This window comes from Pseudomonas sp. BE134 (assembly GCF_031456105.1).
GTDB lineage: Bacteria > Pseudomonadota > Gammaproteobacteria > Pseudomonadales > Pseudomonadaceae > Aquipseudomonas.
This window is the reverse complement of sequence record NZ_JAVDUA010000023.1, coordinates 57,672-111,752: the sequence shown is the minus strand read 5'-3', so window position 1 is coordinate 111,752 and position 54,081 is coordinate 57,672. Positions and strand designations below refer to the sequence as shown.

The following is a 54,081-nucleotide window of genomic DNA, read 5'->3' as shown; positions in this document are numbered from 1 at the left end:
CGCTTTGAACTATCGCTCACCGAGGGAGTTCAGGCGCTTGGCAGCTGCATCAATTTAACGGGGAGTTGGTGTCCGGTTTTGTAGGGGCAAGTCCAAGGTATGTGAGTCGTACTCTACTGAGGCATAAGACTGACGATAGAGTTAATCCCTCTCATAGCAGCCTCAGATGGGAAATCGTCTCGTCGGGCCAGGAAGCGCGGCTGACTCTTGATTTCTAGGTCTGATTCCCTTGGCGCCATAAGCACCGCCAGAGTCATATTGATGAATTCTTCGTGTCCGTCAATTCCCTCTCTGGTACACCTCTACCTGCCACTGCATAGGTGGGCCCCCATCGGATATCAAAAGCGCGTGTGGTTGATAGTGTAATAGGGTCTTGAATGACCGCTTCTGGCCGATTCTGTTGAAAAAGTCGGCCGTGTTTTCTAAAGCAGAAAAGTACGCGTCGGAGATTGAAACCCCCTGAATGTCCGCCAGAGTGTTGGTGCTGACGCCGAATTGACCCAGTGGCCGAGATGTCACTGACCCAGTCTTATTTCTCGCGAACCATTGCCTATGCTGGATTTCTGCCGACTTGGGGTAGGGCAGTCTTGCGTCGGCACGTGGGTCAATTCGGCGTCAGCGTCTACAAACGACCAATTGCAATGCATTTGTGATCATGATCGGGCGTGCAGAAAGCGTACATCTCAGGAGAAAAATAGCCCGCGTACCTGATTGAAACTAATTCGTCGAAAAGCTTCGGTTGAGACCTGAGTCATCAGTGAATAAAGCCGGCTGTCGACCACAGTCACTCTTTTTCCCCTGTAGTCCAAACTCTATGTGCGACTCTAACGGAGGCGTACGACAATGAGCACCACCATACAGAGCGTGATGACCGTAGCGCTGCTATCCGCAGCCTGCCTGACAGCGCTTGCAGACCCACCTAAAAAGCAAAATCGGATCAGCACCGTGGGCGAACCTACTGCCTTACAGGCCTCGCCAATCTCGGCTCCAGCAGCTGAAGACAACAATGCTGCCGATGGCGCACCTGGATACATCAAGACAGTTGGAAGAACTTCTTCAAACTCGATGCATCCTAACGCTCCTGCAACCGTAACAGCCGTGCAATTTACCGACCAGGAGATGTAAAGATGCTACGGCAAACTGGAGATGAATAGCCACATGCTCCTTGGGGCAAGTGAGATCACCGCATGAGTGCTCGAAGCCCGCAGCCATCAATAGCCGTTGCTGGAATGACAATCATCCAGCATGGAACCCAAAATCCGGCCTTTGCGGACTTCGATTTCACGTTATTAGCAACCCTGCGACAGCATGGCCGTACACGCAACTATGAGGAGCTCTCAGCCGATCATGGTTACAAAGCGTGTTGGTCAAAACCGCTGCAATCGGTGATCAGATCGAATGCAAATGCCTGGTCAAGTGCAATTCAAACGAGCGGTCAGTACCGATGCGTCAGGTGGTCAAGTGGAGTGCAATTTCGCAGGTGACAACGCCGGAGGCTTGCGCTCGATCTTATCGGTCGACTGGAGAGGGGGGCTTGTGTGAGATTCATAAGGCGTTTTGTCGGGCTGAGGGAGCTAACGCTATCTAGCAATCGCTTCTTCGGGCTTTAGCCCGGCTCGAGGTAACGTCTTCACGTGTATGTCCAGGTACACCTGGCTTTTCCGGTCGCCAATTATCAAAACTACCCGATCACTCAGGCGAGTGTCGCTCAGCTTCGGCGCTACGCCTCATTTCTTCTATCGCATTCTTCTTGGGCTTCACTGCGGCTCATATAGCAATCTGGAAGTCTTTGGTCATGCTGCCTGTCCAGGATGAGATATCCGCGAGCAACGCGACTCGCTGGATTTGCGCTACTGCTGTCTTGGCCGTACTGCATTGGTCTTGCGTTTACCACTACGAATCGAACGGACATTTTGTCTCTCTACTTCCCCATATGAACGACCTATAGATTTAGCGGGGGCACGCCAATTTTTCAAGTCTTGGGAAATGGGCTGAAGCAAGACTGACCCATCTCTAAAATTGCACATATCCCGCATATGCAATGGTTCGAGAGGAACAGACTGGGTCAGTGATATCTCGGCAACTGGCTCAGTTCGGCTTCGACGCGAACATAGATGAGCCGCAACCGCATGGGTATCGCTCCGTTCAACCCATCCTACGAGCTGCGACGCTGCGGGGCTTCGCGGGCGCAGTGGCTGGTCGGTGGGTACTGGAGTAGCGAAGGCGGCAGTCCCACACGTAGTGGGAATGATCAACCTCAATCAAACTGCTTTGATGCGTTGGCGAGGCGCTGGTACTTACGCAGCTGCCGGTTAGCGCTGCGGATATCCAGAAACAATATCTCCCCGCTGCGCCAGAGCAGCATCCACGCGGTGACGGTAACAACTCCCACGGGGATGGTGCCTTCAATGCCCAGAGCCGTGCCTGCCAGCACCAAGGCTAGTGCCAAGCCCAGGAGTGTCAGCGCTACCAGCCGCTGGGTGCGAATATCCCCTCTGAGTTGTTCGCTCTTTTCCGCAAAGGTATTGCTGATGGCTTGCTGCAGGCGTTCTCGCTCATCTTCCGGGCAGCGAATCTGCAGGCACAACTCGGGGTGGTACCAGGCGCTATCCGACAGGTAGTCCACCAGTTCGGGGCTTAACTTGGGGTTGTCCGGCGAGGCAAACGGATTGAGGTAATCGTGGGTGATCGTCAGGTCGATTTTTTTAGTCATAACGAACCTTTACCTGGTTGAGTTGTGGGCGGAGGCTTTAGTGTTCGAGGTAAAGCTAGTCGCAAGACAGCTGCTCTGCTTGATCGGCAGTCGGACGCGTTGTTGTCGGAGCGGATTTATCCGCGATGCGTTGGCTGAATGTGCGCCGCGACCCGCCTTTCAAATGCACAATGCGGCCTCACCAGTGACCAGCAGGAGAGTGCCCTGTGGGCGATTTACGTCGAATCGGATTTGGATGCCACGGCAGGATCGGGATGGAAGCGCCTTCGCATATATAAGGTGCTCGAAAGGTTGAATATTGATGAATTGGCTTAATGGATCCATTGATCGTTATTTATCACATAAACCTTGACTAAAATCCGACTAATCCGATCAAATGGATCCATAACAACAAGCCTGCTCCGGAGATTCGCATGTATCCGAAAAACACCTGGTATGTCGCCTGCACCCCCGACGAGATCGCTAGCAAGCCCCTTGGGCGGCAAATATGCGGTGAGAAAATCGTTTTCTATCGAGGCCATGAAGGGCGCGTTGCCGCCGTCGAGAATTTTTGCCCACATCGAGGCGCCCCCCTTTCGCTTGGGTATGTCGAGAATGGCAACCTGGTCTGTGGGTATCACGGCCTGGTAATGGGCTGTGACGGCAAAACCGTCGAAATGCCAGGTCAGCGCGTCCGGGGCTTTCCGTGCAACAAGACCTACGCGGTTGAAGAGCGTTACGGTTTTATCTGGGTCTGGCCTGGGGAGCAGGGCAAGGCTGACCCAGACCTGATCCATCATCTGGAATGGGCTGTCAGCGATGAGTGGGCCTATGGCGGTGGGCTTTTCCATATCAACTGCGACTATCGACTGATGATCGATAACCTGATGGATCTCACCCACGAAACCTACGTGCACGCTTCGAGCATTGGCCAGAAAGAGATCGATGAGGCGCCGCCAGTCACCACCGTGGAAGGTGACGAAGTGGTCACCGCACGGCACATGGAAAACATCATGGCGCCACCGTTCTGGCGCATGGCGCTGCGTGGCAATAACCTGGCCGACGACGTACCGGTGGATCGTTGGCAGATCTGCCGCTTCAGTCCACCCAGTCACGTCTTGATCGAAGTGGGCGTGGCCCACGCCGGCAAGGGCGGTTACAACGCCGAACCGCAACACAAAGCCGCGAGCATCGTGGTCGACTTCATTACACCGGAAACCGAGACCTCGATCTGGTATTTCTGGGGTATGGCACGCAACTTCAATCCGCACGACGAAGCCCTCACCGCCTCCATCCGCGAGGGCCAGGGAAAGATTTTCAGCGAAGACCTGGACATGCTCGAACAGCAGCAGAAAAACCTGCTGGCCAATCCTGAGCGTAACTTGCTCAAGCTCAATATTGATGCCGGTGGCGTGCAGTCCAGGCGCGTGCTGGAACGCATCATTGCCCGTGAGCGAGCACCGGCTGTCGAGCTGATTGCTGCGGTGAAATAGCGAAGGGAGCGTCCTTGAGCAATACGCCCGTCCACTCCCATTGATCTTGTTCGCGGCCACTGCGGTGGCCGGTCTTGAAGGTTCGCCATGATTGAAGTCGTCGTGACATCCCGCAACAACGAAGCGTTGGATATTTGCAGCTACGAGTTGACCTGTGCACAGGGCGGGGTATTACCCAGCTTCAGTGCCGGGGCCCATATCGACGTGCACCTGCCCAGCGGACTGATCCGCCAGTACTCACTGTGCAATCACCCGCAAGAGCGCCATCGCTACTTGATCGGTGTACTTAAGGACGCGGCCTCGCGCGGTGGTTCTCAGGGCATGCATGAGCAGGTCAACAGTGGTGATCGGCTGTTCATCAGCGAACCGCGTAACCTCTTCCCGCTGGTGGGTGAGGCACGGCGCAGCCTGTTGTTCGCCGGCGGCATAGGCATCACTCCGATTCTCTGCATGGCCGAGCAACTGGCCCACAGCGGTGCCGATTTCGAGCTGCATTATTGCGCTCGCTCCACTGAGCGTGCGGCGTTTGCCGAGCGACTCAAAGGGGCCTCCTTTTCTGATCGCGTGCACCTGCATTTCGATGAAGAAGCCGATTCGCGTATGGATGCCGCCAAGATCCTGGCTAATCCGGGGCCGGACGTGCACCTATATGTCTGTGGCCCTTCAGGGTTCATGCAGTATGTGCTCGATAGCGCCAAGGCCCAAGGTTGGAGCGATGGGCAGTTGCACCGTGAATACTTCGCCGCAGCGCCGGTAGATACGCGTGACGATGGGACGTTCCAGGTCAAGCTTGGCAGTAGCGGGCAGGTGTTTGATATTCCGGCTGACAAGACTGTGGTTCAGGTGCTGGAAAGTCACGGTGTCGAGATTGCAATTTCCTGTGAGCAGGGCGTCTGCGGAACCTGCCTGACCCGTGTGCTGGAAGGGGTGCCTGATCACCGTGACCTGTTCCTCACCGAAGAAGAGCAAGCGGCCAATGATCAGTTCACGCCCTGCTGTTCGAGGGCTAAATCGGCGCTGTTGGTGTTGGATCTCTGAACGAGTCGGTTATTCGCCGCGCGCGATCACTTTCATCCGTTCGCTATTGCTGATCGCGCCGAATACCTCGGCGTAACGCAAGGTCGCATTGGCGTGTTCACGCATAATGGCTTCAGCGCGTGCGCCCTGGCGACTGACCAGCGCGTCGAAGACCGAATGGTGTTGCATGTGAGCGAAGTTGAAGCGCCGGTATTCGCGTGCCATGTCTTCACGATCGATAGCGAGCGCTGACACTGAAGCGAAGGGGCGATGGTCGTTTCGTGCCAGGGCTTCGGCAATGGCCGGGTTGGCGCTACTTTCGACGATCACCTGATGAAAGCGCATGTTGAGGTCATGGAAGGCCTCAAGGTCTTCTTCTGTCACGTAGCCTTTGTCGAACAACGCATCGCCTTGTACCAGGCATTCGTGCAGCGCCGCCTGTGCTTGCTCGGTCAATCCGCGTTCGGCGCTCTGCCGCGCCGCCAGCCCCTCCAGTACCCCGCGCACCTCCACGGCTCCGGCGATATCGTCGGCACTCACCGAGCGCACCTGATAGCCCCTTCCGCCATGGCGCACCAGCAAACCTTCCTGTTCCAGAGTAAGAAAGGCCATGCGCACCGGCATGCGCGAGACGCCGAAGCGTTCCGCCGTCGGAATCTCCATCAGCCGCTCGCCAGCCGCCAGCTCTCCCGAGGCGATCATTTTGCGCAGTGCGACTAGCACCATTTGACCCGGTTTGCTCATGCAGGCGACTTCCAGAAAGTGGTTCGCCATAGTAACGCAAGGAAGGGGGGGGATGCAGGGGCGACTAGCGCCCCTGGCGGGAGGATCAGAGAGACAGTGGGTAGCTGACGATCAAGCGGGTCTGATCGAAATCACTGTTGAAGCTGCGACGGTTGGTGGCGTTGTTGACCCGCACGCTAAGGTTCTTCATCGGGCCACTTTGCAAGGTGTAGCTGACCTCGGTGTCACGTTCCCATTCCTTGCCATTGCTACCCGTCTTGGTGGTGGCGTTCTCGCCGTGACCATAGCGGGTCATCAGCAGCAAGCCGGGGATGCCGGCGGCGACGAAGTTGTAATCATAGCGAGCCTGCCAGGAACGCTCGTCGGCGTTACTGAAGTTGCCGTTGAACATGTCGTTGCCCAAGGTGCGCCCACTACTGCCATACACGGACATCCAGCTGGTATCGCCGCTGACCTTTTGCAGCCCCAGATACAAGGTGTGGCCACCCAGGTTGGCCGAGAACAGCCCGTAGCCGGTAGTACTTTGAACGTTACCAATACGGGCGCTGCCGTCATCGTTATCGATGAAGTAGCCCAGATTCGCGCCGAGAGTCCAGTCACCAAACTTCTGTTTATGTAGCAGGTTCAGATAGCTTTGCTGATAAATGTCTTCGAGTTGCGAGTGCCAAGCGCCAATCAGGGTTTGTTGTTCATTGAAACGATATTCAGCGCCCGCATAGTTGAAACTGTCTGAGGTAACGGTGGGCGCAGCCCAGGCAGAGAGGTCTTGCATGTTTGAGGAATTACGCAGGCTCGTGGCGGTGTATTGCCCACCCTGCAGGCTCAGGCCGGGTAGCTCTCGGGACACCAGCATGGTGCCTTGGAAGGTCTGTGGCAGTAGGCGTCCGTCATCGTAGCGCAGCAGCGGAACATCGGGCATGAGCTCGCCCAGAAATAGCTCAGTGTCAGACAAGCGCATTTTTGCGGCCACCCCTGCACGCCCGTAGCTGTCGGCGGACTGACCATCTGCATGCACCGGCAGCAGGTCGGAACCGCTGGTCTGACGGCTGCTGTCGAGCTTGATACCCAGCATCGCTATACCGTCAAGGCCAAAGCCTAGAACGCCAGGGGTGTAACCGGAATTGAACTTGAGGATAGCGCCCTGGGCCCATTCTTCTACCTTGCTCTTGCTGGCGCCGGGATCGTTGTAGTCACGATTGAAATAGTAATTTCGCAGCAACAGACTGGTCTTGGAATTCTCGAAAAAGCCGCTGCTCTCGGCATACGCTGAAGGTAATAAGGCAAGCGCTATTGCACCGCCGAGCAGGGCCCGGGGGAGAGGAAGGTAAGTCATTATTGTTGTATTCCTGGGGGTAGTAGTCAGTAGCGAGGCAAGGCCTCGCTACCTCTTTGCATTGCGTCAGGCGTGGCTGAGCTCGGCAGCAGGTTGCACTTGGGTGTTGAGCTTGAGTAGCAGCAACACGGCGGCGGCAATCACGAAAACCACGGCAAAAACCCCGTACAGGTGCAGTGGCTGCCAACCGCTGTCCAGCAACAGGCCGGCGACGGTCGGCGAAAGGATCGCGCCGATGCGTCCGATACCGATGCCCCAACCGACCCCTGTTGTTCGTACTGATGCGTCGTAGACAATCGGCGATAGCGCGTACAAGCCAGCCACGCAACCGTTGGCAAAGAGCCCGATCAACAGGCCCAGGCCGAGTGCCATGGATACTGATGAAGCGGAACCGACGAACAGTACCAGCAGGCCCGCAGTAATCAGCATGAACAGCGACAGCACCCGGGTCAGCCGCCAGCGCGAGGCCATGCCACCAATCAGCGCCGCGCCGAAGATACCGCCGACGCTCAACAGCACGCCGCCGCTGATGCCTTGCTGTGCCGATAGCCCTGCTGAAACCAGCAGTTTCGGCGTCCAGCTCATCACGAAGTAGAAGCCGAACATCACCAGGAAGAACAGCAGCCAGATCAGCAGGGTGGTGCGCCGTGAATCAGGTGAGAGCAACTGCGCCAGGCGCCCACGGCCTGAAATCGGCGCGGAGATGGCGACGGGCAGTTCGCGCAGTGCTGGCTGGCCGAGGCGGGCGGCCAGTCGATTGATGCGTGCCAAGGCATTCTCGGGGCGGCGGGCGATCAGAAAGTCCAACGACTCAGGCAAGTACATCAATACCAGTGGAATCACCGCCAGGGTCACGGCTCCACCGAATATGAAAACCGAACGCCAGCCAAAGTGCGTCAGCAGCCACACCGACAACAGCCCGCCCAAGGTCGCACCCAAGGCATAACCGGTAGATTGCAGGCTCACCGCCAGGCCTCGCCAGCGTTTGTTGGCATATTCACTGGCAATCACGTTGCTGCTGGCCAGGATTCCGCCGATACCCAAGCCGGTCAACCCACGCAGCAGCGCCAGTTGCACCGGCGTCTGGCTCAGTGCCGACAACAGCATGCCGGCCCCTGAGAGCAGCAGGCAAAACAGGATCAATGGCCGACGACCATAGCGATCCGCCCACGGTGCGATAAACAGAGAGCCTGCCGCCATGCCAAACAGTCCGGCACTCAACAGCAGTCCGATCTGCGCGCCGTTCAAGCCCCATTCGGCGGACACCGAGGAGGCCGTGAAGGCCATCACCAGCACGTCGAAGCCATCGATCATGTTCAAAACAATACAGATGCCCACGGCCAACCATTGGAACCGCGCCATGGGACGCTCATCTACCACGCTCTTCAGATCGACACTCATGGCTGCCCCTCGAGATGAGGCTGCGTAAAGATAAAGCGAGGGAGGCACACGAAGGTGGGTGCAAGCCGAAGCTTGTGCCCGATTGAGAAGTGATTCATCACGACACCCTATTATTTTTATGAGCGGGCAGGCGCAATACCTGACACCGTGCGGGGCCAGTGAATCAATTTATGGATCCATTGTGAAGAGGGGTTATATGGAGTTTTGTCTGATTTCTTTCTAAAAAATCAAGAATAACCTTTTATAACAATATGTTAGTAGAATTGTTAAGTTGTTCGATAATCGAACGAAAATAGATATTTACAAAAAAGGGATCCATTGATGTCGCGCTGCGTGGAGTAGGTGGGCTACGTAACTATGATCGGTAAAGAGCGACTAAACCTGTCAGTCAAAACCCACAAAAATGTCAAAGATGTCCTGCATGAGGATTGCTACGTGATGGTGAGCCAGAGCCCCATGTTCTTGAATACTGCCTCGGCTCCCCGCTGCCAAGCGGGCTGGCTGGCTGAATACATAATTAGCCCTTGGTATCGGGGATTTCCTTCGTAAGGACAGATCCCGCTATTGAGCCAGATATCCATGGGCTCGGTGCCGTGCTGAGGTACGTCCCAATGGAACAAGTCAGTTATCTTATGACTTGTGACTGTGGCGTCTGGTAATTGAGCACGCGGTGAGTTATTAGATTAAAGCAGCTGAAAAAAACGACGGATTAGCTACAAACTAATAAAAAATAATGGTGATCCCATGAGCTGTCTTGTTTGTGCAGGTGTCGCTGAACGCATTCAGTGTCATGGCCCGTGGGAGGAGAGAGATTGTCCGGCCTGTGGTCGCTATCGAGTTGCAGATGCACTCGTGTTGTCGCTAATGGAGCAGGGCCAGATTTTCGATGTGAGCAAAACTAGGATTTGGCTTGCCAGCAAGCGGAAGGAAGAAGCTATTCCGGCCATTGAGATCCACGAGGCGCTACTGGTGCCATGAAATGGTTTTGTCCGAGCGAGATGGATGCCCGATCACTCGGGTACCATCAGCACGGTGAGCGTTAGGTTCATGAAATTCTCGTTCTTACTGATGGTGTTCAAAGCACCGCGAACATGACCAGCAGCCTCCGCTGAACCGCGCCGTCCGACCCATAGCGTCAGTTCCATGATCGCGGCTTCGAGGGCAAGCTGGTTCTGTTTGATCTTGAAGGGCTGGGAGCAGGGCCGCTCTCACATTAGGGATAGGGGGTGGAATACAGGGTTAGTCTGTGGAAAATACAAATGCCAGACAGCACTAAGGGGAGCCGAAACTCCCCTTTAATTTGTCGTTGCGCGTGCTCTTTTTTTGTTATTGAGGGGCGGTCTGTTTTTGTTTTTGGAAACCGTTTCCCTTTACCGCTGTTTTTGTCGATCCCCATCAGGGATCAAGAGCAAACATATTTTTTTGAGCGCTGATCTGCTTTTTCGCTAAGCGATCCAACCAGTTCGGGAGCTACCTGAGGGTAGTTTTATTGTTCTCTGCCCGGTTATGGGTTACTCCGAAAAGCACCCTGAAAAGCACATCTTCTCCAAAAAAATCTGTTCGCTGCGCCTCTGCCGTGTTGTTTTTGTGATGTCAGAGTCGTTACGTCTTATTTTTATCAGGTTTGTCGCTTTTTTTGTTCTTGTTGTGCAATAGAGAAAGCAGGATTCGTGCCAACTGTTTAAAACCTTTTTAAATCAATGATTTGATAAGTTTTCGGGTTTTCCAGTCGGCCCAAGCCTGACAACTTGTTTCCGTGTTACTCGCTTTTGCCCACGTTTTCGGCGATGAGGTAACACCCGCAGACCTCACTGTGCGCTGCGTGTTGGCGCTGACGCCGAATTGAACCAGTGGCCGAGATGTCACTGACCCAGTCTTATTTCTCGCGAAGCATTGCCTATGCTGGATTTCTGCCTACTTGGGGTAGGGCAGTCTTGCGTCGGCGCGTGGGTCAATTCGGCGTCTTTCCGCACCACGGGCTTTTCAGTTCAATAGTGAAGGCAGATCTTGCCAAAGTGACTGGCTGTGATCTGGTGGGCAAAGGCCTCGGCAATCTGCTCCAGTGGATATCGGCTATCGATGACCGGGCGCCAGCTGAAGTTTTCCAGCGCCCGCACCATGTCCTGCTGCTGCTCGCGACTGCCGACGATCAGGCCACGCAGGGTTTGCTGCTTGCGCATCAACTCCAGAGTTGGAACGCTGCCGGAAATACCGGTGAGCACGCCGATCAGCGCGATATGGCCGCCGGGTGCGCAGGCGCGTATGGATTGGGGCAATGTGCCCGGGCCGCCAACTTCGACCACTATGTCGGCACCACGCCCCTCTGTGGCGTCCAGCACGGAGTCTCCCCACTCTAGTTGGTTTTTGTAATTGATGACTTGGTCGGCACCCAGGGCCAGTAGGCGCTCCCTCTTGGTCTCGGACGAGGTCGTGGCAATCACACGGGCACCCATGGATTTGGCCATCTGCAACGCCAGGATGGAAACGCCGCCGGTACCCAGCACCAGCACCGTATCGCCCGCCTGAATGCGGCCGTCGACCACCAGCGCACGCCAGGCGGTCAGGCCTGCCGTGGTCAGCGTGGCGGCTTCTTCGTGGGTGTAGCCCTTGGGCGCGAGGGTGAAGGCATCAGTGGCCATGTTGACCACTTCGCGGGCAAAGCCGTCGACGCCATCGCCAGGCACCGTCTGGAAGGTGGTGGGCACGACGCGGCCCGATTGCCAGAAGGGGAAGAAGCACGACACCACGTGATCGCCAACGGCGAACTCTGTCACACCTTCGCCGACAGCGGTGACGACTCCGGCACCATCGGACATGGGGATGCGCCCATTTTCCGCGCGGGCATGGCCGGTAACGACGCCGAGGTCGTGGTAATTGAGCGAGCTAGCATGAATCCGCACCTGAATCTCGCCCTCCTGGGGCGCACCCGGGGCAGGCATGTCGACCAAGCGCAGGTTATCCAGACCAGCGGGCTGTTGCAGTTGTATGGCTTTCATGATGCTCCTTGAGTTAGTCCGACGCTACATCACGCATGCTCGTCATATCGATGACGAAGTGGTACTTCAAGTCTTTGCTTGGCAGACAGTACGTGTTGATGCCCTTCATAACAATGATTTAGCTGTGAGTGTCTCAAAGACCAATTACACACCCATTCACACCCATTTAATGCCATTTAACCGTATCTACGCGCCCGAGCAGATGCTCAAATGATTCGGCAACTGGCCCGTCGACCATCGACGCATCACCGTTCGACCAGTAGCTCTCAACATATGGTTTTCGCTCGGCTTGGGTGCTGCCGGCAAAACGGTTTGGGGTCAAATACGTGAACTCTTCAACGGGCCAGATTTCGAATGGGACATGAGAGAAGTGTTCAGTGGTTGGTAGTGCGGTTGCGATGGCGTGTTGGAAGGGGGAGGAGATGATCAGGTCGGGTGCGGACGTGATGGAGTCCGCAAGCGCCGTGCTTGTAGCCGGCTTTTTCAGTCAGCGGTATTGAGTCTCGCGCTGTAGTGGCAAGGCCGGCGTTCGCGGCGCTCTCAGCGTGGCGGATCAACCTTACGAACTTCATCGCGGGCACTCGGAGTGATGTGGAGGAAATTTCTCATTTGTCCTCGGCGTTGCCCTGGCGTCCGCTATCCCAGCTTTCAGTGAGCTCGTCTATTCGATCCGCAATCTGAGGTGTTTTTGATAGGACAAGGCAGCGCGTGTTGCCGACAAATTCTTCTATCAGGTACACCGCGTCGCCGACATCCAGCTCGAGCTCCTGCAACGCCTCATCGGGAATTCGAATGGCGCCGTCGCCGTCCCATTCTTCGATGATGATTTTCATAGGAAGCTTTCTCACGTGTGGTCTCCGTTGCTTTGAACCGGCAAGTCGCTCCTGTCTGGAGATTCTCAGTGGCAAGTTTTCCAGGCGGCAGTGGGTACTCCCTGTTGTCGTCAGGGATTCGCAGCGTCCGCTGAAACACTCGTTGAGGTATTGATGAAAGACTTCCTCGCAGCATACGCCGCACGATCGCTCTTGCTGCAGCCAACCGGTTTAGTTGCGCAGAACGAGATGGCCGGACGCATCCGCTAGCTTTAACTGGGAGTGATTGGAATGCTGCCCAATATGTGCCTTAGGTCTCCCCAGGGATTAGTACTTTTTTTGGCCTTAGGACATTCAGCATGATGCTGGAAAGGTGTTTCGGCATGCCGAATAATCTGGATAGTCTTGCACCCGTTACAAACCACAAAGTCTCCCGATAATGTCCAAACACTCGTCCAGTCGAGAAGACTTCCGCTGGGAGTGTTGTATTTACGCAAATTCATTCTAAACATTATTTTCAAGCCTCGGCAGTTAGCTGTAACCATAGGCCCGTGAACGAGCCCCATGACAGACAGGGACACCGTTTCCCCCTTACGATAAGGGATAGGCAAACGGTTATGTTTATGACTAACAGCAACGATAAGTGTGGGGAGCTTTTGGGTCAGGAGCGGCGGCGCCGCTGGAGCCCAGAGCAAAAGCTGGCCATGGTTCGCGAAAGCCTTGAGCCAAGACAAAGTGTGTCGGTCGTTGCTCGGCGCAACGGCATCAATGCCAACCAGTTATTCCTGTGGCGCAAGCTGTATCAGGACGGCAGCCTGTCGGCGGTCAGTGCTGGTGAAGCCGTGGTGCCGGCCTCTGAGCTGAGCGATGCACTCAAGCAGATTCGTGAACTGCAACGGATGCTGGGCAAGAAGACGATGGAAGCAGAAATCCTCAAAGAGGCCGTGGAGATCGCCCTGTCGCGAAAATGGATTGCGCACTCACCCTTGTTGCCGGGGGACGACCAGTGAAGCTGGTCAGCGAATGTCTCGGTGTGGCGCGCTCGCAATTAACGGTTCGAATCAAACAATTGGTATCACCCAAAACACGGCGACGCAGGCTTATGAACGACGCTGAGTTAGTGGCCGAAATCCAGCAACAGGTCAGCGAACTGCCCAGCTACCGTACCTGCTCAGTAGGTACTGCGCGGTGCAGAATCACGCACTGCCAACTGCCTCGGATGCTCAGCATTTAATGTCGTACAAACAGCCTCCGCGTCTGTCCTGACTTTGAACACGCCATGCTTGCTGGCTGCCCCTCCCTCGACAAGATCAACAACCCTGTATCGCTTGCTGCCATCCACCAGTATGGTGGTTTCAATTACTCTGAATCTTGCGTGCATGGGTGCTTTCTGTGCTGACATTGGTGACCTACAAGTACCGGCAAAAGGAAACGATTTCAACAATGGGACGGGCTTAAGCTGAGACAATTTATGACGGTGCACAGTGCTGTTGACGCGGACGCAGTGCTGAAGTAAGACTGACCCACCTCTAAATCTGCAGAAATCTCGCGTAGATAATTCGTTCCGGACGAACTGACTGGGTCAGTGACATCTTGGCAACTGGATCAGTTCGGCGTCGGCGCCAACAGACGGGATACCGTTTCCCCTTACGATAAGGGATAGGTAAACGGTTAAGGGGATACTATCAGGCGTTTCCAAATAGTTGGCTGTATAACTCATGTATGGTTTTCAATTCAATGAAGCTGCCTTTGTTCAATATGCGAATATTCGGCCTTTCTGATTTTAAACCGGCAGCATCACCTTTTGTGTGTTTGGCGGTTTTTAGATCCTCTAGACTGGCTAGTGGCTGGCCAGGGCTAGTGCCAAAAAAATAATATGGCCCAAGCTCAAGTGTTTCATTATTGAAGTAAACTAAAACTACGCAGCCAGACGGTTTTTTTGCCAGCGAAATATGGATTTTATGTGTTGCCGTCTTCGATCCAATAAAGGTGGCTTTTAGTTGAATGTGTCGAATAATGCCATTTGCTTCGGCAATGATATCGTAGCCAGATCTGTCGACCTCAGGTTTAGATATTTCAAGACTGAAATCTTTGGTTTTCCATGAGAATTTCAACAACTCACCGATGAGCAAATGCTCGATTAGCTTTTCACGGTATGAAGAGTGCAACGAGTGTTCAGTCATGTTTGGTTACCTGCGACCGAATTGGGCCTAATGGTTAAGCTAAGTGGTCGGCTTCTGTGGCTCCAGAGAACGGAGAGAGAGCCAATACACTAGGTCGGAAAACTCGACTGCCACGCCCCACCTCTGGACAAAAGGCGAAAAGGAGAAGCCTGTGGTAGGTGGCAACCAGTCAGCGAGATCTCAGTGGGATCAAAGTAGCGACACGTTTTTGGTCTTCGCAAAACGTGTAGCGTAATAGGTCGTAAGCGCCCGGCGGACACGCCTTGCGTAGCTACCTCTATTCTGTCGAAAACTAAGGTTAGGTCGCGTGTTTTTCCAGATCAGGTAATACCAAATGGGTAATTGCACTGACTTGACGACCCATTTGCATCGGAATTGTCCAGCATGTTCCGTAACCATAACCGGCAGAAAAAGGCCCAGAGTGTGTAAAAACGCAGGTACCGTTTTGAAGTCTGCGCTGCTACGTAAAATCTGGCAGTTCCTATGAAACCAAGGTCGATTCCTCGTCCAACAGAGCGATACCAATACTCAATCGTCCCCGCGCGCACCGAAGTGCAGGGCTAAGGCCATGTAATCTGGATGGAAAGCGTCCCGATCGAGCGTGAACAGCGCTTTGCGCTGCAGAAGTCTCTCGATCTCGTTGAATGAACCGTCATGTGGGGCATTGATGAGCCGCATGCCTATCCGCACAGCTTCAAGATTGGCAGTGAGTTGTTCTACACGCATCTGTTTATTCTCCTTCAGGACTGAAGACCATACGGCCGGCATTGCGCTGATCGGGCGCACCGCCGAGTGGGGCTTGCTCCGCAGACCGTGAAAAGGAGTCTATAGACGGGGGGATTGCCAATGTTTCATTTGGCGACAGCGCTTTTTCATTTCGTGACAATCCATGACCATTGATCCGGGATTGCGCATTGCATGGCTTGACTCTTTTTTTGCGTGATCATCATGCCCTCTTCGGACAAACCGATTTGTCGTTGGGCAGGGGTTTGAAATTGCACAATCCTGAGCGTCAGTTCTCCGCCGATTATGTTGACTACCGAAACGTGTGTTTATCGCACCAGGCCCGAAAGTCATAGCTATTCATCACTTGGCTGGGGCGCATTTCATTTCAATTCAGAGCGGATGGGAGTGGAGCATGCTCAAATACCTGACTGGCGCTCAGGAGCTATCTGCGCGGCCTCAACTCCACAAGGATTCTGGGGATGGATGATTGGGAGGGGCTAGATCTTCTTGTTGCGAAATTGTGGTTATGGATCGACGCGGCACCGCTCGTTGGCGGAAGTTAACGAAGTGTTACTTAGTAACAGCTATTTACTTTTGTTGTGCTGGAGATGCGCCATGGGCTTTACGATTTGCTACCGCTTCCAAGCTCAAAAAAAGGTGTTTGAGCATCCCGCTAATTGTCTTACTCCGCACGATGCTGTGTGTTACGCGCTGTTTGATTCACCCGCCGTCCTATGGGAAAGACCGTCGAGCTGGGAGGGGAACTGCCACCGGCAGAATAGCCAGATTTTGTTTTTAGCCTGCGGGGCCTGAGCTGAGGTACGTCCCAATGGAATAAGTCAGGTATCTTCCGACTTATGACTGTGGTCTCTGGTAATTGAACGCGCGGTGAGTTATTAGATTAAAGCGGCTGAAAAAACTACGGATCAGCTACAAACTAATAAAAAAATAATGGTGATCCATGAGCTGTCTTGTTTGTGCAGGTGTCGCTGAACGCATTCAGTGTCTTGGCCCGTGGGAGGAGAGAGATTGTCCGGCCTGTGGTCGCTATCGAGTCGCAGATGCACTCGTGTTGACGCTGATGGAGCAGGGGCAAATCTTCGATGTGAGCAAAACAAGGATCTGGCTTGCCAGCAAGCGCAAGGAAGAAGCTATTCCGGCCATTGAGATCCACGAGGCGCTACTGGTGCTGTGAATTGGTTTTTGTCCAAGCAAGATGGGTAACCGATCACTCGGGTGCCATCAGCATGGCGAGCGTCATATTGATGAACTTTTCGTTCCTGCTGATTGTGGCTAAAGCACCACGAACATTGCCAGCGACCTCTGCTGATCCGCGTTGCTCGACCCACAGCGTGAGCTCCATGATCGCGGCCTCGAGGGCGAGTTGGTTTTCGTTGATCTTGAATAGTAGGGAAGGGAGTAGGTCTGCGTTCGACATCGCGATTCCTCAGTGGAAGAGGGCAGCGTAGCAAAAGGTATCGGAAGCTGTTCGTGCTATTCGACGCCGCAATTCGCAAGCAGGCCAAGGCTGCAGACTCCACGCTATCCGGACACTCAATCGAAACGGGTATTCATCGCACCAGGCCCGACGATCACAGTTTTTCATCCCCCGGCTGGGCTCAATACATTTCAATTCAGAGCAAATGCGGACGGAGCGCGCTCTAATACCGGACTGGCGCTGACCTGCGCGCCTGGCGGACGGTAACCAGAAAGGATCGCGCTTCTTGAAAATCGTTACCAACGTTCGGAAAAGCAAATCCCACCTAACAGTGTTGAGGAATATTTTTGGGCTATATGACGACATCGTCATTTGCTCAGGCTGGATGAAGATGTGCGGCCTAGCCGAGATACTCCCGATGATTGATGGGGCTATTTCTAGAGGGGCCAAGGTTGCCATCTACACCAACACTTTGCATGCCGAGGTTGGTTGTGTGGCAGCGTTACAAGCAAGGCCAGGCCTCACTCACTTGAACGTGGAAACTCCTTACCTTCACACGAAGCTTTTCTACGGTCGCAAGGGCGATTCATTCATTGCCATGGTCGGCTCGGCGAACATCACAGCTGGCGGGCTCTGGAAGAATGAGGAGCTATCCGTGGTGTTATTTGGGAAAACCAGTGACGCTATCCATTCCCAATATGCGGCTTACATCAAGAAGCTTTCTTTGCTGATGGCTGCGTAGCTGATGCAAAACCTGCAGAAGCTACAGTACCGCAGCTTCGACACTACGACTCATTTCTTCTATCGCATTCATCTTGGGCCTCACTGCGGCTCATATAGCAGTCTGGAAGTCTTTGGTCTTGATGCCTGTCCAGGATTAGATAGCCGCGAGCTACGCAACTTGCTGGATTTGCGCTACCGCTGTCTTGGCCGTGCTCCATTGGTCTTGCGTTTACCACTACGAATCGAACGGACATCTTATCTCTTCCTACTCCCCCATGAACGACTTACAGGTTTAGCGGTGTCATTCCCATATTTCAAGTTTTAGGAAAACCATAACAACCAAAAACTCGACTGGGAGGCAATCCATTGCCTTTACTTGGCGGGCTTGCTCTCTGTTCGCGCTATAGCTGTGCATCGCACCAGACCCTTTCATGAAAATCATCGTTTTTCATCGCTCGACTGAGCGCAATACATGCCAATTCAGAGCGGATATTGGGCGGGGCATGCCCTAATACCTGACGGAAGCTGACCTGCGAGCCAGCGACGACCACGCACCGTTGGAGACTCTCTCATGAGCACCAGCCTCGTTATTGCCTTGGTGGACATTGCCATGAAGCCAGGCGCCAGCATGAGCACCCGTTTGATCACTACTCGACGCACCTGCCGCGAGTTCAGTAAGCGGCTCGATTCAATTCGCGAAGAACGTAGAGCCATGCGCCGCAAGGCCAGCAAATTGCGCCAGTACCTGCCATTCACCGCCAGCACCATCGCCCAGATCGAGCGTCAAGCTGACGACCACCGTCGGGTGGAGCGGGAAGACCTGCGCACGGTGCTCGCTGGCATCGGTCGTTCGTTGGTGATGGACACCGAAGGTTTGGACAAAGGGCTTGGGTTTGATCGGATGTGCGACTTGCTGTCGATAAACACTGTGGAGCGGGAGGCGGCGCGCAACGATGGATTGGACACCCTCACCGATTTGGCGTTCGCCTACGCGCTTGAGGACAGCGCCGCTCGCCGAGGCCAAGAATGGAACGGCGCACCGCTGTTCAACGCCTGCCAGCTCGCAACGATGAGCTTCATCAGAGAATGCCCGGAGCATCTGTTACCCGATCCGTACGCACCTGGTGCGCTATTCGGGCCGAACCTGCGGCCAACCCTACGCCTTGTTGGCGAATGACTCTTTCCGTATGAGCCACGTTTTCGTGATTCGCAAATTGTGGCGCGGCACAGAGCAACACCACGGGGCATAAGCCCGCCAAGCGGACGGTAATCAGCGAGGTAGCGGCCTCTGGTAAGCACCAAGGAGCCACACCCAGCCATCAAGGTGTTTCCGTTATGGGGAGTCATCAGAGAAGGCGGCTGTAGGCACCGCAGCATGAGACGCCTTGAAAATTTAATCCTCCCGGCCAATGAACAGCCAAAAAAATCACCGAGGATGAAACCGTGAACACCCAGCAGAAGCTGCGAACCTTTGACCCGATCCGCGAAGCAGTACTGCCGGAGTTCCGAGCCCTCGCCTATAACCGGCACGGATTTTCTAGGATGGTTATATGATTGGTTCTGTTGCGCGTTTGCAATCTTTCATGGGGTCGTTTTTCTCCCACCTGGCCGCTAAACCTGGCCTGCTGATACTCGTGCTGCTGGTTCAGGGCGCCTTTGCAGCGGGTTACCTGTGCCAAGAGCACCGCTGGATTGAAGCGGGTGTGGTGCAGAGCCTGAAAAACGTGTCGGCGATGCATCGGCGCAGCTTTGACCTGCTCGAAACCACGCTGAATTACCAACTCGCTTCGGTCGGTGAGGCCGTGCAGACCATGGGTGACAGGCGGAGTACCCCACACCTGCATGCGCTGTTGGTAAAAGAAGTGGAGAAAGCCTGGCTAGATACCGTCGTCGTCCTCGACGCGGAGGGCACGATCATTGCCAATCACTCCAGCGTGCCGCTGGAATCAGTCCTGTTGCCGGGCGTATCGGCGAAACGCTCCTTCAAGGACTTGCCCAATTATCAGGCGGCCCTGGCGGGTGGGGCCGAGTTCGTCACCTTTTTTGCTCCCCGTCCGCAAGCCCCCGAACTGGGTGGCGGAGGGATTACGCTATTCAGGCCGATCAGGTCGGCGGACGGGCAGTTGCTGGGGTCTGTGGTCGGCTTTACCAGCCTGCACAGCTTGTCGGCGTTGCTCAATATCGATGCCGCGCGGGGGTTCGATCTGGGCCAGGACGGCATCCTGGGGTTTATTGATCAACGCACGCACGAATGGCTGTATCGCTATGCGCATGGAAAGAATTCAGTTGCCGAGGGGCATAAGGTCGTCAACCCCTCAATGTTTCAAGACACCCGGTACGGGCCGGATGTGAAATCTTACCGATCCCCAAGCGACGGCCTGGAGCGACTGGCCGTGTTAGCCCCGCAACGCGACCGTCAATGGCTGCAAGTGGTGGCGGCGAGCAAGGATGAGTACCTGTACAGCTGGCGACTCCAGGTAGCCTTCTCGGTGCTGGCGTTTACCGGCATAGGTGTCTTGCAGTGGCTGCTGCTGGGGCTTTTCCGTCGGAATCATCAGCAACGCACGCTGCTGGATCTGGTTCTCGACAACGTAGACGCCTATGTGTATTTCAAGTCCAGCGAGCGCCGCTTCCTCTACGTCAACGCCAAGACTGCCGATCTGTTCGGCTTGCCCGCCGAACAAATCGTCGGCCGCCGAGACCTCGACTTCATGGCGCCTGATCTTGCCGATGAGTACTGGGACATGGATCGCCAAGTGTTCGACTCGGGCAGTAAACAAAGCGGCCAGGAAGTCTTCATCACACCGGAGGGGGAAACTCGTTACTACGCGTCGATCAAGGTGCCGGTGCACCTGCCGGGTCAACCGCCGGCCCTGATCGGTTTTTCGACCGACGTGACCGAGTTGCATGAACAAACCGTTGCCCGTGAAGCCGCCGAAAAAGCCCTGGCAGCACACAATCACTCCCTGTGGCTAAACAATCAGGTGCTGGAGCAACTGGGCCAGAATGCCTTGTTGCCTGAAGTGTTGAATACCATGCTGCGCATCATCGAAGACTATCGTCCCGGGATGCTGGGCACCGTGTTTCTGCTGGCAGATAATGGCCAGGCGCTGGTTGGCTGTGCCGCTCCCAATTTGCCTGAAGCGTGGTTGAGTGCCACGGCGTGGCTCCCGATTAAGGCGATGAGTGGGTCTGCGGTAATGGCAGTTCATCGTGGGGAAACCGTCATTATTCAGGATATCGCCAGCCATCCCTACTGGGCTGCTCCGGATATTGCCGCTGTTCGTGACTCCGCGCTCGCTATGGGGCTGCGTGCGGCTTGGGCCCAGCCGATCAAAAACAATGAGGGCAAGGTGCTCGGTGTCTTCAACCTGTATCAGCGTGAACCCGCCGCACCGGATGCCGATGATCTCGCCCTGCTGGCGGATTACGCCAAACTTGCGCAGATGGTCATCGAGCGCTCGCGTATGGCTGACGCCTTGCAGGAAAGCCAGGCCCTGTATCGCCTGATCGCAGAAAACAGCAACGATGCGATCTGGGTGATGCAATATCCGGACTTGACCTATAGCTATATGAGTCCCTCGATTGCACGGCTGTACGGTTGGACGCCGGAAGAGTTCTCCGGCCAGCCACCGGACGAGCTGATGTCTGTGGAGGAGTTACGCCGGTGGAGCGATACAGTGGAGGAGCATGTTCGACGTGTTGGCGAAGGTGACCTGACGGCCTGTTTCATCGAACTCGAGCTGGAAGTCCGGAACAAGGAGGGCCATCGCGTCCAAGTCGAGACGGTCGCCAATATCATGCTCGACAGCGCCTCCCGACCGACCCACATTGTTGGCAGTTCCCGGGACATTACCCGGCGTAAGGCCGCCGAGGACAGCATCCGCAAAATGGCGTTCTTCGACCAGCTGACCGGTTTGCCCAACCGCCGAATGATGGAAGACCGGCTGGCTCAGATGCTCGCACTGGCGAAACGTGAACAACGCAAGCTATCACTGCTCTTTGTGGATCTGGACAGGTTCAAAGCGGTCAATGACCAGCACGGGCATGCCGCTGGAGACTGGTTATTGACGCAGGTTGCATCTCGTATGGGATCGGTATTGCGTGCCTCTGATACCGCCTCACGCATCGGTGGCGATGAATTTGTCATCCTCCTGCCCGATGCCCAGAACACAGACGATGCCGTGCTGGTCGCAGAGAAAATCCGTTGCGTGCTTGAACAGCCTTTTGTCATGGGTAACGGGGTGGAACTGGATATTTCGTCGAGTATCGGCGTGGTGATGTACCCCGACCAGGCGGACAATGTGCGCGATTTACTGCACTTTGGCGACGAAGCCATGTACCGCGCCAAGAAGGGCGGCAGGAACACGGTGGAGGTGTTTGCCGCGCAGGCAGAGCCAGATGAGCAGAGTATGGTTTACCTGGAGTGACGTGATGAGTACGCCAGTGGCCACCCCGACATCGACGAAGAGCACCAGCAACTGTTCAGGCTGGCGAATGATCTGTTCCGCCTGCATACACGCCCCGCTCACCAGCAAGGCGATGCCAGTCAGATGCAGGTACTGGATCGGCTGCTGGCGCACGTACGCTACCATTTTGCGCATGAGGAACACATTCTGGCGACTGCAGACCACAAAACATTGACCGCCCACAAAATCCAGCACGCGGCCGTCTTGGAGCTGGCTCAACGGCTGCAGGCGCAGCCGAGACCGGGGAGGTCACTCTGGGCGAGCTGGTTCAGTTTGTCGTAGTCGAGATCATTGATAAGCACTTTTCGACAGAAACGCGCATTGCATTCCCTGTTGACTTCCAGATCTTAAAACGGAACGACATGGGGAGAGAGACGGCCTGCACGGTGTTTGCCTAGTGCTGCAAAGGCGCCATCCCGATAGCGGGTGACTTTTAGCCACGGTGAGTTGTTGCTCAGCGACTAGCTCAGCGCTGATTGCCAACACTCCAGGATACCTCCAGCTTATTGCAGACGAAAAAAAGCCCGCGATGGGGAGCGCGGGCTAGGAATCACAAAAGGAGCTAAATCCACCGTACGCCAGCGGCTGTGAAAATATTGTGATAGGGCGCTGACTACTTCTCGGCACGAAAAATGGCGCTGGGTTGGGGAGTTCCATTTTGTAAGTTGACCTTAGGCGGAGCCTCAAGCTGAGGAAGTCTAGGTACTGTTCCTGGCCACTCTGGAGAAACCTTTGACTCCACTGTAGGCGGAGAGAGTTTTTCACGCAGGTATTCAATCTGCACTACAACGAAGTGAGCGGAGTAAGCTGCGGCCGAGCCCATTACGGCAAGGCCGAATAGTTTCCGACCGGACATGGCAATTCCTAGCGTGAGTTACCCCTCAATCATAGAGCGCTCCGCTGGAAACGAGAAGACGCCCCCTGAACAAGCGAGACGATAATATCGACGCTGCTTTTTCCTAGCGTAATCGCCGGCGACGCTCATCACTGTCCCGCTCCTTGCGTTTTTCGACAGCGGTTTAGCAGCCAGCAAATCGTCGCGCACCAGTTTGCGATTCCTAATTGAGGAAGTTACTTACTTCCGCTGGATGTTCCTGGGAAAGCCCTCGATCTGCGACAGTTGCCGTAGCTTGTTGACGCCGACGCCGACGCCGAATTGACCCAGTGGCCGAGATGTCACTGACCCAGTCTTATTCCTCGCGAACCATTGCCTATGCTGGATTTCTGCCTACTTGGGGTAGGGCAGTCTTGCGTCGGTACTTGGGTCAATTCGGCGTCGGCGTCTGCAATCAATGGTCTGTAACGTAATTTCGTGCTTTGTAACACTGCTTACGTTACAGCGCACAAAACTACGTTACCGACCCCAGAAAGCGAGGGGGCAGGCAAGCGGAGCGCGCAGGAGTGCGGATGGAAGCCCGCAGGGCCAAGACCAACGCCTTTCGCGTGGGCTTGGTTTACGACAGCCATCCCCGGTTAGGGGCACGCCCAAAACCATTTAGCCTCTCACCAGCCCGCATAATGAGTAACCAGGTGGCCCCAAGCCGAAAGCGCCGGCCCATCGTCGCGAAGGATGCTCATTGCCTCGGCGGCATGTATTTTGGTCGGACAGCCCCCAGTCAGAAATGTCTTGTCTTCACCCGGGCAGTACAAGTGCATGATCGTCAAAACCATGATCTGTTGTAGCGGCGACATTGCGCGATAACTCTTACGCATTGCCTTCAAGGATTCGGGGACAGGCTCTTTTCCACCAGCCCAATTGAAGCCGCGAGGCCGCAAGTTGTAATGGCTGCCTTGACTGTCTTCGTCGTGTTCGACGCGCTCAAAACAACCTTCAAGCGAGTAAGCCTCTACGATGCTCCACACTGCGGGCCCAAAAATAATTTCGCGATCTGAGGCACTGGAGAGCGTAGGGATTGAAGCACCGCAAACCATCGCCAGCGCCGTAAGCTCGGCACCGTCCATGTCAGGCACTTTGTCCACCATATCGACCAACGTCCTGCGGGGAAAACGGCCAGCAGCGAACTTGGAGTTAACTGCCGCGAAGGCAGCAAGGGCGGCTGGTTCGTGCGAGTGGTGGATGTAGGCATGGCTGGCAGTGTGAACATTCGTGAATGCCCATGAGCCTTCCGAGACCTGAAGGACGCCAATCTCACGCAGAAGGCGTTTGGCTTTGGCAACGTAGTCGTCGTTCATGAATTCGAATTCCTTGTGCCAATTTGGTGTCCCATTCGCCACTGTTCCTGTTAAGGGCGCGAATGGCTTTCAGTAGTTGAAGCCGTTACTCGAGTTTCATCAGGGTTGGCCCGACTCGTCACTGTCATCGTTGTCGTGAGTCCGCCAGTCGCCCGCCAAGGGTATGACTGCACTATGTTGATACCTCCCGAATGGTGATTGAGCGTCGTGTGGAGGAAGCTGGAATGAATGCCTCCGCTCCAATAGCTCAGGAAAGCGCTTGAAGACCGTCAGGTGGTGCAAGGGGACGGTTTGAATGTAGGCGAAGAGATTGCCTAGGTTGATGCTGACGCTAGGTTTTCCGGGCTTTTGAAACTCATCGCTCAGTACATGCGAGAGACTCCACTCGATCAAATTGATATCGATGTCAGGTCGGGCATCAGTCCAGGACGATGCAAGCTGAGTGGCGTGACTATAGCTACGGTAGCCTAGACCTTTAGAGAGCAGTTCTAATGCTTGGGTATGCATGATTGGTTTTAAGCCAGGCCAGGTTTCGATGAGGAAGCGAGCAGCTCTCTGCATGCCTCTATGGCGTTCAAGATCAGCGGGAAAAATGGGAAGGATCATCGCAAGCTCCGGTCGTTAGAGGTGTCGGCTGCCGTATTTTTCACGCTGCAAGATATTGTCGTACTTAACGTATGTTCCATAAGACGGGCCTCGTTTGCGGTGATAGCGTTGCTTTAAGAGTCTTGCACCTAATTCTGCTTCAGTAGGCTAGGAATTTGTTAGTGCATCAAAATAGTGAAATGTCAGTTTTCACTTCGTTATAATTCAATATCCTTGAAGGCAAAATACATCTCCTCATAAGCGTAAACTCCAAAGTTTTCGGTACTCAAAATATGTGGCCCATTGAGACGAAGTACGCTATTTGTCTCCAATGATAGGAGGTCATCTGGGCCTAGCCGCTGCAACTCCCAGCTTTGCCATTGGGTTTTCAAGGGATACTCCTTCCACCGGCGATCGTAAGTGAAAGAAATGACATCAGCGTTTTTACCTTTCGGCAGAGTAGCGATGATGGTTAGTTTTTCTGGGGAAAGATGAAGCATCGAAACGGGTGATAGAAGATCACTTACCAATGCCCGATCGATTAACTCAAAAATTTCGTACTGCGGGTTTTTGTCCCAAAGGATTGCGAACCGCTGCAGTCCAAGTTCTTGCATTTCTAGCTGCTCACTAAAGCGCTGAGGTGCCGCGTAAACGGTGTACTTGAGTTCACCATTCTTCTTGCTGACCATGTCGTACTCCGGCTGGAAGAAGCGGGAGCAGGTACGGATTGAGGGCGGTTTCTTCTGCGTAATCACTTTTTACTCCTAAAAGTGGGCAGCACCGGCTTGAGCGCTGCTAGTAAGCGGAGCGCGCAGACGCGAGGATGGAAGCCCGAAGGGCCATGACCGGCGCCTGCGCCGAGGCTTGGTTCACGACAGCCGTCCTCTGGAGGAGGCGCGTACAAGAAAATATTCGACTGCTGGCACTAAAATTTAATGTCATCATCAAATGAATCAAAATCGTATCGACCCTCAGATCCTTCTTGAGGCTCTTCTTGAGGCTCTGATCCGAAAATATTTTCAGGATCCCACTCATCCCAAAACAGAAACATATCGGATGTGAAGTCCGTAATGCCTAATACATTGTTCTCCAAGATTTCGGGAGCGTAATTTCTAAACAGCCTACAGCTCTCGACTCGATTGGTTACATTAAGATCACCAATAAATATTGCCGTCCAGCAGTCATATAAAGCGCCAGATGCGATATCCGCCCAAACGTTTACAAACTCTTCATAATGGCCGTCGTCCAGCATGGAGTCGTATGCGATGAAAAGTGTGCCCTCAGAAGCATGTAACAGCTTTACAGGGGCTAGCGCTCCTTTGATGATGCCTTCTTCGATCAAGTCGATTACCCGAGTGTCGGGGCGACCTTCCCATAGAACAGCAAGCTTCTGCAAAGAAACTGCACTAAGAGGCATGGAATTAACGTCCCTTGTCTGCTGAGTGCTGAAAATAGTGTATGCACCCTCACCATGTTTATCATGGGGATGCTCATGCTCGGTATACAGCCAGCGAGAATAGATCATGATGGACACCATTTTGGCGAATGGACTGTGATGATCGTCATTCCGAAAGTGGCTATGCATCTACAAGAAGCATGGCCGCTCGACCGAAGTTTAGGCGTCTCGCTTTTTATGAGCCGTGCGAGCGTAAAGCTCCGTCATCAGATAGTTGTTGTGGCCCATCATGGATGCTATCGAATCCACCTCCATTGGACAGTGCTCAGTGGGTGCTGCTGGTTGAGGGGTGAAGGACTGGCGTATATCAACATGAATCTGGTGAGATACCGGCTCATCGCCGTTGAGTATCTTCTCTGCGCAGTCGTGCAGAACAGGGATCGAGTATTGCTCAATCCCCAAAGTATTCGATTCAAGGACTTCTTTGACGTCAGCCCAAAACAAGTAATCGGAACGGCCTGAACAGGCTTCGTGCTCGCAAGAAAAATCTATTTCCAGTCCTCGATTGAGATCCAAATCTTTGATCGGCTCCCACAAAGCCTCAATGGCATGGAAGGTGGTGCCCGCCACTTCGTCACTCAAAAAGATCCGGAGCTGGTTTTTGTGGACGGAAACCAGCTTCACCCCGGACATGGCACCTTGGATGTGCGCTTGCTCCAGGGTCTCCATCATGAATCTTTCCTCTAGAGGCTGGTTGTACAGGACAGCGAAGCGCTGCTTGGCCGCCTTTGGCATCACTTTCAGGTTGGCGTCTTTCCATTGCAGAGCGCTAAACACAACGTAGTGGTGACCATCATCCAGAGCTACAGGAGCGCATTCGGGGTGAAACAGGGGCAAAAAAGCCATGGCGGCATCTCTCCTAGGTGGTAGCGAGAACTGAAGACCACAGGGAGGGGGGTGTCAAGGCGAAAACGGAAAATAAACTAAATTTTCCTTTACATATCAGTATCTTATTAGCATACCGTTAAATTAAGTAGCTAGCTGACGAAGCCTTTTACACTGCTGGATCAGGCTGTTTTTTCCCCAGTGTGGTACGGAAAAAATACCGATTCAGCGCCCTAGCAGGCAGCATAGTTCAGGCATCCAATAGGATGTGACCCCTGCAATCATGCAAGCTGAGCGCGCAGACCCGAAGGGTCGTAGGGCATAAGGATGGAAGCCCGTAGGGCCTAGACCCGTCGATAGACGGGGCTTGGTTTACGACAGCCGTCCCCGAAGGGGCATGCCCCAACAATCCAGCATCCGAAGGCTATCGAGCCGCGCGCTGATCGTACGTGCGGGGCGTTACACCCATAGCGCAAAGATCATACGTTTTGCGAAGCGCCATCTCATCGTCAGAGCATACGTGGGCCTGTGCAAAGACTGTGGACAGGAACCGCCTACGCTCGCCATTGCCTATTTCAGACCAGACCCTCGGCTGTCCTTGAACATCCGGGACAGCCAGTCGATCTAGAAAATACTCTTCAAGGCTATGCAGTCGTTGCTGGCCATCCAGCAGGATTTCACTGTTCTCCAGCAAATCCCTGCCCGCACCTTCGGAACCGCACCACTCGTTAGTGAGATAGCTCCCCAAATCGGCCCCTGACCATACAGCAGCTATGAAACGAGACTTCTGCCCAACATCCCATACCAGAGGACGCGCCCAGGATGGAACGGGAATGCCCATCACAAACCGTGCTGCCCAGGGATATTTATCGTGGGCAGACGTTGGATCTGCTTGGTACTTCTCAAAGCGGCAGGCGAGAACATCAATCGGATATTGATGCGTCGAGGTAGCCAGAACTCGCTGAGGCATTCGGATCGTGGAATCTGAAATTTCGTCATCGCCGTAGCGCTGAAATATTGTGGACATGGATTTCCTTAGGGGAGGGTAGAGCTTCAGGCTGGCCGGAATGTTGGAGTGAATGTGGTGCAGTCGCCATTGATCCATTGTCGCGATGATCAATAGGTCACGATCCGTGGACTTGGTGTCGATCTGTTCGCCGTCAACAAGTCCCTGGGCATACCCCTCGGCCCGGGCTACAGCTTTGTCAAACTCCGGAAGGGATTCGGATGATCCGATGTAATTGATCAATCGCTCCCATGCTCTCCGCTGGCGATTGCCAGGGGGCGTCTCGGAAAACGAAATAGCGCTCTGCAGGCAATGGATGAATGCAATCATGGATGGGTTCAAGGCCGTTGGCTCATCGTGTACATATAGATGACAAACGGTTCGTTTTGAGAAACCTTGAGGCCGATTGAAGATTTATTTTGTGTGATCGGATAAGCGTTGTGCACTAGCCGGTCGAGAACCCTGTCGCCCAAGGTTTGATCGCCGATCAGCGCATGTCATATGTCCACCGGCATCAGGCTGGTGACCAGCGTCGAGCGGATCCCGTAGTGGTCGTCCAACGGTTCCGGCATGTAGCGCCGTCAAGTAGCGGTAAATGGCGCCAGGCCCAAGTCGTCCAGGATCAGCAAGTCAGTCTTGGCATAATCGCCATCAGTTTCGCGAAGCGGCATTCGCCGTGGGCCAGGCCCAGTTCTTCCATCAAGCGCGGCAGGCGCAGTTAGCGCACGCTGTAACCGTCGCAGCAGGCTTTGTGGGCCAGCGCGCAGGCGAGCCAAGTTTTGCGTACGCCGGTGGGGCCGTCGATGATCAGGTTCAGTCCGTCGCGCAGCCATTGGGCGCAGCCCAGAGGCATGATCAGATACTTGTGCAGGCCAAATGCACTGGGGGTTTTCTGGCTTGTGGCGGATCACGGTGCGTGGAAACTACGGTGGTAGTTGCGCACGCATGAGATTCTGACGTGACTCGCCCGTTGTAGGTGGCGGATTGACGGGGGGTATCTGGCTGGCTGCGCGGCGAGTGAACGAGGCTTCACTGACCAGGCATCCAGCACGACTCGGAAATCGAACTCGACAACGAGCAATTTCAGGCTTTGGTACTGGAGATGCCTTGGCAGCGGGTCGGTGCAGCCGGGGCAATCAAAGTACTTTAGCCCCTGCCATTAGCCCATCGGTTTTTCTCCACTGGCGACCCCTTTACGCGAGACCTGCGATGTGGACTCAGACGTCGTATGCAGGCCCTTGAGTGACATCGAACACCATTTTTGGCCTTGGCGAAGCTAAACGGCCACCGAGCACAAAAAAAAATTTGCTCACTGACCAACGGGTTTCGAGGGCGAATACGACCTCGAAATCTATAAAAGATACATTTTAGAGCTGCATCCAGCAGGAGTCTGAGGTGACTGCTCAATATATAATATATCTTGAGGGTGTTTGTTTCTGCAGCGTAATAAGTCAATATATAAAATAATATTTTGCTCAATCCTTTGAAAATCAAGAGCTTGGAAATTGACCTGTGCGTTTACAAATAGGATTTTGTAGAAATATTTGTGAGGTTTATTGAAGTGAATATGTTTTTTAGTGAGGCTGAACAAATATAAATAATAAAATTAAAATCTATGAAAATTATTAACCTCGATTGCAAGTCCACTAATTTGGGTGAGGGGTTTGGATATGGGGTAACTTTTCCTGCACAGGTGGTGGCGGGGGGAAGTGGAAGAAGATGTGGCTTGAAGTTGCTAGGGATCGAGGCTAGTCTCTGAACGAACAGGTCAGACGTAGGGTTACTCACATGAAGAAGACAAAGATCCCAACAAGTGGCGTGACCTTGGATGAAGCTAAGCTCAAATTGATTCGCGCCAATGCATATGCAAAGGGAGACGCGATGACGATAGCCTTGTTCGAATTATACTGCACTGGGATTAGGATGCAGGAACTTCCTGGCTGTCGGCTAGATACCACCAGTAAAGTACATCCCAGATTAAAGTCTTTGGGGTATTTTAAACCCGACACAGTTGTGACGCGCCTGAGAACGTTGAGATTGTTTTATTCCTTTATCAAGAAATAACTGTCTGACTGATCGAATTGAGGATGCACCGGACTAGCGCTTAGAGTGCATGCGCCATGAAGTCAGTCTATGAGAAACGATCGTAAGCAGATTATGGCTTTGGGTTCTGTACGTAACCGTAATTTGATTGAAGCATAATGCCAATTGTGCTTCCACGGAAATTATTTGCTCCTGCGCGTTATTTTTACAATTACTCTCAACCTGAAGGTGAGACTGCATGATGAACAGATCCGAACGCAGATATTTTGAAAAAGAAATGTCGAAAATTCTGAAATATTCAGGGGATGTTTGTGGGGTCTGTGGAGTCGAATTCAAGCACAACAGTCAAACTTTTGGAGGAGTCGTAGCAGGTAATTGTGCCATGCTTACTGGGGAGTGTTGCGTACATAGATTGGATGTGTTGGTGGGAACAGGGGTGTATATCGATAAAAACGTCGATGGAATTTTGAGCGTATTTGAAACTGCTCAAGGCGGCGCGCGTGTTTCTCCTGTTGACGCCTTCTCCGCTATAAAGCAAATGCGATCTGAGATCGGTTCCCTCGACAAAGCTTCCGACGACCCGATGAGGCAGGCAGGAGTTCAAAGATCACCCACAAATATCTCCATCACTGATACCCCTTGGAAGTTAGATGATGCAGCCTGGTTCCAAGGCCATCCGGATCGCTCGCATCGTTTACGACCAGTTCACCCCGGTGAAGTTGCGACCCTTCCCGCCGGAATCACAAAGGGTGACGTTCCAGAAGCACACCGTTGGGAAATACTGGTTCGACAAGTAAAGGAGGGACAGCGGATTCGTACAGTCTTTTGCAGGAACACGAAAGCGTTTATTCCGGATGTGGACGAGGTGATCCACGCAATTTTTGACATAGTTGTTAAGGCAGAGGGAAATGGGGTACTCAGCGCCGAAGATATTGCAATGCTGGCTGCGAAGTACCACATCGATAAGGGTGCTTCGTGCAACTAAACTGCCCATCGGTGTCATTTTGGCTTCCGTAATTGTTCCTTCTAACGGCCAAATTACAATTTTCAATTAGGAACGAACTTCACTCTCTCTCGAGTTCAAATTAGGACGTCGTAAGCAAACAGGGCAAACGCAACTGAATGGAGAGTCACTCTCCAATGCTCCAAAACTCCTCTCCAAACTAATCACTTTATTAGGAGGAACGCTGAGTGGAATTTGGCTCAGCCGCCAAGCTTTGAGAATCCGATACGTAAAAAACATCGCTTGGTCAGGTGGAACCCTCAACACATACGCGATTCTCAAAGATGGGCCCCTTGAGGAAGACAGCATTGTTCCAGCGCCCACGCTTTTTCTCATTCATCTGTCTCAAATCGGCCACCTCGAACCCAGCGTCAAGGCAGCCGCAGACGATCTGAAAAGTTTTTTTCGAGCCCTGAGCGATCACGACCAAGAGTGGACGAACCTTCGTGACAAAGACATGTCGGGATATCTCTACGGACACCTAGCCAAAGATAGAGAGATGGTAGACGCTTCAATTCAGCGCCATGTCTCGACACTTAGAGCCTTCTACAACTTTGCATGGAGAACAGGCATGCTGAACTCCCCTCAGAAATTTAGTTATACATATCGTACGGCAGAGTTGAAAGATCAAGGCGACGCCAAGAAGAAAGTCAACTTCGACTTATATAATAAATATGTCGAGTCGGATTTGTTTAAGGCTCTACTGGCTAACGTAGTTGCAAAATCTGCTTTCGAGAAAGAACGTGATGAGCTGGTACTTGGTCTCGGTTATATTTGCGGCTTAAGATCGAGCGAAGTTACAGACCCGAGAAATCTTTTAACAAATGATCTAAGAACACGCATAGCGAGTGCCGAAAGGGACGGGATTCAGACGATTACTGTTTCGATTATCGGTAAGGGCGAAAAGCGAAGACACGTTGATATCCATCCTAAAGCCTTTAGAAAAATCAAATTTTTTCTCGAGGGACGCAGAAAATCGATACCCGAAGGCTCGTTAATTTGTAATGCTAAAGGTTCACCGTTGTCATTAGGGCACGCCACATATGTTTTTAGGATGGCTAAAAAATCAGCTGGCGCCAACATCGCAACAGTGATACTAGAACTTCACGCAAAAGAACCGAGTATGCATTTCATCAGCGATATATCTTTTTATGCGCTGACCTTCCATGCATTACGCCATACATACGCAACCAATTTAGTTGATTTCTGCTATAAACATGGGTACGACCCCTGGCAATACGTGCCAGAACAAATGGGGCATGAAGATAAGGAGACGACGCAAGAATATGTAGTCTTCGATGGTAAACTTCATCGTCGAGAAAAAATAAGACGGGCACTGAACGATGACGCCACTGACTGATCAACCAAAAAATGATAAGCTCTGTACACCTAAGTTGTCCGAACTGGCTCCTGGCTCAATTTTAAATTTTAATCCATCAGATTTTTTTGCCGTTGTTGCAGTGCAGAGAACTATGAGCGGCGAAATACAACAGCATCGTGTTGAAATGCCCGAGCAGTTCAAATCCTGCCCAGTTTTTTTGTGCTTGATTCGTTATCTCAACAGTGCCACATTCAAGAAAACGACACCTCACAACGCCTACTCCAGGGTCTTAAGGTTTAAAAGCCTTGAGAAGTGGGCGATCACTGAATACCCCAGCGCGTCAACATTGCCAGCCGCCTTTATGCAAGATTATGTGCGTTACCTCCGCACAGTAAAAGAGCTTGAGCAGAATTCGCTGTGCGTTTACATGTCTGGTTATCGAACAGCATTTGAATGGTATATAGAGGATACGGACGGCGACCCGCTCCAATCGGCAGCAGCATCTAAAATCAAAGAGGTAATGGCGTTCATCCCATCGGTGTCAAATAGGGCAGGACGCGTCACTAAAAGCCTCGGGCAGATTACTAACCAATCCGAAAAAGACGAATTGAAAATTGTGCGTTCGACAATCCGCTTTTGTTGCCAATTTTTGAAAGAGATGAATAGGCAGCGCCTGGAATTGTTAACCAATCCAGATGTTATGAGCAAATTAGCGGAGATGCTTTCGGAATGTCGTGATGATTTTGAACAGCTTAAATTCAGCACAAAAAATACCAAACGCAGCGCCCTGTATAGACCCTTAGCATCAGCTATCCTCGAAAGCGATAACCTGCAACTCAAAGAGCGCTTATTGCATAATCAAGTTGATTTCTGCTACTCACAAATCGAACAAGGCTTGTCAATTACCTTTGAAGATGCGAATCGATTGATCAAAAGAGGCTTGAGTGAATCAGGGGCGCTAGACCTACAGCCCCTAAACGGCGACCACACGTTATATTTTCACAATATCGACTACCTATTTTTGATTAAACACACTCCGAGTGAAGAACTCGCGTTTGCTTGGCTCCTTGCCACAGATCGGGTACAACTGACTGGGGTGCTTGAAATGTTGGTGGGTGATCTTCGGATAACACCTAATGCTGCGTCTCCTATTTACATTAAAAACCGTAGTGGGAAACGAGTCAGAGAGGTACCTGCACATCCGCCAAGATCAATGCAATACGAAGCTTATAGCGTTTTCGATTTGCTGAAGCGAAGCTTTATTAAGTTTTTCCCCTTGAGTAGTGAAAATTTATTCGATCTGCCGACTTCGAGTAATATTCAATGCATTGATAGTGCCGTATTCCGACCTTTGGCGATGGCCTCCTATCCGCAAACTGCGCAATACAAAGCGCAGGTTTTCTCAGATCGAGAAGTAGAACTTTTCTCTGATATTGTTCGGCGTGTCTCAGCTAACAACCGCTCTATCTGGCGCAACATCAAAACAAGACGAGAAAACTCATCTCGCGGGATTAGAGGAGCAAACCCTACACCAGTTAAAAGACAAACTATCACGCTGACTGCGGTAGCTCAATCTAGGGCAATTTTAGATATCGACGATGGTGTCACTCCCAATGAAGCTTTTGAAAAGTATTCACAAGATGTAGTAGGTGCTGATGCGACAGCGCATTCACTAGGCGTGAAGCAAGTTGTATACATCAATGCCAGCGAGACCAAATACCGTTTGGATAAACGCGCTAAATTTGCAAGCAGTGTCGGCCATTTAATGGTCGAAGATGCTCGAAAAGTTCAGGCTGCGCTGCGCGAAGAAAACTTCATTAGCATTGTAGACCTGAAAATTATGCTAGGTTGGGCGGAGGAAAAAAGCGAATTCGGAGAAATGGAAGAATTCGATAGTTTGCTTTTGTCAGCTCAGCAAGCTGGATTTACTCTGTCGCCTTTTGGAAAGTTGGAAAAGGGTGATAACACTTTCATCATCACAAATTCAATTACCGCAGCTTTGCTTATCAGCTATCGCGATGCGTGCATCGCTCATCTCCAATGTCTTACCGTGGCGGATGACTTAAAAGCATTCTCTATTGCTATGCAAGTAGCATACATAGAGAATGTGCTAGAAAAATTCGATCAGAAAACAATTATACAGGGAGAAGAAATTATGAAAAATTACACTTTTCCTTCGCCAATTATCAGGTGATACACTCATGCTAAACAGTGCTATTCCTACCGCGTTTATTACGCTATCACCTAAAATCGACTCAATGGCCAATCAATATGGAGACGATTGTTTTCTGATTCAAGAACCTATTGACGGGAAATTTTACACTGTTAGTTTTGAGTGGAATTGCTCCATGTCGAAGAGAGTCTTTGCATAAATGTATTTTTTGCAAGGCGATATTTCTCGTGGGTATGCTGATGATAAAGGACGAATTGTAGTCAGTAGTCTTTCAAGTGCTCGCCAGGAATTAGCTTATCTTCGTGAAATATGCGAATACTGGGAAAGCTATTTCCAAAACAGAACACTTCAATCGTTGTCCAGATTAGAAATGCAAACAATGTATCGTTATTTTATGGTGCGAAAGGACGTCACAAAACAGGCAGTTGGTATCCTCGGCACTTCCACTTTAGTAATGTTAAGTAAGATACTCGACAAAGCAAACAGCATGCTGTACACAGGCAAACTTCCAGATGGGACGACTCATCGAATGACTGAGTCTTTCAGAAAGACCATCATGGAGCCGTTGCTCAAACCTTTAGATATCGAATATTCAGACTGGAAAAAAGGCGGTAGCTATGGGTCTATACCATTAACATGCGCCTCAATAATGCTCGCCGAGGCCATAACATTAATAGAATCAGACGAAGCGAAAATAGCAGTTGTTTTTTTTCGCCAGTGGCGCAAGCTTAAATCAAACATTGCGAATTGGTTCGGCACAAAAGATCGGTTAGCTTTTTATCGAAGAATTCAGTCTCCTGGTTATAAGTTATCCCGCTTCGAAAGGGATTGGGCCGAATCTGCCATAGAAATGGGTGAGGCCATCGATAATGCGACCACTGCACATTTTGAACACTTGCCGTGGAATAGCATTGGAGAACTAACAGAGTATTGCCGTTTGCTATCAAAAGCCAGTTTAGCAACCATTGTGTTGCTGAGCGGATTTCGTATTCATGAAATTCAAAGTATGAATATAAACGATTATTCACAGGATCCAGATGGCTCTTGGTGGTTTAACTCTGAAAACAACAAAACGGAGTCTGGGTTTTCTCATCCGCGATCATTGCATGGTCTTGCAGCCGATGCCGCTAACTTGATGAGAGGTATTACTGCTGTAGACACTGATGAATTAAATCTTCCTTTGATTCACAACGGTTATCGGGATGGCGCGTTTCAAGTGGCGCGCGGTTGGGGGAAAATCAGCGCAAACGAATGGCTGGCTGACGCGGGTTACTCCAATGGCGCGTTGAGCCTTTGGTTTAAAGATTTTTATCAAACTTACGTAGTCGAAAAACACCCCGAGGCGGGGAGCATTCACGATGACGTTTCTCCACATCAAGCCCGCCATACATTTGCCGAATTTGCTCTGCGCAGATTTGACGGCAATGTAATGGAAAAAATTCGCGAGCATTTTCGGCATTCGTATGGTTCCTACCATACACGAAGATATACAGGTGAAAAATTAAAAGAGTCGATTCGTATCAGCATGGAGCGTGACTACCTAAAAGAAGTCATGGGGAGAATTGCCGTAGGTAGTCTTGATGATCGCTTTTATGGGCCCGCTGCAAGACGCATCGACAAAGAAATGGTAGAGATTTCCATTTTTTCCGCTGATGAGTTTGAAAATCACCTCAATGACTTAGCAAATCAGTTCGTTCGCTTCACTGCATTTGAATGGGGCTATTGTGCATTACGCCAAAGCGAACAACATAGTGCGAAATGCCATGACTCTGTTACCGGAACTCCAAACGTTGACCAACATGGCGCTCCAGAAATATGCGCAGGTTGTCCACATAGCATGAATAATAATATGCAGAAACAGGAGCTTGAACGAATCGCTATTGCTCACCAGTTTATTGCCGAAAACCACCCACTTAAAAACTTAGGGAAGATTAGCTCAGAAGTAGTCAAGAGAATCGCAAGACGTCTGGATGAAGGTATGTCCTCATGAGGTTTAGTCTTGATAAATACTCCACCGCAGCAAAGCCTGCCGAACAACCTGAATGGGTAACCTCGGACACCAAGCGAAATCTTTACCAAGCTGTTTGCACAGCCTATGAGCATATAAAGTCAGAGATTGAGACAGGAAAAAATCTTAGCTTGAAACAGCGTAAAATTGTTGCCCGAAACATAGCTAAAGAAGGCAATGTGCACGACAGCTTGCTGAATAAAAGGAGGCAGCCCGAGATACACGAATTGATATTCCAACAAAATATTGCGCTCGAGAATCTATGGAACAGCCACGCCGCAAGAAGGTACAAGACGGGTAGAAAGCTGACAAAAAATCAAATACTCAATGAATCACGCACCCAAGCTCAAGAAATCGAAAGGCTGTCCAATTTAAGGATAGCAGAGGCACTGAGTGTTGCCATTGAGAACCATATGGTGGATAGCCATAAAACTTTAATCGTGACAATTGAACATCTAGAAGCCGAAAACGCAGATTTACAACTTAGAAATTCAGAACTTTCAAAACAGCTCCGTCAGATGATGAAGGCGTTGAATATGGTGAAAGGAAAATAATGCTAGTGTGCTCTACTTTTTCAACCTGCCATGCCACGCCTACTAATTTTGTGGTTTGGCGGTTTATGTCATTATATATATTAGTTTAAGCATGCTCGTCTTTTTTAGCTTATTTCTTGGATAACTCATGCTTGACGCCCTTCAGATACGCTCCGAGATCTCGAAACCACGGTAGCCCTTTCAATCGTCATCCTCATCCTCATCTTCCGGTTCATCTGTGACTCGATAACATCCGCTCCAGGACTTGTCGTAATAGAATGGCAAGTCATCGGGCCGCCAAGGGTTGAGCACACTGTAATACCAACAGGCGACACCATGCTCCTCCAACAATTGCTGGCACAGAATTTTAACGATTTCTTGGCACTCCCTCAGATCTCAGTGACGATCCAGCTCATCCAAATTTCCGAGGTACCGTCCCAGCTGATTGGCTACCACTCGGCCAGCCTTCAATAACGCTCTCACATAGGGGTGGGTGTTGTCTTCGAAAGACACCCAACAACCACCACTCTCCCGAACTCTGCATTTTGGAGTCGACAGTTCGAGAGTAGATACCCGACTGGAGAAGTCTTTCAAGGCAGCGGCTGCAGCTTCGCCTGAAATGACCATGCACGACTTGAAGTCGAAGTTGTCGGCGCTGACCGCTGCATTGATCTCTTCTTCAGTTAGCCCGCTCAAGCTCGCCGGCAACTGATCACAGACTAAAAGGTGATCGAAATGGCTCTGCGAAATGAGTCCTTGGTCAATCAGGGATAACATGTCGTATTGAAGCCGAATCGCGTCCGCTTGAGTGGATACGACCACACCAATTCCTGGCCATCTCTCTTGAGTCAAATCCAACCCAGGGATGGAGTTACCTTTAAATCCTTTCTTCTCGATTTTCCTTCGTCACGACCCTTGAACCACTTTCCTTCTGCAAGATGGCTCGCAAATCGCCTCCTCAATGACCCGCTCCGCGCCCGCTAGCTCCGCTGAGCTCGCCGGGAAAGTGATGGCATACTGAGTTACATGTTCGTTGACTGCTGATGACCTATCCATGAATGCAATCAGGTCAGCAACGTGGAAACCTGAGAAGCACACAGTAGGTTGGGTACCATGGATTGTTTCACTCCCTTTTTCTGATGCCAAAGGAGATGTCAACGTTTTCTCATATTTGATTCTCTCCCGTATAAACCTCGCCAATGCTCGGCACCAGGTTGTGCAAATCGGCTTCGGCCTTCTGATAAACCGGATCGTAACGGGTGCAATTCTTGCGGCCACCTGTCTGCCAACACTGGCGCTGATGGCCGATCTGCCACGCCGGGACAATGTGTTCCCACTCGATGCGGGCGGCGCGTTTGGCATTTTTGCGCGGCACATAACCACAGGTCGCCAGGTTCACCTTGTTGCCGGTGTATTTGCAGCCACAATAAAACTCGGTGGATTGCGGTGCATACAACGTCCAGGCGACTTTTTTGGCTTCGCTGAAAGTGCGTGGGGCGCCAGCCTGAGCCCCGAGGGCGATGAACAGAAACAGTAAGGCAAACCAGCGGACACTCATCGACTCAATCTTCCTTCGGCACAACCCAGAAAATCTGCACGCCGCCATCGTCACGATAGGCGAGGGTAACGTTATCGTTCTCGTCGATCTCTTCGAGCAGTTGTTCCCACTCATCCACGGGTTCGTCCGGCAGGCGGAAGATCAGTGCGGCTTTGGCTTTTTGCGCGGTGGGGGAGTTGATGATTTTCTGAACGCGCAAACCCATGCGTGCATAGGTGTCAGGGGAGGCGGAAGTGGTGGCCACGGGATTATCCTTATTAAGCTGTACGTACATACAGTATTAAACTGTAAGCATTTTCGCAACTGCTTAAAACTCAAGAAAATCCTCTGACAGCAGTTTTTTCCGTTTGGTGTAGGAAGAAGGAAAAATGTTTATCGGAGTTCTGCGCAACACGTTAACCACTCGTCAACGCTGACGAGTGGTCAAGAAAGTGCCCGACCAGGACGGGTCGGGCGAGGGTGAATCAGTATTCCCAGAACATCCGTTGCAGCTCTTTGCTGTCGTTGGTCTTGGTCAGTGCAACCATGGCCAGGATGCGGGCTTTTTGCGGGTTCAAGTCGTGCGCGACAACCCAGTCGTATTTATCGTCAGGCTGTTCGGCATTACGCAGCACGAAACCGCCGGCGTTGACGTGGGACGAGCGAATGATTTGTACGCCGTCCTTGCGCAAGGCTTGCAAGGAGGGAACGACGCGCGAGGAAACCGAACCATTGCCGGTGCCGGCGTGGATGATCGCCTTGGCGCCGGACTGGGCCAGCGCCTTGTACGCCGTGTCGCTGACGTTGCCGTAGGAATAGGCGATTTCTACGTCAGGCAGGCTCTTGATGGTTTTGATGTCGAATTCCGAGTCCATGGTGTGGCGCTTGGCCGGCAGGCGGAACCAGTAGGATTTACCTTCGACCACCATGCCCAGTGGACCCCAGGCACTTTTAAACGCCTCAGTCTTGATGTTGATCATCTTGCTGACATCACGACCGGACTGAATCTCGTCGTTCATGGTCACCAGGACGCCTTTGCCGCGAGCCTCTTTGCTGCTGGCGACGGCGACGGCGTTGTACAGGTTCAGCATGCCGTCTGCCGACATCGCGGTGCCTGGGCGCATGGAGCCGACGACGATGATTGGCTTGTCGGTCTTTTCCACCAGGTTCAGGAAGTAGGCGGTTTCTTCCAGGGTGTCGGTGCCGTGGGTGATCACGATGCCATCGACGTCATTGCTGTCGGCCAGTTCCGCCACGCGACGACCCAGTTGCAGCAGGTTGTCATTGGTGATGCTTTCCGAGGCGATCTGCATGACCTGCTCGCCGCGAACGTTGGCCAGTTGGCTGAGTTCTGGAACGCCGGCAATCAATTGCTCGATACCCACTTTTGCCGCTTGATACGTCGCGCTGTTGGCGGCGCTCGCGCCTGCACCGGCGATGGTGCCGCCAGTGGCCAGGATGACCACGTTCGCCAGTTTCTGTTGGGTTTCGACTTCTTTGGCTTGTAGGGCAGTAGGCAGCAATAGCAGGAGGGCCAAAGCGCCCGGAATGAAAGTATTGAAGGCAGATTTCATTATTTTCTCTCTAGTAGTCAGACGGTGCTGATGCAAGTTCATCTAGATACGCCCCCGGCAGCTCTGAACACCGTGGGTGTAGGTGAAGAGCAGGATCTGTACCAGTCATCCGCTGAATGAGTAAAAACATTTAACTTATTGATTTAAAAAGAAATATTTCGTGAATCTCGTCTAAGTAAAACCTGATGGTGTCCGGGTTTCCGAATAAGTTGAGCCTCTACGTTCGGCTCTCCGAAAACTCCTACGACTTGTGTCGAAAAGGTCGCCTGGCGAGATCAAGAAGCGATGCTAAAAAAATCCCGGGCGATCACAATACCGGTCGTTGACAATTCCCCACCGGGTTCGCATAGTTCGATCTACGCAAACGTTTGCGCGACCCTGTAGGTGACTTGAAGCACCGACGATCGGAGTCCAGGCGTTACTCCAGCGCAAGTATTGCTCACAATAATCATAAGATCGGAGTGAACCCATGAAGCTGCCATTCGCTGGACGTCTTCTTGCTGTCGCTATGCTGGCTGCCGTATCCGCCACGCTGCCTGTTTCATCGGCCTTCGCCGAATCTCCTGAAAAACCCAAAGTCGCGCTGGTCATGAAATCCCTGGCCAATGAGTTCTTCCTGACCATGGAAGATGGCGCCAAGGCATACCAGAAAGACCATTCCGGCGAGTTCGAGCTGATCTCCAACGGAATCAAGGACGAAACGGATACCGCTGGCCAGACACGCATCGTCGAGCAAATGATCCTGGCCAAGGTCAATGCGCTGGTCATCGCACCGGCGGATTCCAAGGCCATGGTTCCGGTGATCAAGAAAGCCATCGATGCCGGCATCACCGTGATCAACATCGACAATCAACTGGATCCGGCCGTCGTCAAAAGCAAGAACATTACAGTGCCGTTCGTAGGTCCGGATAACCGTAAAGGCGCGCGTCTGGTCGGTGAGTACCTGGCCAGGCAGCTGAAGGCTGGCGACGAAGTCGGCATCATTGAAGGCGTGTCCACCACGACCAACGCCCAGGCCCGTACCGCGGGTTTCAAGGATGCGATGGAAGCGGCGCAGATCAAGGTCGTTTCGGTGCAGTCGGGTGACTGGGAAATCGACAAGGGCAACAAAGTTGCCGCCTCTATCCTCAGCGAATACCCGGATGTCAAAGCCTTGCTGGCCGGTAACGACAGCATGGCCGTCGGTGTCGTTTCCGCCGTGCGTGCAGCGGGTAAGGCCGGCAAGGTGCAAGTGGTCGGGTACGACAACATCAATGCCATCAAGCCAATGCTCAAGGATGGCCGCGTTCTGGCTACCGCCGACCAATTTGCAGCCAAACAAGCCGTGTTCGGTATCGAGACTGCGCTGAAAATCATCAAGGGCGAGAAGGTCGACAGCGGCACCAACGGTGTGATCGAAACCCCGGTAGAACTCGTTACCCAGTAAGCCTTCTGGCGACACACTGGTGCTCGTCCGTCCGGGCGAGCACATGGAGAGTTTTATGTCCGTTTGCGCCCCGAACGCTGTCCTGACGGTCTGCGACATCGGCAAGACTTATGCTCAACCCGTCCTGGCCGGTATCAATCTGACGCTGATTCCCGGCGAAGTGCTAGCGCTGACCGGCGAGAATGGCGCCGGCAAAAGCACGCTGTCGAAGATCATTGGCGGGCTGGTGACGCCAACCACCGGCCAGATGCAATTCCAGGGTCAGGACTACCGCCCCGGTAGCCGCACGCAGGCCGAAGAGCTGGGCATCCGCATGGTGATGCAAGAGCTCAATCTGTTGCCGACCCTGTCGGTGGCGGAGAACCTGTTTCTCGACAATTTGCCCAGCAACGGCGGCTGGATCAGCCGCAAGCAGTTGCGCAAGGCGGCGATCGAGGCCATGGCCCAGGTCGGCCTCGATGCCATTGATCCGGACACCCTGGTCGGCGACCTCGGCATTGGTCACCAGCAAATGGTCGAGATTGCCCGCAATCTGATCGGCGACTGCCATGTGCTGATCCTCGACGAACCCACCGCGATGCTCACCGCGCGCGAAGTCGAGATGCTTTTCGAGCAGATCACTCGCTTGAGGGCTCGCGGCGTGGCGATCATCTACATTTCCCACCGCCTGGAAGAGCTGGCGCGGGTCGCCCAGCGCATTGCCGTTTTACGCGATGGCAACCTGGTCTGCGTCGAGCCGATGGCCAATTACAACAGCGAGCAACTGGTGACCTTGATGGTCGGTCGTGAGCTTGGCGAGCACATGGACATGGGGCCGCGCAAGATCGGCGCTCCAGCGTTGACGGTCAAAGGCCTGACCCGCGCCGAAAAGGTTCGCGATGTGTCTTTCGAGGTTCGCGCCGGTGAAATCTACGGGATATCCGGATTGATCGGGGCAGGGCGCACCGAGTTGCTGCGTCTGATTTTCGGTGCTGACAGCGCCGACAGCGGCACGGTAGCGCTGGGGTCGCCGGCTCAGGTGGTGAGTATTCGTTCGCCAGCCGACGCGGTGAGTCACGGCATCGCCCTGATCACGGAAGACCGCAAGGGCGAAGGCTTGCTGTTGAGCCAATCGATCAGCGCCAACATTGCCTTGGGCAACATGCCGGTGATTTCCAATAGCGGTTTCGTCAATAACGGCGACGAGATGGCGTTGGCCCAGCGTCAGATCGACGCCATGCGCATCCGCAGTTCAAGTCCGACACAGTTGGTTTCCGAACTCTCGGGTGGCAATCAGCAGAAGGTCGTGATCGGCCGCTGGCTTGAGCGCGATTGCTCGGTGATGTTGTTTGACGAGCCAACCCGTGGCATCGATGTCGGCGCCAAATTCGACATCTATGCGTTGCTCGGTGAGCTGACCCGCCAAGGTAAAGCGCTGGTGGTGGTGTCCAGTGATCTTCGCGAGCTGATGCTGATCTGCGACCGGATCGGGGTGCTGTCGGCGGGGCGCCTGATCGATACGTTCGAGCGCGGCAGCTGGACTCAGGATGATTTGCTTGCCGCCGCATTTGCCGGCTACCAAAAACGTGATGCGTTGCTCAATGAAGCAGCGCCTGGGGACCTTCCATGAAAACTGCAACTTTTGCCGGCAAACGTAGTGGCAATTTCTACGGCCTTGGCACCTACCTGGGCCTGGCCGGTGCCTTGCTGGCGATGATTGCGCTGTTCTCGGTATTGAGCAGCCACTTTCTGTCATACGACACGTTCAGCACCCTGGCCAACCAGATTCCCGATTTGATGGTGCTGGCGGTCGGCATGACCTTCGTGTTGATCATCGGTGGCATCGACCTGTCGGTCGGTTCGGTGTTGGCGCTGGCGGCATCCACGGTCAGCGTGGCCATTCTCGGCTGGGGCTGGAGCGTGCTGCCGGCAGCACTGCTCGGCATGGCGGCGGCAGCTCTGGCCGGAACCATCACCGGTTCGATCACCGTGGCCTGGCGGATTCCTTCGTTCATCGTGTCCCTGGGTGTGCTGGAAATGGCCCGGGGCGTGGCGTATCAAATGACCGGATCGCGCACGGCCTACATCGGTGACGCCTTCGCCTGGCTGTCCAACCCGATTGCCTTCGGAATCTCGCCGTCGTTCATCATCGCCTTACTGATTATCTTCACCGCCCAGGCCGTACTGACCCGTACGGTGTTCGGTCGCTACCTGATCGGCATCGGCACCAATGAGGAGGCGGTGCGTCTGGCGGGGATCAATCCAAAGCCCTACAAGATTCTGGTGTTCAGTCTGATGGGCCTGTTGGCCGGTATTGCCGCGTTGTTTCAGATTTCGCGACTGGAGGCGGCAGATCCGAATGCCGGTTCCGGGCTGGAGTTGCAGGTCATCGCAGCCGTGGTCATCGGCGGTACCAGTTTGATGGGGGGCCGTGGTTCGGTGATCAGCACGTTCTTCGGGGTTTTGATCATTTCAGTGTTGGCGGCCGGTCTGGCGCAAATCGGCGCGACCGAACCCACCAAACGTATCATCACCGGCGCCGTGATCGTTGTGGCGGTGGTGCTGGATACCTATCGCAGTCAGCGCGCAAGCCGGCGGACCTGAATCATGGCAACGATCAAGGATGTAGCCGCACTCGCGGGGATTTCCTATACCACGGTGTCCCATGTGGTGAACAAGACCCGACCGGTCAGTGAAGAGGTGCGGCTCAAAGTCGAAGCAGCGATCAAAACCCTGGATTACGTGCCGAGCGCCGTCGCCCGTTCGTTGAAAGCCAAAACCACCGCGACCATCGGTTTGCTGGTGCCTAACAGCCTCAACCCGTACTTCGCCGAATTGGCGCGAGGCATCGAGGATTACTGCGAGCGCAAGGGGTACTGTGTGATCCTCTGCAACTCCGATGACAACCCGGACAAGCAGCGCAGTTACCTTCGCGTGTTGCTCGAAAAACGCATCGACGGTCTGATCGTTGCATCGGCCGGTGGCGATGCGGGGCTGGCGGAAGGCCTCGCCGGAGTGCGCACGCCGATGGTCATCGTCGACCGCGGGCTGGAGGGCGTCAATGTTGATCTGGTACGCATCGATCATGAATATGGCGCGTATCTGGCCACTCGGCATCTGCTGGAGTTGGGGCATCGGGACATCGCCACCATCGGCGGTCCGGCGGGTACAAGCGTGGCGCAAATGCGTCTGGCCGGTTATTGCCGTGCCTTGCAAGAGGCAGGCATCGAAGTGAATAGCGAACGCATGCTGGAAAGCGACTTCACCAGCACCGGTGGATACAACGCGGCCGCGATTTTGCTGGAGAAGAATGCGCCCAGCGCGATCTTCGCCGGCAACGACATGATCGGCATCGGTGTGTTGCGCGCGGCTGCCGAACGCAATGTACGAGTACCGTCCGAGCTGTCGGTGATCGGTTTCGACGATATCCAGATGAGCCGTTATGTCTACCCGGCGCTGACCACGGTGGGGCAGTCGATCCTGCAGCTCGGTGAGATGGCGGCTGAAGTGCTTTTGCGCAGGATTGCCACACCGGGTATGGCCACCGAGCAGCGAATTGTCACGCCCAGTATTGTCCTGCGGGAGTCGACTGCGCCGCTCGCCGGTGTGTTCGCCCAGTTTCGCTGAAACAGAATTGACGAGTAGTAATGCATGCCAGCAAAAGTAGTGGTGATAGGCAGTCTGAACATGGACCTGGTAACCCGGGCTCCGAGGCTGCCGCGTGGCGGTGAAACGCTGATCGGTGAGTCGTTTGCCACGGTTTCTGGTGGCAAGGGAGCTAATCAAGCTGTCGCCGCGGCCCGGTTGGGTGCCGATGTGTCAATGATCGGGTGTGTGGGCAGCGATGCCTATGGCGCGCAATTGCGCGGGGCGCTGTTGGCTGAACAGATCGATTGTCAGGCAGTCAGCACCGTTGATGACTCCAGCGGCGTGGCGTTGATCGTGGTCGATGACAACAGTCAGAACGCCATCGTCATCGTTGCGGGTGCCAATGGTGCACTGACGCCGCAAGTCATCGACCGTTTTGATGCCGTATTACAGACGGCGGATGTGATCATCTGTCAGCTGGAAGTGCCGGACGCTACGGTTGGCCATGCCCTCAAACGAGGTCGTGAACTGGGCAAGACCGTCATTCTCAATCCGGCACCCGCCAGTCGTCCATTGCCGGCGGACTGGTATGCCGCCATCGATTACCTGATCCCCAACGAGAGTGAAGCCTCAGCCCTGACGGGGTTGCCGGTGGATTCCCTGGAATCGGCAGAAACCGCCGCGACCCGACTGATCGCCATGGGCGCGGGTAAAGTGATTATCACTTTGGGCGCCGAGGGTTCGCTGTTCGCCGACGGCACACGCCTGGAGCATTTCCCGGCACCGAAGGTCAACGCCGTCGATACCACGGCCGCCGGGGATACCTTCGTCGGTGGTTTTGCTGCCGCATTGGCCTCCGGCAGCAGCGAAGCCGAAGCGATCCGGTTCGGGCAGGTCGCCGCGGCACTGTCGGTCACCCGGGCTGGCGCGCAACCCTCGATTCCGACCTTGTCCGACGTACAGGCGTTTAAAACCCGATGAAAAAAACACCGCTGCTCAATGTCGCGTTATCGCGGCTGATTGCCTCGCTCGGTCACGGCGACATGGTCGTCATCGGCGATGCCGGTTTGCCGGTGCCGCCAGGCGTCGAGCTGATTGATCTGGCGCTGACCCAAGGTATTCCAGACTTCATCAGTACCTTGAAGGTTGTGCTCAGCGAAATGCAGGTCGAAAGCCATGTGCTGGCCCAGGAGATTCTGGGCAAGCAGCCGCCGGCGTTGAGCGTTCTGGACGAACTGAACATCGAAGGCGTGCTGGGTACGCGCACGTTGCTCAGCCATGATGAGTTCAAGGTCCTCAGCCGCCAGGCGCGCGCGATTGTTCGTACCGGCGAATGTGCGCCGTACTGCAACATCGTGCTGGTGTCGGGGGTGACGTTCTAGCGCGCTGTACACATTGATTTCCCCCACGCACAAGGAAGTGCGATATGCAACGCTATGCTCAGAAACTGCACCATCTGCTTCGGAGTCTGCTGCTTTTGTCCATGATTACTGCAACGAGCGCCCAGGCGGCAGAAAAGATCGACTTGATCATCGACACCGATCCGGGTGCCGACGATGTGGTCGCCTTACTGTTTGCCCTGGCTTCGCCTGAAGAGCTGAACATTCGTGCGCTGACTACCGTGGCCGGCAATGTGCGTCTGGACAAGACATCGCGTAACGCACGGCTGGCCCGTGAGTGGGCGGGGCGCGAAGACGTACCGGTTTACGCCGGTGCACCGAAGCCGATAATGCGCACGCCCATCTATGCCGAGAACATTCATGGCAAGGAAGGTTTGTCGGGCGTCACCGTGCACGAACCAAAGAATGGCCTGGCTGAAGGCAATGCGGTCAACTACCTGATTGATACCTTGAAGGCTGCCAAACCCCACAGCATCACCATCGCCATGCTCGGTCCGCAGACCAATCTGGCCCTGGCGCTGATCCAGGAACCGGAGATTGTTCAGGGCATCAAGGAAGTGGTGGTCATGGGCGGCGCGCATTTCAACGGTGGCAACATCACGCCGGTGGCCGAGTTCAACCTGTTCGCCGATCCGCAGGCTGCTGAAGTCGTGGTGAAAAGTGGCGTGAAGCTAACCTATCTACCGCTGGATGTGACCCACAAGATTCTCACCAGCGAAGCTCGTCTGAAGCAGATCGCGGCGATCAACAACAATGCCAGCAAGCTGGTGGGCGATATTATCAATGAGTACGTCAAGGGTGCTATGGAGCACTACGGTCTTTCGGGTGGCCCGGTGCATGACGCAACCGTCATTGCCTACCTGCTCAAGCCTGAGTTGTTTACCGGTCGCTCGGTCAACGTGGTGGTTGATAGCCGCGAAGGCCCGACCTTTGGTCAAACCATTGTCGACTGGTATGACGGCCTGAAAGCACCGAAAAACGCTTTCTGGGTTGAAAGTGGCGACGCACAAGGCTTCTTCGACTTGTTGACTCAGCGCCTGGCGCGACTGAAGTAAACCGCCCGCCCGCAGGTGCCAGTCTGCGGGTTTACGCCCGTACTGTCTCCGCAGCTTTTTGGTCCGCCAGGTGTTTTTCGAAAATCTGCTTGATGAAGTGCTGGGCGGCCTCGGTTCCAATGTCCCTGACCAATAGATCGATAGCGATTATGCCGAGTTCTTCCGTACTGCCCGGGCTGTAAGAGCTGTGCCCGTCTTGCCACTTGGCTTTGATGTCGGCGTCGATGCTTACAGTGGTCATGATGGCACTCGTGAATTAGGGGAGGTCTAGGGAGCGAGTTAAGCATTTTGCGCGACGTTTGGCACTCCGACTTAGGCATGGGGGGAGGGCTATGCGACACTTGGTCTTTGATGAACTTTCAAGGACCGCGCTGTGCAGATCGATTTGAACACTCCTGACGGTTTGACCCTTGAGGCTGTGCGCCAACTGTTGGCGTCCGCCAGTGACGATGAGCACACTCAATTGCGGGTCACCCAAGGCGGCATCGCCTACATTTCCTCGGGTGTCGTCGGTGGCACTGACATCGGCGGGCTGCAATTTCGGCTAGAGACGTGGGCCAAAGGCTCGGGCTATGTAGGATTGGTCGCAGCCAGTGACGAAGTCTGGGTCATGCAGATTTTCAATGCGCTGAAAGAGAACTGGCCAAATCCGCCGTACGACTACATCGACGTTTATTGATCACTTTTCATATTCAGTCACGATTGAGTGATGAGGAGAAGGGCGGTGCTCAGGCAAACTCGGCGCTCGCATAATATTTACAAAGGAGGCGTCATGCCTTGGAAGCTCGCGTCATTGGGTGCTTTGTTTGCCGTCACTCTGCTGGCAGGTTGCAGCAGTACATCATCCGAACCGGCAACAGACCCCCTAGCGACGACTGACACTGGACATAGCCGCTGTGAGGCAAAGGCTGCCGAATTCACTCTCGGCAAAGCGGCTTCACCCGAGCTGCTGGAGCAGGCGCGCACTCGCGCAGGTGCACAGAATGCTCGGTTCCTGTCGCCCAATGACATGGTGACACTGGAATACCGCTCTGATCGCTTGAACCTGCACACCGATGCCAGTCGGGTGGTCACTCGCGTCAATTGCGGCTGAGCATGCCGGGCATTTGTTTCGCCCATAAAAAACCCCGTCGCATGGACGGGGTTTTTTTAGTGCGCCAGAAACTTACTCTGGGCGAACTTGTGCAGCTTGCATACCCTTTTGGCCTTTCTCAGCCACGAAGGAAACAGTCTGGCCTTCTTTCAGGCTTTTGAAACCGTCGCTTTCGATAGCTTTGAAGTGTACGAACAGGTCGTCACCGCCACCTTGAGGAGTGATGAAGCCGAAGCCTTTTTCATCGTTGAACCATTTAACGGTGCCGGTTTGGCGATTAGACATGGTGTATCTCCAAGAAACATATATTTTCAGTAGTGCTGTGCTGCTCAGGCCAACTGGGCACACCGGAGTATCATAGTCGAAATGTTCGCTTTGGGAGCCCCCCGGACGTGCTGTTTGCCTTGCTGTCGAGCGTTCTTTGCTGCTTCAAATGGCTGGAAGCCCCGTTTTTAAAGGCTTTCAGCTGAAAGTAAAGACGAAAAAAAAGCTGTAAAACCTTCAAAAAATGTCTGACAAAGCGACATTCGGCCTGTTTTTTCGGTCATTGCAGGTGAAAAAACCAATGCGAGACGCTTATTTCTTCGCGCCGGTATCGACTCTGCAAGTGGCGATTTTCTGCATTGCCTGTTGCCCCAGCTCTGGACTCGCAGAGCCGTTCATCAATGCCTGGAGGTCTTTGGCAGGATATGATTTGAGCTGATCGGCGCCGCAACCACAGACGGCTTTTGCCTTCGCATCACCGATCTTTTGTGCTGCCGCGGGAACGCACTGCGCCATGTATTTCTCGCGTTCCCCCTTTGGCCAGTCAGCATGGGCGGCCAATGGCAGCAGCAGAATGATAGGGGCGATTACGGCGAACAAACGGTTCAGACGCATGCTGGGATGCTCCTTGTGGGTCAATGACGTGTTATTGAGGGGCGAAGCGGTGTTCAAGTTCAGCACTCTGGCATAAATAGGCCCGATTTGCCCCCGCACAAAGTCTGCTTGCGTCGACGACCGGTCATCTGTGCTAGCATGCCTCGCTCGGGCGTTTGCAAGCTCCGGATGACCTTCAGTCCCGGTGGCGGCAACTGCGCGAATAACCCTGATTTGAATCCCAGTCACTCTGGTTCGGTTTTCCGGTTGGCCGCAAGGCTCCTGCCGCTGTAAGGCAGGCGTTCGTCATTGAATGGCCTGGATCGGATCTTGTACTGGCTCATCCCAACCCACGTGACCTTTGGTAGGGGTCACCACTAGGAGAGGAGGCGCCATGCCAACTATTACTCTTCCCGACGGCAGTCAACGTTCATTCGATCACCCGGTTTCCGTAGCCGAGGTCGCCGCATCCATTGGTGCCGGGCTGGCCAAGGCCACCGTGGCCGGCAAGGTCAATGGCAAGCTGGTCGACGCCAGTGACATCATCGACAGCGATTCCACGCTGCAAATCATTACGCCAAAGGATGAAGAGGGGCTGGAGATCATTCGCCACTCTTGCGCCCACCTGGTTGGCCACGCGGTCAAGCAGTTGTACCCGACCGCCAAAATGGTGATCGGGCCGGTCATCGACGAAGGCTTCTATTACGACATCGCCTTCGAGCGTCCTTTCACTCCGGACGACATGGCTGCCATCGAACAGCGCATGCAGCAGCTGATCGAGAAAGATTACGACGTGATCAAGAAAGTCACTCCGCGCGCCGAAGTGATCGAAGTGTTCAAGGCCCGTGGCGAAGACTACAAGTTGCGCCTGGTCGAGGACATGCCGAACGAACAGGCTATGGGCCTGTATTATCACGAAGAATACGTCGACATGTGCCGCGGCCCGCACGTGCCGAACACGCGCTTCCTGAAATCCTTCAAATTGACCAAGTTGTCCGGCGCCTACTGGCGTGGCGATGCCAAAAACGAGCAATTGCAGCGCGTTTACGGCACCGCATGGGCGGACAAGAAGCAATTGGCGGCTTACATCCAGCGCATTGAAGAAGCTGAAAAGCGCGATCACCGCAAGATCGGCAAACGCCTGGGCCTGTTTCACACCCAGGAAGAGTCGCCGGGCATGGTGTTCTGGCACCCGAATGGCTGGACGCTGTACCAGGTGCTCGAGCAATACATGCGCAAGGTTCAGCGCGACAACGGTTACCTGGAGATCAAGACTCCACAAGTCGTTGACCGCAGCCTGTGGGAGAAATCCGGGCACTGGGCCAACTACGCCGACAACATGTTCACCACTCAGTCGGAAAACCGCGACTACGCCATCAAGCCAATGAACTGCCCTTGCCACGTGCAAGTGTTCAATCAGGGCCTGAAAAGCTACCGCGAGTTGCCGATGCGCCTGGCCGAATTCGGTGCTTGCCACCGTAACGAGCCATCGGGTGCGTTGCACGGCATCATGCGCGTGCGTGCGTTCACCCAGGATGACGCCCACATCTTCTGTACTGAAGAGCAGATGCAGGCCGAATCCGCTGCATTCATCAAGCTGACCATGGACGTTTATGCCGACTTCGGCTTTAAAGACGTCGAGATGAAGCTGTCCACTCGTCCGGAAAAACGCGTTGGTTCCGACGAGCTGTGGGATCGCGCAGAAGCGGCATTGGCCGCAGCCCTTGATAGCGCTGGCCTGCCGTACGATCTGCAGCCGGGCGAAGGTGCGTTCTACGGTCCGAAGATCGAATTCTCGTTGAAAGATTGCCTTGGCCGAGTCTGGCAGTGTGGTACCCTTCAGCTCGATTTTAACCTGCCTGTCCGTTTGGGAGCCGAATACGTCTCCGAAGACAACAGTCGCAAGCACCCGGTAATGTTGCACCGGGCGATCCTGGGCTCCTTCGAACGTTTCGTCGGAATCCTGATCGAGCACTACGAGGGTGCGTTCCCCGCGTGGCTGGCTCCGACCCAGGCAGTGATCATGAATATCACTGATAAACAGGCCGATTTTGCCGCCGAGGTTGAAAAAACTCTCAACGAAAGCGGATTTCGTGCCAAGTCTGACTTGAGAAATGAAAAGATCGGCTTTAAAATCCGCGAGCATACTTTGCTCAAGGTTCCCTATCTCTTGGTTATTGGAGATCGGGAAGTCGAGATGCAGACTGTCGCTGTGCGTACTCGTGAAGGTGCTGACCTGGGCTCGATGCCCGTCGCCCAGTTCGCTGAGTTTCTCGCGCAAGCGGTTTCCCGGCGTGGTCGCCCAGATTCGGAGTAATTATTATTAAGCGTGAAATGAGACAAGATAAACGAGCTGCACCGAAAGCCCCGATCAACGAGAATATCTCGGCACGCGAGGTTCGGTTAATTGGGGCTGAGGGTGAGCAGCTTGGGATTGTGTCAATTGAAGACGCGCTTCTTAAGGCTGAAGAGGCCAAGCTGGATCTGGTGGAAATTTCCGCCGATGCAGTACCCCCTGTTTGCAAGCTGATGGACTACGGCAAGTCGATCTTCGAGAAGAAGAAGCAGATTGCCGCGGCCAAGAAAAACCAGAAGCAGATTCAGGTTAAAGAAATCAAGTTTCGTCCAGGGACGGAGGAAGGGGATTACCAGGTAAAACTGCGCAACCTGGTACGTTTCCTGAGTGATGGGGACAGGGCCAAGGTATCCTTGCGATTCCGCGGCCGTGAGATGGCCCACCAGGAGCTGGGGATGGAACTCCTCAAGCGAGTTGAAGGTGACTTGCTCGAGTACGGTTCGGTCGAACAGCATCCTAAGATGGAAGGACGCCAGCTGATCATGGTCATCGCCCCGAAAAAGAAGAAGTAATCAACAGGGCACGGCAGGCCTTCTGATTATGTTTATCAACTGAATGCGGAGTATCCGAACATGCCAAAAATGAAAACGAAAAGTGGTGCTGCTAAGCGGTTTCTGAAAACTGCTAACGGTATCAAGCACAAGCACGCTTTCAAGAGCCACATCCTGACTAAAATGTCGACCAAGCGTAAGCGTCAACTGCGCGGTAGCAGCTTGCTGCATCCGTCTGACGTGGCAAAAGTCGAGCGCATGCTGCGCCTTCGTTAATTTTAGTCAAGAATAGAGGAAGTAACTCATGGCTCGTGTAAAGCGTGGCGTCATTGCCCGTAAACGTCACAAAAAAATTCTGAAACTTGCTAAAGGCTACTACGGCGCTCGCTCGCGCGTATTCCGTGTTGCCAAGCAAGCGGTAATCAAGGCAGGCCAATACGCCTACCGTGACCGTCGTCAGAAAAAACGTCAGTTCCGCGCTCTGTGGATCGCTCGTATCAACGCTGGTGCACGTATCAACGGTCTGTCCTACAGCCGTTTCATCGCCGGCCTGAAAAAAGCGTCCATCGAGATCGACCGTAAGGTTCTGGCTGATCTGGCAGTGAACGAAAAAGCGGCGTTTGCTGCGATTGTCGAGAAAGCTAAAGCCACCTTGGCTTAAGTACCCCCGACAGTCACCCGGCCTCACCTCTGTGGGGCCAGGTGTTAAACGTCATAAATAGGGGAAGAGCCTTCAAGCTCTTCCCCTATTTTGTATCTGGAGTCTGTACATGGAAAACCTGGATGCGCTCGTCTCTCAAGCACTAGAGGCTGTGCAAAGCGCTGAAGATATCAATGCCCTGGAGCAAATCCGGGTTCACTACCTTGGCAAGAAGGGTGAATTGACTCAGGTGATGAAGACCCTGGGGAATTTGCCGGCAGAAGAGCGTCCGCAAGTCGGCGCGCTGATCAACGTTGCCAAGGAGCGTGTCACAGAGGTTCTCAACGCTCGCAAGGCACTGTTTGAAGAGGCCGACCTGGCCGCCAAACTGTCTGCCGAGTCGATTGACGTGACCCTGCCTGGCCGCGGTCAGACCTCCGGTGGTCTGCATCCGGTTACCCGCACTCTGGAACGTATCGAACAGTTCTTCACCCACATCGGCTACGGCATCGCCGAAGGCCCTGAGGTTGAAGACGACTATCACAACTTCGAAGCGCTCAACATCCCAGGCCATCACCCGGCCCGGTCGATGCATGACACCTTCTATTTCAATGCCAACATGTTGCTGCGCACCCATACCTCGCCGGTACAGGTCCGCACCATGGAATCGAAACAACCGCCGATCCGCATCGTCTGCCCAGGCCGTGTGTACCGTAGCGACTCCGATATCACTCACTCGCCGATGTTCCACCAGGTTGAAGGCCTGTTGGTCGATCGCGATATCAACTTCGCTGACCTGAAAGGGACCATCGAAGAATTCTTGCGCGTGTTCTTCGAAAAAGAACTGGCCGTACGTTTCCGTCCTTCGTATTTCCCGTTCACCGAGCCGTCCGCTGAAGTCGATATGGAAT

At 53.6% G+C, this 54,081-nt stretch carries 47 protein-coding genes and 5 pseudogenes (1 of these 52 cut by a window edge); 29 read left to right on the top strand and 23 right to left on the bottom strand.

Annotation, left to right across the window (positions count from 1 at the left end):
* The first annotated feature begins 843 nt into the window (after positions 1-843).
* Positions 844-1,125 (top strand): hypothetical protein, encoded by a 282-nt coding sequence (locus J2Y56_RS19480; RefSeq protein WP_007945089.1) that lies wholly within the window; start codon positions 844-846, stop codon positions 1,123-1,125.
* Positions 1,126-2,257: 1,132 nt separating this feature from the next.
* Here the strand turns inward: J2Y56_RS19480 and J2Y56_RS19475 are convergent.
* The gene (locus tag J2Y56_RS19475) at positions 2,258-2,713 is read right to left on the bottom strand and encodes a hypothetical protein (protein WP_007945090.1); all 456 of its coding nucleotides are present in this window, start codon (positions 2,711-2,713) and stop codon (positions 2,258-2,260) included.
* 413 nt (positions 2,714-3,126) lie between these two features.
* Here J2Y56_RS19475 and J2Y56_RS19470 point away from each other — a divergent pair, with 413 nt between their 5' ends.
* Together J2Y56_RS19470 and J2Y56_RS19465 are read left to right on the top strand one after the other, a co-directional pair.
* Positions 3,127-4,185 carry an aromatic ring-hydroxylating dioxygenase subunit alpha gene (locus J2Y56_RS19470; protein ID WP_310352083.1) on the top strand — a complete coding sequence of 353 codons (1,059 nt, stop codon included), beginning with the start codon at positions 3,127-3,129 and terminating at the stop codon, positions 4,183-4,185.
* Between the two features lie 87 nt (positions 4,186-4,272).
* Positions 4,273-5,223 (top strand): PDR/VanB family oxidoreductase, encoded by a 951-nt coding sequence (locus tag J2Y56_RS19465; protein ID WP_310352081.1) that lies wholly within the window; start codon positions 4,273-4,275, stop codon positions 5,221-5,223.
* A gap of 9 nt (positions 5,224-5,232) precedes the next feature.
* Here J2Y56_RS19465 and J2Y56_RS19460 read toward each other — a convergent pair whose 3' ends face one another.
* The 5 genes from J2Y56_RS19460 to J2Y56_RS19440 all read right to left on the bottom strand — a co-directional run bounded on the left by J2Y56_RS19460 (position 5,233) and on the right by J2Y56_RS19440 (position 12,509).
* Positions 5,233-5,946, bottom strand: a complete 714-nt coding sequence (locus J2Y56_RS19460) for a GntR family transcriptional regulator (RefSeq protein ID WP_310335667.1) — start codon at positions 5,944-5,946, stop codon at positions 5,233-5,235.
* A gap of 85 nt (positions 5,947-6,031) precedes the next feature.
* Positions 6,032-7,279: an OprD family porin gene (locus tag J2Y56_RS19455; RefSeq protein ID WP_310352079.1), complete on the bottom strand. Its 1,248-nt coding sequence runs from the start codon at positions 7,277-7,279 to the stop codon at positions 6,032-6,034.
* Between the two features lie 66 nt (positions 7,280-7,345).
* The gene (locus J2Y56_RS19450; protein ID WP_007945097.1) at positions 7,346-8,680 is read right to left on the bottom strand and encodes an MFS transporter; all 1,335 of its coding nucleotides are present in this window, start codon (positions 8,678-8,680) and stop codon (positions 7,346-7,348) included.
* Positions 8,681-10,668: 1,988 nt separating this feature from the next.
* Positions 10,669-11,676 carry an NAD(P)-dependent alcohol dehydrogenase gene (locus J2Y56_RS19445; RefSeq protein WP_310352077.1) on the bottom strand — a complete coding sequence of 336 codons (1,008 nt, stop codon included), beginning with the start codon at positions 11,674-11,676 and terminating at the stop codon, positions 10,669-10,671.
* A 605-nt stretch (positions 11,677-12,281) separates the two neighbouring features.
* Positions 12,282-12,509, bottom strand: a complete 228-nt coding sequence (locus J2Y56_RS19440) for an AbrB/MazE/SpoVT family DNA-binding domain-containing protein (protein WP_310352075.1) — start codon at positions 12,507-12,509, stop codon at positions 12,282-12,284.
* A 602-nt stretch (positions 12,510-13,111) separates the two neighbouring features.
* On the opposite strand from J2Y56_RS19440, the pseudogene J2Y56_RS19435 reads away from it, so the two are divergent.
* Positions 13,112-13,650: pseudogene (locus J2Y56_RS19435) on the top strand (transposase); the annotation flags it as partial.
* 523 nt (positions 13,651-14,173) lie between these two features.
* On the opposite strand, the gene J2Y56_RS19430 reads toward J2Y56_RS19435, so the two are convergent.
* The gene (locus tag J2Y56_RS19430) at positions 14,174-14,671 is read right to left on the bottom strand and encodes a hypothetical protein (RefSeq protein ID WP_301157988.1); all 498 of its coding nucleotides are present in this window, start codon (positions 14,669-14,671) and stop codon (positions 14,174-14,176) included.
* A 528-nt stretch (positions 14,672-15,199) separates the two neighbouring features.
* Positions 15,200-15,397, bottom strand: a complete 198-nt coding sequence (locus tag J2Y56_RS19425) for a hypothetical protein (protein ID WP_007944291.1) — start codon at positions 15,395-15,397, stop codon at positions 15,200-15,202.
* A 1,069-nt stretch (positions 15,398-16,466) separates the two neighbouring features.
* Between J2Y56_RS19425 and J2Y56_RS19420 the strand changes: the two genes are divergently transcribed.
* Positions 16,467-16,592 (top strand): hypothetical protein, encoded by a 126-nt coding sequence (locus J2Y56_RS19420; protein WP_310352069.1) that lies wholly within the window; start codon positions 16,467-16,469, stop codon positions 16,590-16,592.
* A gap of 33 nt (positions 16,593-16,625) precedes the next feature.
* On the opposite strand, the gene J2Y56_RS19415 is transcribed toward J2Y56_RS19420, so the two are convergent.
* On the bottom strand, positions 16,626-16,835 hold the full coding sequence (locus tag J2Y56_RS19415; RefSeq protein ID WP_310352067.1) for a hypothetical protein: 210 nt from the start codon (positions 16,833-16,835) through the stop codon (positions 16,626-16,628).
* A 286-nt stretch (positions 16,836-17,121) separates the two neighbouring features.
* On the opposite strand from J2Y56_RS19415, the gene J2Y56_RS19410 reads away from it, so the two are divergent.
* The 4 genes and pseudogenes from J2Y56_RS19410 to J2Y56_RS28525 form a co-directional block, all read left to right on the top strand.
* Positions 17,122-17,577 carry a phospholipase D family protein gene (locus tag J2Y56_RS19410; protein ID WP_310352064.1) on the top strand — a complete coding sequence of 152 codons (456 nt, stop codon included), beginning with the start codon at positions 17,122-17,124 and terminating at the stop codon, positions 17,575-17,577.
* A gap of 552 nt (positions 17,578-18,129) precedes the next feature.
* Entirely contained in the window at positions 18,130-18,735 is a 606-nt protein-coding gene (locus J2Y56_RS19405; protein ID WP_310352062.1) for a hypothetical protein, read from the top strand.
* Positions 18,736-19,108: 373 nt separating this feature from the next.
* Positions 19,109-21,988: a diguanylate cyclase gene (locus J2Y56_RS19400; protein WP_310352059.1), complete on the top strand. Its 2,880-nt coding sequence runs from the start codon at positions 19,109-19,111 to the stop codon at positions 21,986-21,988.
* A 15-nt stretch (positions 21,989-22,003) separates the two neighbouring features.
* Positions 22,004-22,309, top strand: a pseudogene (locus J2Y56_RS28525) (bacteriohemerythrin); the annotation flags it as partial.
* A 1,221-nt stretch (positions 22,310-23,530) separates the two neighbouring features.
* Here J2Y56_RS28525 and J2Y56_RS19395 read toward each other — a convergent pair.
* The 7 genes and pseudogenes from J2Y56_RS19395 to J2Y56_RS19365 all read right to left on the bottom strand — a co-directional run.
* Positions 23,531-24,220 carry a hypothetical protein gene (locus J2Y56_RS19395; RefSeq protein ID WP_310352057.1) on the bottom strand — a complete coding sequence of 230 codons (690 nt, stop codon included), beginning with the start codon at positions 24,218-24,220 and terminating at the stop codon, positions 23,531-23,533.
* Between the two features lie 99 nt (positions 24,221-24,319).
* Positions 24,320-24,826, bottom strand: a complete 507-nt coding sequence (locus J2Y56_RS19390; protein WP_310352054.1) for a hypothetical protein — start codon at positions 24,824-24,826, stop codon at positions 24,320-24,322.
* 197 nt (positions 24,827-25,023) lie between these two features.
* Positions 25,024-25,560, bottom strand: a complete 537-nt coding sequence (locus tag J2Y56_RS19385) for a hypothetical protein (protein ID WP_310352051.1) — start codon at positions 25,558-25,560, stop codon at positions 25,024-25,026.
* A 170-nt stretch (positions 25,561-25,730) separates the two neighbouring features.
* A complete protein-coding gene (locus J2Y56_RS19380; RefSeq protein ID WP_310352048.1) occupies positions 25,731-26,330 on the bottom strand; it encodes a hypothetical protein in 600 nt (199 codons plus the stop codon).
* A 90-nt stretch (positions 26,331-26,420) separates the two neighbouring features.
* Positions 26,421-27,107 carry a hypothetical protein gene (locus tag J2Y56_RS19375; protein ID WP_310352046.1) on the bottom strand — a complete coding sequence of 229 codons (687 nt, stop codon included), beginning with the start codon at positions 27,105-27,107 and terminating at the stop codon, positions 26,421-26,423.
* A 403-nt stretch (positions 27,108-27,510) separates the two neighbouring features.
* Complete coding sequence (locus J2Y56_RS19370) at positions 27,511-28,422, bottom strand: DUF262 domain-containing protein (RefSeq protein WP_310352044.1); 912 nt, start codon at positions 28,420-28,422, stop codon at positions 27,511-27,513.
* An 8-nt stretch (positions 28,423-28,430) separates the two neighbouring features.
* Positions 28,431-28,966: pseudogene (locus J2Y56_RS19365) on the bottom strand (ATP-binding protein); the annotation flags it as partial.
* Between the two features lie 1,407 nt (positions 28,967-30,373).
* Here J2Y56_RS19365 and J2Y56_RS19360 point away from each other — a divergent pair.
* The 6 genes and pseudogenes from J2Y56_RS19360 (at position 30,374) to J2Y56_RS19340 (ending at position 37,194) form a co-directional block, all read left to right on the top strand.
* Positions 30,374-31,120, top strand: a complete 747-nt coding sequence (locus J2Y56_RS19360; protein ID WP_310352042.1) for a hypothetical protein — start codon at positions 30,374-30,376, stop codon at positions 31,118-31,120.
* A gap of 232 nt (positions 31,121-31,352) precedes the next feature.
* A pseudogene (locus J2Y56_RS28520) lies at positions 31,353-31,694 on the top strand (site-specific integrase); the annotation flags it as partial.
* A 15-nt stretch (positions 31,695-31,709) separates the two neighbouring features.
* The gene (locus J2Y56_RS19355; RefSeq protein WP_310352040.1) at positions 31,710-32,498 is read left to right on the top strand and encodes a tyrosine-type recombinase/integrase; all 789 of its coding nucleotides are present in this window, start codon (positions 31,710-31,712) and stop codon (positions 32,496-32,498) included.
* Positions 32,482-34,653 (top strand): hypothetical protein, encoded by a 2,172-nt coding sequence (locus J2Y56_RS19350; protein ID WP_310352039.1) that lies wholly within the window; start codon positions 32,482-32,484, stop codon positions 34,651-34,653. The genes J2Y56_RS19355 and J2Y56_RS19350 overlap by 17 nt, the downstream gene beginning before the upstream one ends.
* A 178-nt stretch (positions 34,654-34,831) precedes the next feature.
* A complete protein-coding gene (locus tag J2Y56_RS19345; RefSeq protein ID WP_310352037.1) occupies positions 34,832-36,622 on the top strand; it encodes a hypothetical protein in 1,791 nt (596 codons plus the stop codon).
* Positions 36,619-37,194, top strand: coding sequence for a hypothetical protein (locus tag J2Y56_RS19340; protein WP_310352036.1), 576 nt, complete (start codon positions 36,619-36,621; stop codon positions 37,192-37,194). Before J2Y56_RS19345 ends, J2Y56_RS19340 begins: the two co-directional genes overlap by 4 nt.
* 375 nt (positions 37,195-37,569) lie before the next feature.
* Here J2Y56_RS19340 and J2Y56_RS19335 read toward each other — a convergent pair whose 3' ends face one another.
* The 4 genes and pseudogenes from J2Y56_RS19335 to J2Y56_RS19320 form a co-directional block, all read right to left on the bottom strand.
* Entirely contained in the window at positions 37,570-37,995 is a 426-nt protein-coding gene (locus J2Y56_RS19335; RefSeq protein WP_310352033.1) for a DUF4427 domain-containing protein, read from the bottom strand.
* 367 nt (positions 37,996-38,362) lie between these two features.
* A pseudogene (locus tag J2Y56_RS19330) lies at positions 38,363-38,731 on the bottom strand (endonuclease); the annotation flags it as partial.
* Positions 38,732-38,735: 4 nt separating this feature from the next.
* A complete protein-coding gene (locus tag J2Y56_RS19325) occupies positions 38,736-39,005 on the bottom strand; it encodes a DUF1654 domain-containing protein (RefSeq protein WP_033049401.1) in 270 nt (89 codons plus the stop codon).
* Positions 39,006-39,195: 190 nt separating this feature from the next.
* Positions 39,196-40,284: an asparaginase gene (locus J2Y56_RS19320; protein ID WP_150781549.1), complete on the bottom strand. Its 1,089-nt coding sequence runs from the start codon at positions 40,282-40,284 to the stop codon at positions 39,196-39,198.
* Positions 40,285-40,753: 469 nt separating this feature from the next.
* Between J2Y56_RS19320 and J2Y56_RS19315 the strand changes: the two genes are divergently transcribed.
* From J2Y56_RS19315 to J2Y56_RS19285, 7 genes are read left to right on the top strand one after another with little or no spacing between them, the layout of a single operon-like run.
* Positions 40,754-41,710, top strand: coding sequence for a sugar ABC transporter substrate-binding protein (locus J2Y56_RS19315; protein WP_007947335.1), 957 nt, complete (start codon positions 40,754-40,756; stop codon positions 41,708-41,710).
* A gap of 55 nt (positions 41,711-41,765) precedes the next feature.
* Positions 41,766-43,319: a sugar ABC transporter ATP-binding protein gene (locus J2Y56_RS19310; RefSeq protein WP_310352029.1), complete on the top strand. Its 1,554-nt coding sequence runs from the start codon at positions 41,766-41,768 to the stop codon at positions 43,317-43,319.
* Complete coding sequence (locus tag J2Y56_RS19305) at positions 43,316-44,293, top strand: ABC transporter permease (protein WP_150781547.1); 978 nt, start codon at positions 43,316-43,318, stop codon at positions 44,291-44,293. Before J2Y56_RS19310 ends, J2Y56_RS19305 begins: the two co-directional genes overlap by 4 nt.
* Before the next feature lie 3 nt (positions 44,294-44,296).
* Positions 44,297-45,316 (top strand): LacI family DNA-binding transcriptional regulator, encoded by a 1,020-nt coding sequence (locus J2Y56_RS19300; protein WP_007947332.1) that lies wholly within the window; start codon positions 44,297-44,299, stop codon positions 45,314-45,316.
* 24 nt (positions 45,317-45,340) lie between these two features.
* Positions 45,341-46,258: a ribokinase gene (rbsK, locus tag J2Y56_RS19295; protein ID WP_310335259.1), complete on the top strand. Its 918-nt coding sequence runs from the start codon at positions 45,341-45,343 to the stop codon at positions 46,256-46,258.
* Positions 46,255-46,659, top strand: a complete 405-nt coding sequence (gene rbsD / locus J2Y56_RS19290; protein WP_007947330.1) for a D-ribose pyranase — start codon at positions 46,255-46,257, stop codon at positions 46,657-46,659. Before rbsK ends, rbsD begins: the two co-directional genes overlap by 4 nt.
* A 44-nt stretch (positions 46,660-46,703) precedes the next feature.
* Complete coding sequence (locus J2Y56_RS19285; protein WP_310352021.1) at positions 46,704-47,732, top strand: nucleoside hydrolase; 1,029 nt, start codon at positions 46,704-46,706, stop codon at positions 47,730-47,732.
* 31 nt (positions 47,733-47,763) lie between these two features.
* Here J2Y56_RS19285 and J2Y56_RS19280 read toward each other — a convergent pair whose 3' ends face one another.
* Positions 47,764-47,973: a hypothetical protein gene (locus tag J2Y56_RS19280; RefSeq protein WP_310335263.1), complete on the bottom strand. Its 210-nt coding sequence runs from the start codon at positions 47,971-47,973 to the stop codon at positions 47,764-47,766.
* Positions 47,974-48,105: 132 nt separating this feature from the next.
* On the opposite strand from J2Y56_RS19280, the gene J2Y56_RS19275 reads away from it, so the two are divergent.
* Positions 48,106-48,411 (top strand): hypothetical protein, encoded by a 306-nt coding sequence (locus J2Y56_RS19275; RefSeq protein ID WP_310352020.1) that lies wholly within the window; start codon positions 48,106-48,108, stop codon positions 48,409-48,411.
* Positions 48,412-48,504: 93 nt separating this feature from the next.
* A complete protein-coding gene (locus tag J2Y56_RS19270; protein WP_310335267.1) occupies positions 48,505-48,825 on the top strand; it encodes an I78 family peptidase inhibitor in 321 nt (106 codons plus the stop codon).
* Positions 48,826-48,897: 72 nt separating this feature from the next.
* On the opposite strand, the gene J2Y56_RS19265 is transcribed toward J2Y56_RS19270, so the two are convergent.
* Both J2Y56_RS19265 and J2Y56_RS19260 read right to left on the bottom strand, forming a co-directional pair.
* Positions 48,898-49,110, bottom strand: coding sequence for a cold-shock protein (locus J2Y56_RS19265; protein WP_003179963.1), 213 nt, complete (start codon positions 49,108-49,110; stop codon positions 48,898-48,900).
* A gap of 291 nt (positions 49,111-49,401) precedes the next feature.
* The gene (locus J2Y56_RS19260; RefSeq protein ID WP_007947324.1) at positions 49,402-49,704 is read right to left on the bottom strand and encodes a hypothetical protein; all 303 of its coding nucleotides are present in this window, start codon (positions 49,702-49,704) and stop codon (positions 49,402-49,404) included.
* 373 nt (positions 49,705-50,077) lie between these two features.
* On the opposite strand from J2Y56_RS19260, the gene thrS reads away from it, so the two are divergent.
* The 5 genes from thrS to pheS form a co-directional block, all read left to right on the top strand.
* Positions 50,078-52,000: a threonine--tRNA ligase gene (gene thrS, locus J2Y56_RS19255; protein WP_310352019.1), complete on the top strand. Its 1,923-nt coding sequence runs from the start codon at positions 50,078-50,080 to the stop codon at positions 51,998-52,000.
* Complete coding sequence (infC, locus tag J2Y56_RS19250; RefSeq protein WP_172435341.1) at positions 52,000-52,551, top strand: translation initiation factor IF-3; 552 nt, start codon at positions 52,000-52,002, stop codon at positions 52,549-52,551. Before thrS ends, infC begins: the two co-directional genes overlap by 1 nt.
* 60 nt (positions 52,552-52,611) lie before the next feature.
* The gene (gene rpmI / locus J2Y56_RS19245) at positions 52,612-52,806 is read left to right on the top strand and encodes a 50S ribosomal protein L35 (protein ID WP_002553160.1); all 195 of its coding nucleotides are present in this window, start codon (positions 52,612-52,614) and stop codon (positions 52,804-52,806) included.
* 28 nt (positions 52,807-52,834) lie between these two features.
* Positions 52,835-53,191, top strand: coding sequence for a 50S ribosomal protein L20 (gene rplT, locus J2Y56_RS19240; RefSeq protein WP_007905879.1), 357 nt, complete (start codon positions 52,835-52,837; stop codon positions 53,189-53,191).
* Between the two features lie 109 nt (positions 53,192-53,300).
* Positions 53,301-54,081 carry the 5' portion of a phenylalanine--tRNA ligase subunit alpha gene (gene pheS / locus J2Y56_RS19235; RefSeq protein ID WP_007905876.1) on the top strand. The gene runs 236 nt beyond the window's last position, so 781 of the gene's 1,017 nt are visible here — the first part of the coding sequence; it begins with the start codon at positions 53,301-53,303; the stop codon falls past the right edge of the window.

Coding starts and splice junctions, on each gene's coding strand:
- J2Y56_RS19480 (WP_007945089.1), top strand. CDS start 844: ATGAGCACCACCATACAGAGCGTGATGACCGTAGCGCTGCTATCCGCA.
- J2Y56_RS19475 (WP_007945090.1), bottom strand. CDS start 2,713: ATGACTAAAAAAATCGACCTGACGATCACCCACGATTACCTCAATCCG.
- J2Y56_RS19470 (WP_310352083.1), top strand. CDS start 3,127: ATGTATCCGAAAAACACCTGGTATGTCGCCTGCACCCCCGACGAGATC.
- J2Y56_RS19465 (WP_310352081.1), top strand. CDS start 4,273: ATGATTGAAGTCGTCGTGACATCCCGCAACAACGAAGCGTTGGATATT.
- J2Y56_RS19460 (WP_310335667.1), bottom strand. CDS start 5,946: ATGAGCAAACCGGGTCAAATGGTGCTAGTCGCACTGCGCAAAATGATC.
- J2Y56_RS19455 (WP_310352079.1), bottom strand. CDS start 7,279: ATGACTTACCTTCCTCTCCCCCGGGCCCTGCTCGGCGGTGCAATAGCG.
- J2Y56_RS19450 (WP_007945097.1), bottom strand. CDS start 8,680: ATGAGTGTCGATCTGAAGAGCGTGGTAGATGAGCGTCCCATGGCGCGG.
- J2Y56_RS19445 (WP_310352077.1), bottom strand. CDS start 11,676: ATGAAAGCCATACAACTGCAACAGCCCGCTGGTCTGGATAACCTGCGC.
- J2Y56_RS19440 (WP_310352075.1), bottom strand. CDS start 12,509: ATGAAAATCATCATCGAAGAATGGGACGGCGACGGCGCCATTCGAATT.
- J2Y56_RS19430 (WP_301157988.1), bottom strand. CDS start 14,671: ATGACTGAACACTCGTTGCACTCTTCATACCGTGAAAAGCTAATCGAG.
- J2Y56_RS19425 (WP_007944291.1), bottom strand. CDS start 15,397: ATGCGTGTAGAACAACTCACTGCCAATCTTGAAGCTGTGCGGATAGGC.
- J2Y56_RS19415 (WP_310352067.1), bottom strand. CDS start 16,835: ATGTCGAACGCAGACCTACTCCCTTCCCTACTATTCAAGATCAACGAA.
- J2Y56_RS19405 (WP_310352062.1), top strand. CDS start 18,130: ATGAGCACCAGCCTCGTTATTGCCTTGGTGGACATTGCCATGAAGCCA.
- J2Y56_RS19400 (WP_310352059.1), top strand. CDS start 19,109: ATGATTGGTTCTGTTGCGCGTTTGCAATCTTTCATGGGGTCGTTTTTC.
- J2Y56_RS19395 (WP_310352057.1), bottom strand. CDS start 24,220: ATGAACGACGACTACGTTGCCAAAGCCAAACGCCTTCTGCGTGAGATT.
- J2Y56_RS19390 (WP_310352054.1), bottom strand. CDS start 24,826: ATGATCCTTCCCATTTTTCCCGCTGATCTTGAACGCCATAGAGGCATG.
- J2Y56_RS19380 (WP_310352048.1), bottom strand. CDS start 26,330: ATGATCTATTCTCGCTGGCTGTATACCGAGCATGAGCATCCCCATGAT.
- J2Y56_RS19375 (WP_310352046.1), bottom strand. CDS start 27,107: ATGGCTTTTTTGCCCCTGTTTCACCCCGAATGCGCTCCTGTAGCTCTG.
- J2Y56_RS19370 (WP_310352044.1), bottom strand. CDS start 28,422: ATGATTGCATTCATCCATTGCCTGCAGAGCGCTATTTCGTTTTCCGAG.
- J2Y56_RS19360 (WP_310352042.1), top strand. CDS start 30,374: ATGATGAACAGATCCGAACGCAGATATTTTGAAAAAGAAATGTCGAAA.
- J2Y56_RS19355 (WP_310352040.1), top strand. CDS start 31,710: ATGCTGAACTCCCCTCAGAAATTTAGTTATACATATCGTACGGCAGAG.
- J2Y56_RS19350 (WP_310352039.1), top strand. CDS start 32,482: ATGACGCCACTGACTGATCAACCAAAAAATGATAAGCTCTGTACACCT.
- J2Y56_RS19345 (WP_310352037.1), top strand. CDS start 34,832: ATGTATTTTTTGCAAGGCGATATTTCTCGTGGGTATGCTGATGATAAA.
- J2Y56_RS19340 (WP_310352036.1), top strand. CDS start 36,619: ATGAGGTTTAGTCTTGATAAATACTCCACCGCAGCAAAGCCTGCCGAA.
- J2Y56_RS19325 (WP_033049401.1), bottom strand. CDS start 39,005: ATGTACGTACAGCTTAATAAGGATAATCCCGTGGCCACCACTTCCGCC.
- J2Y56_RS19320 (WP_150781549.1), bottom strand. CDS start 40,284: ATGAAATCTGCCTTCAATACTTTCATTCCGGGCGCTTTGGCCCTCCTG.
- J2Y56_RS19315 (WP_007947335.1), top strand. CDS start 40,754: ATGAAGCTGCCATTCGCTGGACGTCTTCTTGCTGTCGCTATGCTGGCT.
- J2Y56_RS19310 (WP_310352029.1), top strand. CDS start 41,766: ATGTCCGTTTGCGCCCCGAACGCTGTCCTGACGGTCTGCGACATCGGC.
- J2Y56_RS19305 (WP_150781547.1), top strand. CDS start 43,316: ATGAAAACTGCAACTTTTGCCGGCAAACGTAGTGGCAATTTCTACGGC.
- J2Y56_RS19300 (WP_007947332.1), top strand. CDS start 44,297: ATGGCAACGATCAAGGATGTAGCCGCACTCGCGGGGATTTCCTATACC.
- rbsK (WP_310335259.1), top strand. CDS start 45,341: ATGCCAGCAAAAGTAGTGGTGATAGGCAGTCTGAACATGGACCTGGTA.
- rbsD (WP_007947330.1), top strand. CDS start 46,255: ATGAAAAAAACACCGCTGCTCAATGTCGCGTTATCGCGGCTGATTGCC.
- J2Y56_RS19285 (WP_310352021.1), top strand. CDS start 46,704: ATGCAACGCTATGCTCAGAAACTGCACCATCTGCTTCGGAGTCTGCTG.
- J2Y56_RS19280 (WP_310335263.1), bottom strand. CDS start 47,973: ATGACCACTGTAAGCATCGACGCCGACATCAAAGCCAAGTGGCAAGAC.
- J2Y56_RS19270 (WP_310335267.1), top strand. CDS start 48,505: ATGCCTTGGAAGCTCGCGTCATTGGGTGCTTTGTTTGCCGTCACTCTG.
- J2Y56_RS19265 (WP_003179963.1), bottom strand. CDS start 49,110: ATGTCTAATCGCCAAACCGGCACCGTTAAATGGTTCAACGATGAAAAA.
- J2Y56_RS19260 (WP_007947324.1), bottom strand. CDS start 49,704: ATGCGTCTGAACCGTTTGTTCGCCGTAATCGCCCCTATCATTCTGCTG.
- thrS (WP_310352019.1), top strand. CDS start 50,078: ATGCCAACTATTACTCTTCCCGACGGCAGTCAACGTTCATTCGATCAC.
- rpmI (WP_002553160.1), top strand. CDS start 52,612: ATGCCAAAAATGAAAACGAAAAGTGGTGCTGCTAAGCGGTTTCTGAAA.
- rplT (WP_007905879.1), top strand. CDS start 52,835: ATGGCTCGTGTAAAGCGTGGCGTCATTGCCCGTAAACGTCACAAAAAA.